Below are 49,277 nucleotides of genomic sequence, written 5' to 3' on the forward strand. Positions count from 1 at the left end.
TTCGCGCTTCAGGATCTCGGTGATCGCATCCATCACTTTCATGGTCGTCCTCCCTTGGGCGAGTGGAGCTGTTTTCGATGCGCCGGCAGCCTTATGTTCGCCTGCTTCAGCGCATCGCGCCACCCGTCATTGGGTTTCGATCCCGAGGTCCTTGACGATCTTGCCCCAGAACGCGTTCTGCTCGCGCATGAAACCCTCGAACTCCTTGGGCGAGGCGCTGGTGAGCTGGACCGCGCTCACCTTGGCGTAGCGCTCGGCGGTCCACGGGTCGTGCACGACCTTGGTGACCGTCCTGAAGAGCCTGTCGACGATCGCCTGGGGCGTGCCTTTCGGCACGTAGATCCCCTGCCAGGACCCCAGGTTGAGCTCGGGATAACCCGACTCGATCATCGTCGGCACGTCGGGCAGGGCGGCGACGCGCTGCTTCGCGACCACCGCCAGCACCTTGATCTTGCCGGTCTTGGCGTGCGGCACCAGCGACGCGGTGGTGACCATGGTCGCCGCGACCTCGCCCGACATCGTCGCGATCGTCGCGGCGCCGGCGCCGCCCTTGTACGCGACGTGGAGCATCTTGATGCCGGCCTTGCTCATGAAGAACTCCAGAGCCATGCGCTGCGCGCTGCCGAAACCCGCGGAGCCGTAGCTCAGCTTGCCCGCGTTCGCCTTGGCGTACGCGATGAACTCCTTCAGGTTGTTCGGCGGCAGGCCGCCGTGGATGCCGAGCGCGCCCGGCACGTCGACCACGAGCGTGATCGGGATGAAGTGGCTCGGCCGGATCGGGAACTTGGGGAACATGCTCGGGTTGATGCCCATGGCGCTGACGTTCCCGAGCAGGAAGGTGTAGCCGTCGGGCGTCGCGTGCGCGGCGGTCTCGACGCCGATGTTGCCGGAGGCGCCGGCGCGGTTGTCCACGACGACCTGCTGCCCGAATTCTTCCGCGAGCTTGGGCTGGAGGATGCGGCCGATGAAATCGGAGGCGCCGCCGGGCGCGAACGGCACGATCATGCGCACCGGGCGCGACGGATACTCCTGGGCGGCAGCCGTGGCGGCAACGAGAAACAGGAAGGTGAACAGAGCACGCTTGACCATGGAATCTCCTCGGAAGAACTTCCTTAGGCGGCGGCTTGTTTTAGTTTCGACTCTAATCCGTGCCACGGCCGCGGACAAGACCGCCGGGCGGGTATACGCTTTGCGGGCTGCGCGCATCGCACACCCCGTGCACTCTCACCGATGAGGCCCCCGATGAAACCGTTCAGCCGAACCCTTCCCCCGCTGCTGGTCGCGGGAGCCCTCTCCGGTGTCGCGATGGCGGCTGCCGTCGACGAGAAGACGATCAACCTCACCCCGTCCGCGTGCCGCAGCTACGCGGCGTGGTCGGGCAACCTGGTATGGGCGAGCGATCTCGGCGCCGACAAGGAAAAGGCGAGGGCCGATCTGGTCGCGCGCGACGCGAAAGCGCCGTCGAGCATCTTCGCGCTGATGCTGGTGAACCTCGACGCGCTCTGGGACACGTCGGCCGACTGGGAGCAGGTGACGATGGTCATCCTGCAGGACTGCATCAAGCGCCGCGGCATCTTCCCGAACAATCGCGAATCCGGGACGTAAGCGGCTCCGGCGCGTTACGATGGGCGCTCCTCGGAGAGGAGGCCCGTCATGCGCAAGCTGGTCACCGGTGGGGCGATTTTTTTCGGCCTGACGCTGTTCAGCGCCGGTGTGCCGGCGCAATCGAAGACCGATCCGCACGCCTATCCCGCGCGTCCCATCCGCATCATCGTCGCGAACACCGCCGGCAGCGGGATGGACAACGTGACCCGCATGCTCGGGCAGGGCATCACCGAGCAGTGGGGCCAGCAGGTCGTCGTCGACAATCGTCCCGGCGCGGGCGGCATCATCGGCCACGAGATCGCTGCCAAAGCGGCGCCCGACGGCTATACCCTGCTCTTCGGCGCGTCCGCCGGCGTCGTCATCCAGCCGCTGCTGACCAAAACGCCGTACGACTCGGCGCGCGATTTCACGTCGGTCTCGCTCGTGGTCACGAGCATCCAGTTGCTCGCCGGCCATCCCTCGCTCGCCGCTTTGAGCGTCGAGGAGCTGCTCGCGATCGCCCGCGCCAAACCCGGCCAGCTCAACTGCGGCTCGTCCGGCAGCAACAGCTCCAACCATCTCGCGTGCGAGATGCTGCGCGTGCTGGGCAAGGTCGACTTCGTCCACGTGCCGTTCAAGGGCACGGTGCCGCAGCAGATGGGGCTCGTCAGCGGGCAGGTGCAGTTCGCGTTCGCGAGCATTCCCACGACGTTCACGCAGTCGAAGGTCGGCAAGGTCCGCGTGCTCGGGCAGGGCGGCCCGACGCGCTCGCGCGTGCTGCCCGACCTTCCGACCATCGCCGAGACGCTGCCGGGATTCCAGGCGGTGACGTGGTACGCGCTGTTCGCGCCGCGGGGCACGCCGCCGGCGATCGTGAAGAAGCTCAACGGCGCGGTGGTGAAGATCCTCTCCGATGCCACGCTCGCGCAGCGGCTGGTGAGCCAGGGCCTCGATCCGGCGCCGGGGACGCCGGCGGAGCTCGACACCTACATCGCGGCGGAGCACGACCGGTTTTCCCGGATCATCAAGCTCGCCGGAATGAAAGGTGACATGAACCGGTGACGTGAAACGGTGACATGAACCGGTGACGGGCTAGGGCCGTACACACCGTTTCTTGTCACCGATTTTCGTCACCGCTTTTTGTCGCCGTTCTTCGTCACCCTCACTCGCCCTTGATCCCCGCCTTGTCGATCACCATCAGCCAGCGCGCGGCTTCGTCCTGCATGTACTTGCCGAACTCGGCGGACGTCATCTTGACCGGCGTCGCGCCCTGCTGCTCGAGCTTCTGCACGAAATCGGGCGTGTCCTGCAGCGCCTGGATCTCGTCGTGCATGCGCTTGACGATGTCGGGCGGCGTCTTCAGCGGCGCGAAGACGCCCCACCAGATGTAGGACACGTAGTCTTTCACGCCGCCTTCGATCATCGTCGGCACGTCGGGCAATTGCGGATTGCGCTTGGTCGCGGCGACGCCGAGCGCCTTCAGACGGCCTCCGCGGATATAGCCGATCAGCGTCGGTATCGAGCCGATGTTGATCTGAGTGTTGCCCGCCATGGTGTCGGCCGCGGCCGGTCCGCCGCCCTGGAAAGGCACGTGGACGATGTTGGTGCCCGTCACGAGCTTGAAGAGCTCGGTGTTCATGTGCGGAAAGCCGCCGATACCCGACGACGAATAGTTGAGCTGTCCGGGTCTCGCCTTGGCGAGCGCGACCAGCTCCTTCAGGTTCTTCACCGGCAGCGTGGGATGCACCGTGAGCACCGCGTCGCCGCGGCCGATGAGCGCCACCGGCTCGTACGACTTCGAGTACTCGATGCCTTTGGCCATTTTCTTGTCGAGGAGGTGCCCGTACGCGGTCGACGTCAGCATGAACGTGGAGCCGTCGGGCGGGGATGCGGCCGCGAGGTGCATGCCGATGATCGAGCCCGCGCCGGGACGGTTGTCGATGAAGACCGTCTGCTTCAGGCGCTTCGTAAGCTCCGGCGACATCAGCCGGCCGACGACGTCGGTGCTGCCGCCCGGCGCCCACGGGATCAGGATACGCACCGGTTTTTCGGGCCACGCGGCGGCGCTCGCGGACGTTGCAAAGCAGGCAAGGCAAAGAGCTGCTGAGATGCGCTTCATTGGACTCCCCGTTGTGATGATCGCGTTTACTGAGGCACGATGCCCGCCTCTCGGGCGGTCTTGACCCATTTCGCGGTCTCGGCGCGAAAGAACGCGCCGAACTCCGCCGAGTTCTGCGGCTCGACGTCGACGCCGAGATCGGTGAGACGCTGTTTGAGATCGCTCGTCGCGAGCAGCTTCAGGACGTCGGTCTCGATCTTGTGCTGTATCGCCCTGTCGACCGCGGCCGGCGCGCACATCCCGTACCACGAAGACACGTCGTAGCCGGGCAGGCCGCCTTCGGCGATCGTCGGCACGTCCGGCAGCTTGGCGCTGCGCTTGACGGTCGTGACGCCCAGCGCACGTACCTTGCCGTTCTTCACCGTCTCGACGTGGTTGGGCAGGTTCGTCATCTGCGCCGCGATGCGCCCGGCGAGCAGGTCCTGCTGGGCGAGCGCGGCGGTCTTGTACGGAATGAAGGTGATGTCGGTCTTGGTCATGTGCTTGAAGAGCTCGAACGAGAGCTGCGGCGAAGAGCCGACGCCGGTCGTTCCGTAGTCGAGCTTGCCGGGCTGCGCCCTGGCGAGCGCGATGAACTCCTTCAGGTTCTTCGCCGGCAGGCTCGGGTGGACGACGAGGATGTTGGGCGTGAGACCGATGCGCGCGAGCTGCGAGAAATCGCGAAGGTGGTCGAACGGGAGCTTTTTGTAGAGGGCCGGCGCGATGGCGTCGCTCACGCCGCAGCGATGCAGCGCGTAACCGTCGGGCGGCAGCTTGACGATGATCGTGGGCGCGATGGTGTTGCCCGCGCCGGGGCGGTTGTCGACGACGACCTGCTGGCCCCACAGCTCGGAGAGCCCTGCGGCGACCACGCGCGTGAGGCCGTCGGCGACGCTGCCGGGGCCGGGACCGAGGATCAATCTCACCGGCTTGGCCGGATACGGCGCGGACGTTTGCGCGTACGCGGGAATCGCGCAGCACGCCATGCACAGAAGCAGCGATCGCACGCGGATGCGCATCTCACTCCTCCCGGAAATTGGGGTCAGGTCCACATTTCACTGAAATGTGGACCTGACCCCAATTTACTCCACTGCTGGACCTCGGCGACGATCACCGGCTGCGCGAACGGCGTCTTCAGCTCGTCGGCGACCAGCCTCGCGACGATGTCGTTGGCGCTGCCGGGCGCGACGGTGACGATGCGCACCGGCTTGGCCGGATAATGCTGTGCATGCGCCACGTTCGTGGCGATCCCGAGCCCGAGCGCGCACGCGCCGACCCACACCAGCCGCATATTCTCCTCCTCAGGACAATAATGTGACTCTGACCCGGATTGCGGCGGCTAGACGCGCTTCTGCAGCTGCGCGCACTGATCCTGCGCCCGCTTCACGTCGAGGTCGAGCATCCGCGCCGCGTAGGTGAGCTCGGTCGCCGCGACGCGGTTGAGATCGTAGATCTCGCTGCATTTGTAGTCGTCGGCGAAGTCGATCATCACGAAGTTCGGCATGAACGTCTTGAGCACCGGCGCCGACGCGTACGACGTCGGATCGATGTTGTTCGCGATGCGCAGCTCGATCGACTCGGCGAGGCCGTTCTCCCACATCGTGCGCAGCTTGCCGACGCCCTTCGAGCTCCACATGCCTTCGTTGCGATCGTGGATGCTCTCCATGACGCCGGTCGTCGTCCAGTACATCATGCCCATCACGTCCGGATCGGTCGCGGCGCCGCGCGCCATGAGCTTGCTCTGCTTCTTCTCGTTCTGAGAGAGCTTGGCGAAAGGCTTCATCACCGACGTGCCGCCCTTGCCGAAGTACTGCAGGCCCCAGTAACCGTCGTCGTAAGCGCCGCCCGAGTAGAGATTGCGGATGCCGAGGATTCCGCCGCCGGTCCTGTACTTCGACGGGATCGCGGCGAGCCCGGTATCGGTGAACACGCAGACGACGCTGCCCGCGAGGCGCTTCAGCGTCGTCGTATTGAGATTGGAAGAGCCTTTGTAGATCGTGTCCCCGAGCACGCCGGCGCAGCATTCCGCGATCAGCTCCCAGTTCGTGCACTTGTCGAACTTGTAGATGAGGAACTCGGTCGGATGGTCCCGCACGAACGACCGTGCCTGGTCGAGCATGTCGGTGAGACCCGCGCCGAACGTTCCGCCGCGCAGCTTGGTGCGCGTGATCGTCTCGGTGCGGCCGAGGTCCTGCACGTACCTCGACTTGGTCTCGTTTTTCATGAGCTTCGAGTCGGCGTGGAAGGCGCGAAGCTGCGCTTCCTTCGCGCTGCCGTGCTTGCTCGACAGCCCCGCCGCCGCGATGCGCAGGTCGAAGAGGCGCACGCCGGCCGCGGCCTGACCCTTGATGTCGAGGGACTGCGTCTGGACGTTGGATCCGCCTTCGGTGATTCCCGCATCGTGACTTCCCGCCATCACGATCTCGTTGAGCTTCCTGTCCTTGCCGAGCTCGTAATACCGGATCATGCGCCGACGCTCACCGCTCGTGACACGTCGCGCTCCGCCGCGGCGTTGCGCCCCGCGATGCGGCCGAACGTGATGCCTTCGGCGAGATTGCCGCCGCCCTGGTAGACGAACTGGAACACCGAGCAGATCTCGCCCGCCGCGTACAGCCGCGGGATCGGCTGGTCGTCCCAGTCGAGCACGTGCCGCTGCGCGTCGGCGCGCAGGCCGCCCTTGGTGTTGGGGCCGCCCGGATAGAGCGGGATCGCGTAGAACGGCGGCTCGGCGACCGGGCCCATCGTCCCGACTTCGCGCTCGAAATCGGGATCGTGCTGGTCGGCGCAGTAACGGTTCCACTTCTCAACCGCTTCGATGAGCGCCGCGGTGTCCATCTTCTCCTTGTTGTCCTTGTGCTTGCGGATGTTCTCCGCGAGCTCTTCGAGCGTCCTGCCTTCGAGGATGTAGCCTTTCTCCAGCGCCTTGCGGTTGTCCTCGCCCCAGTCGACGCCGTTGTAAGCCGCGGCGGCGACGCTGACCACCGGGCCGCGCTTCATCATGACCGAGTCGAACACCATCCACGACGGGATGCGCGGATAGCTGAGCGTCCGGGTGTCGAAGAGCATCGCCTCCTTGTAGAAGATGTAGCGGCTCGGGTCCTTGGTGATGCGGCGCTCCGAGGCGTAGCGGCGGCCGTGATTGTCGACGACGATCTCGTTGGGCTTGCCCACGCCGGAGGTGTTCATGCCGATGCGCAGGCCGTGACGGCGCTCGGGCACCGCGCAGATCACGCGCCCCGCGATGCTGCCGACGCGCGACAGCGCCGCGCCGACGCGCATCGCCATGCGAATGCCGTCGCCGGTGTTGGCGGGGGAGCCGTAGAACGCCCAGCCTTCCATGCCGGGACCGTCGAGGAAGGCCTTGCGCATGCGCGCGTTGTATTCGTAGCCGCCGCTCGCGATGATGACCGCACGGCGCGCGCGATAGGTGACGGGCTGGCCGTTGCGCTCGGCGGTCACACCGACGACCGCTCCGCTCGCGTCGGTGACGAGCTCTTTCGCCGACACGCCGTAGTGGATCGGGATGCCGCGCGACTGCACGCCGGTCAGCATGCACGCGTGGAAAGCTTCGCCGGACTGCTTCTCCGATTTCGCGGTGTCCTTGGTGCGGCCTTTGAGCGCGTCCTCGTCGTACTGGCCGGTGTAGGTGCTGCGCACGCACGCATAGCCCGATTTCGCCGCACCGGGGAACTCGGGGAAAGCGGCGCTCGCGGAGATCACCGCCTTGAATCCCGGGTCGAGGCCGCGCATGAAATCGGCGTTCTGCGGCGAGTGGCGCGCCCAGATCTCGGCGAGCTCGTCGGCGAACTCGCTCTGGTCGCCTTCGAGCTTGCCCGGCAGGTTGTCCCCGCTGAACATCGCTTTGGCGTACGCCTTGAGCGAATCGAAATCGCCGGAAGGATCGGGGCTGTGAAAGCCGCCGCCGCTCATGCGCGTGTTGGAGTAGTGAGAGTCTTCGGGCTGCTTTTCCAGGATGACGACCTCGGCGCCGGCGTCCTTCGCTTCGATCGCGGCGCAGCCGCCCGCGGAGCCGAAACCGATGATGACGACATCGGCTTCGTAGACGCCGGGTTCTTTGGAGTTGAGGCTGTCCATGTGTATCGAAAGTCCTGTTGAACGGGCTGATCGTAGCATTCTGCGGGTGGCCCTGACCGTGGCGTGCGCGCGAGCGCACCGCGCCTTTAAAAGCAATCGAACCGCAGAGGACGCAGAGGAAAAGCCAACATCGTCATTCCCGACCGCGCGAGAGCGCGAAACGATCGGGAATCCATTTTGACCTGAATGGTTCGAAAATCGATTCCCGCCTGCGCGGGAATGACGAGCCCTACGTCAGCGTCTGCCCGCCGTCGACCGCGATGGTCTGGCCGGTGACCCAGCTCGCGGCGGCGCTTGCGAGGAAGAGTGCCACGTTCGCGATCTCCTGCGGCGTGCCCATGCGGCCGAAGCGGATGCGCCGCAGCGCGGACTGGTACACCTCGGGATCGCTGGTCTTTCTCTTCTCCCAGTTGCCGCCCGGAAACTCGACCGAGCCGGGCGCGATGCAGTTCACGCGGATGCGCCTGGACGCGAGCTCCGCCGCCTGTGTCCTGGTGTACTGGATGATCGCCGCCTTCACCGCACCGTAGGGCGGCGTGCGCGCGCTCTGCTTCAGCCCGGCGATCGACGAGATGTGGATGATCGTGCCCTGCGACTTCTCGAGCCACGGCAGCGCCGCGCGCGAAGCGCGCACCGGCGCGAGCAGGTCGACGGCGATGCTCGCCGCCCACCCGTCTTCGTCGTCGCTGTGGCCGAACACCGAAGCATTGTTCACCAGCACGTCGACGCCTTGAAGCGCTTCGGCCGCTGCCGTGACGTAGCGTTGCACCGCTTCGGGATTGCCGAGGTCGCACGTCATCGCGTGCGCCTCGTGCCCGAAACGCCGCAGCTCGCCTTCGGTCTCGCGCATCGCCTTTTCCCCGCGCGCGCAGATCGACACGTTCGCGCCGGCTTCGGCGAACGTCAGCGCGATCGAGCGCCCGATGCCGCGCGAGCCGCCGGCGACGATGGCGCTTTTGCCTGTGAGGTCGAGTTTCATGTGCCCTCTACTGTTATTGCGAGGAGCGATAGCGACGAAGCAATCCCGAAGCGTCCGATACGTGCGCCACGAGATCGCCACGCCGCCTGCGGCGGCTCGCGATGACGGTTACATCACCACGTCGATGAGATAAGGCCCGTGATGCGCCATCGCGTTAGCCAGCTCTTTGGTGAACCCCTCGAGATCGTGCACCTGCGCGCCGGGCACGCCGAGGCTCTTCGCCAGGCCGGGAAAGTCGAGCGTCGGGCGATCGAGCGTGAGCATGTCGATCGCGCGCGGCCCCGGGTTCGCCGCGCCGACGTCGGCGAGCTGGCTGTAGAGGATCTTGTACGACCGGTTCGAGAAGATGATCACGCACACGTCGAGGCCCTCGCGCGCCATCGTCCACAGCGACTGGAAGGTGTACATCGCGCTGCCGTCGCCGATCATCGCGATCACCTTGCGGTTGGGACACGCCACCGCCGCGCCGACTGCGACCGGCGTGCCGTAACCGATCGACCCGCCCATGTTGTTGAGCCAGTCGTGCGGCGGCGCGCCGACGGTATAGGGAAAGAACCCGCGCCCCGTCGTCACCGATTCGTCGACGACGATCGCGTTCTCGGGCAGCGTCGCGCCGAGCGCCTGCCCGAGGCCTTCGAGCGTGAACTTGCCGGTCGGTTTCTCGGGCCGCTTCGCCTGTGCCACACCCGAAGGCTTTTCGTTCAACGCGCCGAGCTCGGCGGCGAGCGCTTCGAGCGAGGCGAGGGGATCGCCTTCGACCGGACACAAGACGGTCGTATCGCAACCGGGCGGTGTGAGCACGCTCGGCTTGCCCGGATACGCGAAGAACGCGGCCGGCGCCTTGGCGCCGCAGAGCACCATCTGCGTGACACCCTTGAGCTGTTCCTGCGCGGTCTCGACGACGAAGTGCAGCCGCAGCGTCGCCACGCGGCCCGCGCCGCGCTCGATGCGCGCCGTGCCGCCGGCGGCCTGCACGCGGCAGCCGGTCTTCGCGGCGATCCGGCCCGCGAGATCGAGCCCGCGCTCGCGCAGCGCGCGCCCGCCGAGGAACAGCATCGAAGCGTTGCCCTGCGAAAGCCGCTTAGCCGCGGCGACGACGTCGTCTTTGCGCGGTCCCGGCGGCGGCGGAGTGTCGGGCGTATCCGCGACCCCGTCGGCTTCGCCCCACGCGGTATCGGCGGGCAGGATGAGCGTCGCGATCTGCCCCGGGGCGACCCGCGCCGCCTGGATCGCGAGCGCGCCGTCGCCCGCGACGGTCTTCGACGTGGGCGAGGTCTTCACCCAGTGCGAGAACGGCCGCGCGATGCCTTCGATGTCGGCGGTGAGCGGGGTGTCGTACTGGATGTGATAGAGCGCGTGCTCGCCGACGATGTTGACGATGCCCGAGCCGGCTTTCTTCGCGTTGTGCAGGTTGGCGGCCGAATTGGCGAGGCCGGGGCCGAGATGCAGCAGGGTCGACGCCGGCGTGTCGGTCATGCGGTAGTAGCCGTCGGCCGCGCCGCTGCACACGCCTTCGAAGAGACCCAGCACGCAGCGCATGCCTTCGACGCGGTCGAGCGCGCCGACGAAATGCATCTCCGAAGTGCCGGGGTTGGCGAAGCAGACGTCGACCCCGCCTTTGAGCAACGTGCGAACGAGACTTTCAGCGCCGTTCATCCGGACTCCCCCTGGGTTATTTACGCCGCGCCGTCGAGGATACCGTAGGTTAGACTGACGCACCGATCGGTGGAGACGACCGTGCGATCACTCTCGACATACGCCGTCTTTTCGTTCATCGCCTGCGCCTGCGGCGCTTCCGCTCACGCGCAGACCGAAGCGGGCTATCCGGTCCGAAGCTTGCGCCTGATCGTTCCTTTCGCTCCCGGCGGCACCACGGACACGGTCGCGCGGCTCGTCGCGCGCGAGACGACCAAATCGCTCGGCCAGTCGATCGTCGTCGAGAATCGCCCGGGTGCGGGCGGTCTCATCGGCGCGGACGCGGTGCTCAAGCTGCCGGCCGACGGTTATACGCTCGCCTTCGCGACGATCAGCACGCTCGCCGTCCAGCCGCTCCTGCAGGCGAAGCCCACCTACGACCCGCAGAAAGAGTTCGCGCTCGTCACGCAGATCGCGACGCTGCCTTACGTCGTCGCGGCGCATCCGTCGCTGCCGGCGCACAGCGTGCGAGAGCTCGTGAAGCTCGCGCGGGCGAAACCCGCGTCGATCAGCTTCGGCTCGCCGGGATACGGCACGGGGGCGCATCTGACCGCCGAGTACCTGTGCAGCGTCACCGGTATGAAGCTCGTGCACGTTCCGTACAAAGGGGATGCGCCGGGCACGATCGATCTCATCGCCGGGCAGATCGCGATCGCGGTGTTCCCTCCGATCTCGCTGGTGCCCCATATCAGAGCCGGCCGCCTGCGCGCGCTCGCGGTGACGTCGTCCGCACGATCCATCGCTTTGCCCGAAACCCCGACCGTCGCGGAATCGGGCTACCCCGGATTCGAATCGGGCTCGTGGAACGGCATCGCCGTGCGCACCGGCACGCCCGAGGCCATCGTGCGGCGGCTGCACAAGGACATCGCCGCAGTCCTCGCGGAAAGCCCGCAGGTGCGCGGCAACATCGAAGCCAGCGGAAGCAAGGTCGTGGGCAATACGCCGGAGGAATTCGGCGCGTACGTTCGAGGCGAGATCGCGAAGTGGCGTAGCGTGATCGCCAAGGCGGGAATCAGGATCGACTGAGATGAGTTACAAAGCGGTCCGCCGAAGCATCGGGCGGGCTGTCGATCAAGGGGGCACCGTTTCGGAGGAGGAACGCGATGCGCTGCACGATCGAAACACGCCGTGGAATGTCGTTCTTCATCATCGCGGTCGCCGTGTCGCTGTATCCGGCCGCGTCGCGGGCGCAGGCCCAGGCTTTCCCGACCAAACCCGTGCGCTACATCGTGCCGTTCGGCGCGGGCGGCTCTCCCGATCTCGTCGCGCGGCTCATCACCGAGCGCCTCTCCCGCCTGTGGGGACACCAGGTCGTCGTCGAGAACCGTGCGGGCGTGGCGGGTGTGCTCGGCACCGCGTTCGTCGCCAAATCGCCGCCCGACGGGCACACCCTGGTCCAGTGCAACATCGCTTCGAGCGCGATCGGCGTGACCCTGTTCGCCAAGATCCCCTACGACCAGTTGCGCGACATCGCAGCGGTCACGCGCATCGGTCTCACGCCGAACATCATCACGGTGCACCCGTCGATGCCGACGAAGTCGATGAAGGAGCTCGTCGCGTTCGCGAAGCGCCATCCGGGCAAGCTGAGCTATTCCTCGGGGCAGGTCGGCACTTCGCCGCAGCTCTCGATGGAGCTCGTCAAGCTGGTCGCGAAGATCGACATCGTGAACATCCCTTACAAGATCGGCGCGCAAGGCATCACCGACAACATCGCCGGCCAGGTCCCGGTCGGCATCTCCAACTTCCCCGCGTCGGTCGCGCCGGTTCAGTCCGGTCGGCTGCGTCCGCTCGCGGTCACCAGCGCGACGCGCACGACACAGCTTCCCGACGTCCCCACGGTGCAGGAGGCGGGAGTGCCCGGCATCGACGTCAATTCGTGGCAGGGCGTGTGTGCGCCGGCCGCCACGCCCGCGGCGCTGCTCGACAAGCTCAACACCGACATCAATTCGGTGTTGCGCATACCCGAGATCCATCAGCGGATGGAAGAGCTGGTGATGGTGGGGCCGCAGACCACGCGGGAGGAATTCGATCAGTTCATACGTTCCGAGATCGCGCGCTGGGCGAAAGTGATCAGGGACGCGCACATTCCGCTGCAATAGCGCCCCGCAGGCTCAGGACCAGTCGATTCGCTCGAAGATCGCGTGCAGCTTCGCGCCGCGCGAGGCGCTGAGCTTTTCAGCATGAGCGATGCGTCCGAGCAGGTGCGCGCGGAAATCGCGGTGTGCCCCGCGATTCTGGGACGCGACTCCCCGATGCACGCAATTGGTGAGTATCGCCTTGAGCCGGTCGAACTCGGCGCGCCGCACGTTCGGTTTGTCGTTGACGACGATGCCGGTGAGGATCTGTCGATCGCTACGGTGCATCACGCGCGTCTTGCGGTGATTCACTTCGAACCCTTCCTCGCGCGCGATCGCGGCCACCGTGTCGGCGAGGCGATCGATGCGCCGCCTCACCGGCTCGCCGCCCGAGAACGCGAGGTCGTCGGCGTAGCGCGTGTAGGTCGCGCCGACGCTTGCGGCGAGCGCGGCGAGACGCAGGTCGAGGTGCAGCGCGCACAGATTGGAGAGCGCCGGCGAAGTCGGCGCGCCCTGTGGAAGATGGGCGAGCTCGAGCGTCTTGCGGTCCAGCCACGGCAGGCGAAACGCCGGATCGGGCGCGGCCACTCCCCGCAGCATGCGCGAAGTCACGCGATTGGTGCACAGGCCGGTCAGCATGCGGGCCGTGGCGTGCGGATAACCGAGCGTCTCGAACAGCGCATGGATGCGCGGCGCGGGAATGCCCGGAAAGAAATCGCGCAGGTCCATGCGCAGCACGACGTCCGACCCGCAATGCGGCCGCGCGTAGGTGACGCACGAACGGCCCGGGCGAAAGCCGTGCGCGGCCGGATGCACCGGCACCGGCGCGAGTATCTCCGCGAGTACCTTGCGCTGGATCGCGCGCAGCCGGGACTTGGGTGCTTCCATGAGCCGGTAGCCTTCGCGCTTGGCCACCCAGCGGTAGTTGTAATGACAGAGCGCGCCGGCGTCGTCGATCATGCCGCGGATGTCGGCGAGCCAGTCGAGGACCGACGTCGAGACGCCGAGCCACGCGGCGAGGTCGCCCGGTGTGGCCAGCGACGGCACGGCGCAGGCGGCGAGCGCGCCCGGGCGCGGCGCCATGCGCGGAGGCTCGATCGGATAGTGGCGGATGCGCGGCTTGCGCGATGCGCGCCATGCGTCGAGATAACCCTCGTCCTGCTCGATGAACGTGAGAAGCCGGCTTCGCTGCGAGAAATCGAGCCGGAAGCCGAAGCGCGCGAACACGCGCTCCGCGAACGGCGCGATCCAGCGCGCCCTGCTGCCGAGCGTCCACTTTGCGCGCGCGGCGAATTCTTCGGCGGTCGCTTCGCCCGCGAGCAACGCATCGGCCAGGGCTTCGGCCACTCGACGCTGGGATTTCATCGGTGCTTCATCGCGGCATAAGACGGTTACCATCGAGACTAGCCGCAGGCGCGGCGTCGTCGCAAGAGACACGGAGGAGAATTCCCGTATGAACCCCGGATTCGAAGAGATCATGAACGTCCGCGGCCGCGGCATGCCCGAGGCCGGTGAAGTCGCCATCACCGGAAGCGATCCGGTCTACTCGGCGCGGTTCAGGATCGGCGAGACCACCGCGAACATCCTCGCGGGCATCGGTGTCGCGGTCACCGACATCCACGAGATGAAGACCGGACGGCGCCAGAAAACCGCGGTCGACGCCCGACAGGCCGCCGCGACGTGCAACAGCTCGAAGTACCTGAGCGAGCCCGCGCCCGGCGGCGGCTGGCGTCAGGTGCCGGCGACGCCTTCGATGAGCCACATGCGCTCGATCACTCAGCCGTGGCGCTGCAAGGACGGGCGCTGGTATCTGCCGCATTTCAACCTGCCGCACCTGCACGACCGCGTCATCGGCGTGCTCGGCTGCGAATCGAATGCCGACGCGGTGGCCAAAGCGATCGCACGCTGGGATTCGCACGACCTGGAAGAAGCGATCGCCGAAGCGCGTGCGTGCGGCTCCATCGTGCGCTCGAACGCCGAGTGGCTAGCGCATCCCCACGGCCGCATGCTCGCCGGCAAGCCGCTGATCGAGATCACCAGGATCGGCGACAGCGATCCCGTGCCTTTCGCCGCGGGCGGCAGGCCGCTCGCGGGCATCAAGGTGCTCGATCTCACGCGCATCCTCGCCGGCCCGATCGCCGCGCGCACGCTCGCTGAGAACGGCGCGGACGTGCTCATGGTCACCGCGAAGCACTTGCCGCAGGTGCCCGAGCACGTGAAGGACACGAGCCACGGCAAGCGAAGCTGCTTCCTCGATCTCACGAGAGCCGAAGACCTCGCGGCGCTCAGGAAGCTCGCCCGGAGCGCCGACGTTTTCAGCCAGGGGTATCGCCCCGGCATCATGGACAGGCTCGGTCTCTCGCCCGAGCAGCTCGCGCAAGAGCGTCCGGGCTTGATCTATCTCTCGATCAGCTGCTACGGCGCCGGCGGACCATTCTCGAACCGCGGCGGATGGGAGCAGATCGCGCAGTCGGCGACCGGCATCTGCCTCGACAACGGCGACGAGCGGCCCAAGCTCCTGCCGGCGTCGGCGTGCGATTACACCACCGGCTACAACGGCGCGTACGGCGTGCTGCTCGCGCTCGCGCGGCGCGCGCGGGAAGGCGGCTCGTATCACGTGCGCGTGTCGCTGTGCCGCTCGGGTATGTATATCTACAAGCAGGGACACGTCGCGTATCCACAGCCGGACATGGGGCTTGGCCAGGACGAGCTCGACTCGATCATGGTCGAGTCGAACGGCGGTCACGGCGCGCTCAGGCACCTCGGTCCGGTGCTGAGCATGTCGGAGACCAAACCTTACTGGGACAAGCCTTCGCCGGTGCTCGGCTCGAGCCGGCCGGAATGGCTGGCGTAAGGTTGCGGCGGACTGCTCCAACCCATCTGGTTGTCCGTGAGCAAGCCTGCACGGAGTGCAGCAGCGCTCATGGGTTGTGTTGCCGATCTCAAGCAAAAACCCCGGGGTAACCCCGGAGAGGCGTGCAGCGATCGTGAGGACTCGCGTCATCGCCCGCTTGGAGCAGCCGCCGCGCGTCGAGGCTAATCGAGGGCGCGCGATCCGGCAAGTGGACGACCAGGTGCAGTCGACGATGCACGTGCCGCGCTTCGGCGCGTATTGACCAGGCGGCTCTCACTGCTTCGCGAGGCCGAGATCGACCAGAACCGCCTTGTCTGCGGCGTATTCCTGCTCGAGCTCTTTCTTAAGCTGAGCGCCGGTCACGAAATGCGGGCTCCAGTAGTTCTTGTCGATGTCCGCTTTCCACTCGGGCGTCTCGGTCACCCGGCGCAGCGCGGTCTCCCAGTACGCGACCTGCGGCGCGGCGAGATTCTTCGGCGCGAACACGCCGCGCCACGAGCCCGAGACCACGTTGACGCCCTGCTCGCGCCAGGTGGGCGCTGTCGCGAGCGCGCCCGGAAGCCTCTGCGGCGCCGCCACCGCGAGCACGCGCATGCGGCCGTTCGCGACGTGGGCGATCGCGTTGCCCGCGCCGATCACGACGAGATCGATGTGGCCGCCGAGCACCGCGGGTATTGCTTCGGCCGAGCCTTTGAAGACGACGACTTTCAGATCGCGCGGATTGCCGCCGAGCGTTTTCACCAGTAGCCCCGCCGCGACGTGGCGGCTCCCGCCGAACGTGTTCGCGAAGCCGACCGACAGCGACTTCGGGTCCTTCTTCAGGCGGTCGCCGAGGTCCCTGGCATTTGCGATATTCGAGTTCGCGGCGACCCCGAAGGCGACGTAGTCCTGCAGCATGATCGCGATCGGCGTGAAGTCCGCGTACGTGAGCGTGCTCGCGCCGACGATGTGGTTGCTCGCGTTGCTGCTCGTCGCGACCATCAGGGTGTGCGGATCGCCCGCGCGCTGCGCGACGTAGGTCGCGGCGATGTTGCCGCCGCCGCCGGGCTTGTTGACGATGGTGATCGTCGTCGGCACCGCTTTCACCGCGGCGAGCCCGCGCTCGATCGTGCGCGCGGTGTTGTCGTTGCTGCCGCCGGGAACGGAAGCGGCGACGATCTCCACGTTTTTCTGCGGGACCCAGCCTTGCGCGCACGCCGCGGCGGCGGCCGCGGACAGGACGATGCCCGATAGCGTCGCAACGACAGTCTTCACGGCTCCTCCCGGACGCTTTGCGCGTCGTCGTTCTAGATCACGCGGTTCAGCCCGTTCAGCGCGGCGACGCGATACGCCTCCGCCATGGTCGGGTAATTGAAAGTCGTATTGATGAAGTAACGCAGCGTATTGGCCTCGCCGGGCTGCGTCATGACGGCCTGGCCGATGTGAATGATCTCCGAAGCCTGGCTGCCGAAGCAATGGATGCCGAGGATGCGCAGGGTCTCGCGATGGAACAGGATCTTCAGCATGCCGGTCGTGCGGCCGACGATCTGTGCCCTCGCGAGGTGGCGGAAGAATGCGTGGCCGACCTCGTAAGGCACCTTCTGCGCCGTGAGCTCGCGCTCGGTGGCGCCGAGCGAGCTGATCTCGGGGATGGTGTAGATCCCGGTGGGAATGTCTTCGACCAGGCGCTGGTCGCACGTGCCGGTGAGCGCGTGCGTGGCGGCGAACCGGCCCTGGTCGTAGGACGCGCTGGCGAGGCTGGGATAGCCGACCACGTCGCCGACCGCGTAGATGTGCGCCTGGGCGGTCTGGTACGACGCATTGACGACGATCGATCCGCGCTCGTTGATCTCGAGGCCGATCGCGTCGAGCCCCATCGCATCCGAGTTGCCGGTGCGGCCCTGCGCCCACAGCAGCACGTCGCTCTGGATGACCTTGTTGGACTTCAGGTGCACGCGCACCCCCGAGTCGTCGGCTTCGACGCGCGCGTATTCCTCGCTGTGGCGGATGAGCACGCCGCGCTCGCGCAGGTGGTAGGCGAGCGCGTCGATGATCTCGTCGTCGAGGAAGGACAACAGCTTGTCCCGGGTGTTGATGAGGTTCACCTTGATGCGCAAGCCGCGGAAGATCGAGGCGTACTCGCAGCCGATCACCCCGGCGCCGTAGATCGTGATGCTGCGCGGCGTCTCGTTCAGGCGCAGCACGGTGTCGCTGTCGACGATGCGCGGATGCGAGAAATCGACGTCCGGCGGACGGTAGGGGCGCGATCCGGTCGCGAGGACGAAGCGGTCGGCGCGCAGGCGATGCTTCGCCCCGTTCGGCGCCGCCACCTCGACCGTTTGCGCGTCGACGAACGCGGCCCGGCCGCCGATCACGTCGACGTGATTGCGCTCGTAGAAGCCGCGGCGGAGCTGAACCTGGCTGCGGATCGCCGCTTCGGCCTTGCGGATGAGGTCGAGGTAATCGGGCTCGGTCCGGGTGCCGTTGTCGGCAAGCTGCTGGATCGCATGGCGCAGCGCCTTGCTCGGTATCGTGCCCCTGTGGGTGCACGAGCCGCCGACGTCCACGTCCTGATCGATCACCGCGACGCGGCGGCCGCCCTTGGAAGCCGTCATCGCAGCGCCCTCTCCGGCGGGGCCGCTGCCGATGACGATGACGTCGTACTGTTCGCGCAAGGTCAGCTCTCGTTACGGGTAATGTTGTCCACGCGAATCGGGGAGCACATCCCGTACCGACACGAGGCGGCGTGGCCCGGCAGCGAAGCAAGGCGCAATTATGGCGTATCGCGGAACCGGTGGCGGCTCAGTCGACGACGAGGTCCGGCAACGCCGCAAGCGTGGCGATCTCGGCGTCGGGGTTCGACGGCATGCGCTCCGGCGGCTGCCTTGTCCGGTTGCACCACACGACCCTGAATCCGAATGCTTTCGCCGAGAACGCATCCCAGCCGTTCGAAGAGACGAAACAGATTTCCACCGGCGCCACGTGCAGCCGGTCGACAGCGAGCTTGTATACCGAGGGATGCGGCTTGTAGACGCCGACGTCGGCGACCGACAGCACGTCGTCGAGCAAACCCGCGATTCCGGCGTTGGCGACCGCCGCGGACAACATCGACGGCGAGCCGTTCGAAAGGATCGCGAGCTTCAGGCCGCTCGCCTTGAGGCGCGAGAGCGTCCCGGTCACGTCTGCATACGCGCCCAGACGCAGATAGAGCGCCATCAGCCGCTCGCGCAGATCGGCGTCGTTCAAGCCGTGGCTCTCCATCGCGAAGTCCAGCGCTTCGCCCGTCACCTGCCGGAAATCGACGTAACGCCCCCCGAGGCTGCGCAGCCAGGTGTACTGGAGCTGCTTCGCGCGCCATAACTCAGAGAGCGGCTGCCATTTCGCGCCGAGCGCGTTCGCCTCGCGCTCGGCCGCGCTGTTGACGTCGAAGAGCGTGCCGTAGGCGTCGAAGACGCACGCGCGAATCCCGTTCAGTGCATGGTAAGTCCGCATCATGTGACTCCGGCGCGCGTCGGGCGCTGCTTGGCTTACTCTATCGCGAAACGGACCCCGACTGGGTGTTCGGCGTGGTCAACGCGCTCAACTCACTGGTCGCCTCTCCGCTGCGCAACATGGCGCAGACCGCGCAGGCGCTCGTGCACAGCCGCGCCGATACCCGCGTGATGCTGCGTTTCGCGCACTGGGTGACGCTGGTGTACGTCGCGCTCGTCGGCATCCTCTTCTATACGCCGATGCGCGACGTGATCCTGAGCCGGGTCATGGGCCTGCCGCACGCGCTGAGCAGCTACGCGGCGCCCGGCGTGCAGATGCTGCTGGTGGTCGTCGTCGCGTGGGGTTACGCGTCGCTGTTTCGCGGCATGCTGTCGGCCATGCGCCGCACCGGTGCGATCGCCGGTAGCGCCGTGGTGCGCTTGATGGTCGTGACGGCGGTCGGCAGCGTCACGCTGATAGAGCCTGATCTGAACGCCGCGGCGGTCGGCGTCGCCGCGGTGGGCGCGGCGTTCATGACCGAGGCGTTGATCCTGGGGCTGCGACTCGTCTACTGCAGCCGCGAGCGGGGTCCGCTGTTCCCGGCCGAGCGGGCGGCCGCGCGATCGTAGCTCAGACGATCTTGCAGTCTTTGCTCCAGCCCTTGCCGTCGATCTTCACGCCTTTGCAATCGGCGTTGGCGCGCAGCTTGAACACGACGCGGCCTGCTTCCGCGCCGGATTGCTCGATGCGGTAATCGATGATGTCGCCGCCGAAATGCGACGAAGCGTGCTTGGTGCGATGAAGATAGAGAACGCCGCCCACGAACTTCTGCGCGGTTTCTTCACTCAGCTGCCAGTATCCGCTCTCCCATTCGTTGCGGGACGGGTCGATCTTGCGAACGCTGTCGGTGCGTTCGACAAAATGAATTTCAGCCACTGCTGTCTCCTATAGGTGCCGCGCCATCTCGCTTCGGCGCGCTTTCATGCGGTCGGTGACCGCCGCGAGATCGAGCCGTTCCGCCCGGCGGGCGCGGGGAAATACCCGGGTTTCTGCGAGCTCGAACTGTTGCTCGACGCGCTCGGTCAGCAGGCTGAACTGCGCGTTGCGTTTCGCGTCGTCCCGAGCCGCCTGCTCGACGCTCGAGACGAGCTTGCGTATCGCCTGATGTCCTTCCTCGATCTGCGCGAGCAGGTCTTCCATGTCCGGCTCGTCGATGGCTTCGGACACCGCCGGACAGAACAGCTCGCTCTTGACCGCATCGTGCGTGCGGATCTCGGCGCAGGCGGCTTCGACCACCTCGGCGGCGTCCTCGTCCCTGGCGTGCAGGTATTCAAAATGTCTGAACATCGATTCGAGCTCGCGATGGTCCTGCATCAGCAGATCGATGGCGTCCAGTTGCTTGCGGGGTGTTTCGGTCATGTCGGCGCGTTCTCAGAGGGGCTTCAGATTGACCGCGGAAACACGTCCGTCCTTGCCGCGCTCGGTGTCGAAGGAGATTTTCTGGTTCTCCGCAAGAGTGGCGAGGCCGGCGCTCTGAACTGCCGAGATGTGCACGAACACGTCCTTCGAGCCGTCGTCGGGCTGGACGAAACCGAAACCCTTGGTCGCATTGAAGAATTTCACGGTGCCTTGCATGGTTGAATCCTTTGAAGTGGGACACGCGCGCGAGGTCAGGTGCGCATCGACGAGCTATAAGAAGGGCGCGGAGCGCACCCGGGGGGCGGGCGCGGACGACAGGGAAGGGTGGACACCCCAAGTATGGGACACCGGGGCCGTGTTGGCAATGCCTATCGGTCAGGTCCGCATTCGTCGAATGCGGACCTGACCCTCCTGGCTACTCGTCCTTCCCGTACAGCACGCGCCGGAACGGCAGGCTGATCACCGCTTTCGAGATACGGGCGTCGATGATCATCGGCCCCGGCTCAGCCACCCATTCCGCGACGCCTTTGCGCACCTCGTCGACGCTGCGCGCCAGAGAGCCGCGTGCGCCCCACGCCCGCGCGAGGGCGCCCATGTCCGGCGAACGAATCGCGGACGTCTCCGGATCCATGTCGTGCGCGCGCAGCTTGTGGTATTCCGAGCCGAGCGCTTCGTCGTTCTGCACCACGATCAGGAGAGGCAGGTTGTAACGCACCGCCGTGTCGAAGTCCGACAGGTGCATCATCGTGCTCGCGTCGCCGTCGATGAGGACCGCCGGCTTGTTGCCCATCGCGAACATCGCGCCCATCGCGGTCGGGAACATCTGGCCGATGCAGCCGAAGAAGCCCGAGTTGTGCACGTACGGCCGCGCCTTGAAGGTGTTCATCGTCGTGAGCGCCGACTGCGCGCCGCTGCCGATGAACATGCCGACGTCGCCGGGCACGAGCTCGTCCACGGTGCGCGCGACGAGCCGCGGGTCGATGGTGCCGGGCTCGATCTCGAACTCGGTGCGGTCCTCGTACATGTTGGAGAGGCGCTCGAGCGTCTCGCCGGTGCGGTAGCCGGCCTGCTTGAAGCCGCGCTTTTCCAGCAGGGCGTCGAGCGCTTCGAGGCCTTCTTTCGCGTCGCTCTGCACGTAGATGTCCGCGCCCTTGCCGTTCCCGAGAACGACGTGCGGCTTGGGATCGAGGTGGATGAACTTCGCGTTGGGGTAGAGATAGCCGTGCTCCGTCGTGTGGCGGTTCAGGCTCGCACCCACGCCGATCACCACGTCGGCCTCGTGCAGGAGCTGCATCGAGGCTTTGGTCGCGTACAGGCCGGAGACGCCCGCGTGGTACTCGGTCTTGTCGGAGAGCCACGTCTTGGCGCGCAGGCTCGTGGCGACGAGGCCGCCGATGCGCTCGCCGAGCTTGAGCACCGCGTCGCCCGCGCCCGACCAGACCGCGCCGCGGCCGACGACGATCACCGGCTTTTTGCTCTTCGCGATGAGGTCCGCGGCTTTTTTCAGCGCGCCCTCGTCCATCACGCCGGCGCGGTTCGGCAGCAGGCTCGCCGACGGCACGTAAGGCTCGTCGTCGTCCCATTTGCCCTGCTGGACGTCCATCGGCGCGCTCAGCATGACCGGGCGCCGTTCGAGCTTCGCCTTGTAGAAGGCGCGGCGCACCGCTTCGTCCGCGAATTCGCCGGTGTCGAGGCGGATGAACGCCGTCTCGACGCCGTCGGCGAAGCGCGACTGGTTGAGGCCCTGGTGATAATCGGGATCTTTCGCCGGGCGCTCGCCGACGAACGCCACGACGGGCGACTCGGCGCGCGCTGCGACGACGCACGCCGTTGCGAGCTGCGTCACGCCCGGACCGCACGTGGCGGTCGCGACGCCGGGCGTCTGCGCGTGGCGAGCCCAGCCGTCGGCCATGCCCATGCCGACGCCTTCGTGACGCACTTCGACGCATTCCACGCCGCGATCGAGCAGCGCGTTCATCCAGTACATGTTGCCGTCGCCCATCATGCCGAAGACGTGCGAGGTGCCTTCGGCGATGAAGGCTTCGGCCATGCGTTCGTAGACTTTCATCGAACCTCCCTTCTGGTGTGGCGTTAAAAACTCAGTATGTTCGCCTTCTATGGTTTGCTCGGGATGATCCGGCCACTGAACATGATCTGCGCCATGTGCGATGTCCCGCTGGATGCAAGGGCGTCTTGCTAGGGCGTGGTCATTATCAAGGGATTAGTCGCGATGAGGCGGTTCAGGGTGCTATCCGACAAATGTCGAGCCCGCTGGGCTTGAATCCGATTCCCTTCACCAAAGGCCCGTGCCCATTGCTCCTCATGATGCTTTAATATGTTCTGAGGCTGCGCCTAAGAGATTACAAGATAGGGCGCAAGTCGGCACCTGCATGCGCTCTCTTGGACCTAACGTTGCGGGGAGGGGATTTGTCCGAAACCCAGCTCTGGTTAACTGTCTTTGAGGATAGTCGTCCCGAGTGGCCGCCGACGCTCGACAGTACCGGATGGCGTATTGCCCTAACAGCGTCAGACACGTTGCAGGGATGCGAATTTCCGGGCGCATGCCGATCTAACCCGGTATTTCCCGCGTTCTCGGACCTACCTCTACCGACCCTGGGCAACGGAGTTCATCACCTTTACTTTCTGTGCTTTCATTCGGCGTTTCGAGTTCTCGCTCGGTTGCTTGAGAATGCTCCGCCGGAGTCCCAATCGGGACTCTTCTTCACCTCGGGCATTGCATCGGTACTCTGGATCTCACCTGCCCCAGATTTGCTAGACCGCATCGAATCGCTCTGCGAAGCCCGTCCTTGGGCGAGCGAGGTGTGGCGAGTAGAAGATGCTCGCATAGTGTCGGTAAAGACGAAGGTCGGGTCACTGAGTGCTGCTGAGGTTCCCGCAGTTCGTATTGAATCGTACGGATCGCTTCCTCTGGCGCAGCGAATGACGGTAGACGAGTTCGTTTCTAGCATCGGCTTACTTTTGCCGAAGATCGCGATTCATATGCCAAGTGAGGTGAAGATATATGACCAGATCGTCTCACTTGCAAACGAACTCATTGCTGAAATGAACTACGTTTGTAACCCCGTCGGAGCGCCACCGCTGACCCTCGGCGAATACGTCCAAGCGGATTTTCGTACGGATCGCGCCTTAGTCGAAACAATCTTGCACCAGGACACCGATCGTTTAATCCAGATAAACGCGGGCCTGTCTTATTTATCAACTCAAGCGCTTTCCGGTGCAGTGCCCATACTTGAGCGTCGAAGTCTTATTCGGCGCTATTCGCTGCTCGGCGTAGGAACCGCGATCTTGGCATTGACCAGGCTTGCGCGATGTATTGAGAAGGCATTTTCTGAAGGAGCGCTTGAGACAGGGCTTGCCACTCACGCACCATTTGCCAGCCCGCTACCAGGACTCGACAAACTTCCGAACTATGATCCGCGCGGTTGGAAGGACAGTTCGGTTAATCGCTGGCACGGAACGGTTCCTGCTCGTGAACCCTATCCCAAATTGCCCTACTTCAGTGGCACGCTCGGTTTTCGTGAAAGCGAATATACGATTTCCGCAGCTATTCAAGCTCTCGCTGCCGGCGGTAGTCCCGAGTGGAGTCTTCTGACACTGACGCATGAAATGGTGCATGGCCACGTGCGGAGTCTACTTTCCATCATCTTGCAGGGCGAGCCGGACCGGCGGCCCGAAGCTACATGGCAGGAGTTCTACCAGCGGTTTTCCGATCAAGTCGAGGGGCGACCAATAAGCCAACATTCGTTTCTTGACTCGCTACGAGCAGTGATTCTGTTTTATTGCTGCATGACGATAACGCACGGTTCCTTGACCCGCCCGGTTGATAACAAAAGCACACTCACGGACGTCAGTGTTGGCTTCTACTTGCCGAATAATGCAGAGAGCCTGCGACTCGTTTTAGAAACGGAATTTCGAAATATTAACGAGGTGCTCGTACATGTCCTCGACCTGCATTATTTTTATCGAAGCAGCTTGTCGGCGTATGTGCCGCTAATTTGGCGGTCGTGGTCAATAATGCCGCAGGTTCGCGGCGACCTCAGGCAGTATTTGCTTCGGACGCTTCTCGTTGCGGCTACGAAGATATCAGGCACTCCGTTTGAGAGATTCCGTCAGTCACTTACGCGCGTCAGTGAACTACTCGCTCGAATAAAGCACGCTGGCGGTAGCGGCACGTCCACGATTGATGCCGCATTGGAATTCCTGAGTTCGAAGGAGCAGGTGGATGACCTTTTCTTCCCCTTTATGGCGAGCTTGGTATTAGTCGATCTTACGCATCACGTACTAACTTCGAATGCGATCCGGGGAAGCCTCAACGGTGCAGACCCACATCTGAAGATCGAGACAAATCATGCTTCGTTTGAAGAGTGGTTTGAGTATGCGATGCCGGATGGATTTGTGGATGACGAAGTGGCGGCGCCGGCTGCATTTATCGCGGATCGTCTATCGAAGAAACTTCTTTACGGTGACGCAGGCAAGCTTGAATTTGACACTGTTCTTATGTTCCTCGCTTGTTGCTCACAATCGACGGGGTGAGGTAACGCGATGAAAGAGAATAACCACGGCGCGAATTTCATAGCAGATCAGAGGTACTACCATTTTATTTTTGCTCGCAATAACCGCGGTACGAACTTAGCGGAGTATTGGCGGCGCTTAGGTCGCTTGGTAAACGTTCGCGCATCTCTCGATTACAAGGATAGCAAAGCGGAGATTCAACACAGGAAACTACGCTCGAGTACCGCCTTTGCGCGGGGAGCGGTCGCTGAGGCATTGTCAGAGGATGGGACCGGGCGCCCACCCTATTTATATGACGTGATTGCTGCCGCAACGACTATACGCGGTGACAGGTATTTCGCTTTTGGATTTCCGTTCGTGGGCCTAGCCGCTGAGATCATGCGCGAACTCATGGATGGGCAAGCGTTCTTTAAACGAGGCGAGGTGCTTGGTGTCGATGTATCTAAGCTTATTGCGTCCGCCGAGGAGGGCTTGAATAGATTCGATTCAATGAGCGCTCAAGTTGTTGGGGTCAAATTCATCGTCACTGACGACAAGTCGCTCACGGCAGTGCGTCTGGGGGGGGACGATCCCTTGAGCGCGGAGGTTTACGTAGAATTCTTGCGCCAAAAAGTTAAGGCTGGGTATTTCCTGCCGAATCATTGCGTGCTTGCCTGTGAACGTGAGTGGGAAAATGGAGAATCAAGCGAAGTGTCACGGGCCTTCCGTTCCCGGCTGCACGTAGCGCGCGACGGGCACTTTAAGTTCTACGCGCATGTTGGGTGCAGCAATTTGCGATTGATTCCATATGCCTTGGGCCAACTTAAATCGTTGGGCTGCTTCGAAAAGGTCTACAGCAATCCGTTTCTAAAGACCACAGAAGACGAAGACTAACCAATCCGCGCGAGTTTGCTAATGCCCTTTGACTACTTGACGACAGATACCCGAGCGCTGGAAGCGCTATCCTCGAATTTAGTAGCGGGCACGCTTGTATTGTTTTTGGGCGCAGGCACCTCGTTAGGAGCAGGCCTACCGGATTGGCCAACGCTGATCGTAAGATTGCGCACGCTCGCCAAATTGCCTATCGACAAGATTACGGCAGGGGCGTCATCCGATGAACTTCAAGCTGCTGCTGACGAGGTTCTTCGTGAGTTTTGCAAAGGCGACGACGAATTGTTCGCACGCATGGTTAAGGAAGCTCTCTATGAGGACGTGACGCTTTCCGAAACCATCCTCCATAATGACGCCTTAATTGCGCTCGGGGCGCTAATGACAGGGAGTCGCCGCGGCAAAGTCTCACGCGCCATTACTTTCAATTTCGACAGTGTTCTGGAGTGGTATCTCTCTCTGTGTGGGATTGTGCCTCGGGTAGTTCTGCAACCGCCGACCCTTGAAGGTGCTGAGGATGTTCGCGTTTATCACCCTCACGGGTTCCTCGCGCATCCAGATCTGAAGTCGCGTGATAGCCGATTTGTAATTTTAGGATTACATGCGGTGAACAAACGTCTCGGTACGATCGGTGATCCCTGGTTCGAAATGCTGCGACACCTTTTGCGATCTGGCGTTGGGTTGTTTGTGGGGGTGTCGCCAAGAACCTTCCGCGACCGGGCTCTCGCACCGTTGCTGGTTGCGGTGGGGGAAGAGTTGAAGGATGTGCGGCCGACGGCGTTCTGGATCATGCCGGAGGACACTGACAACCGCGACGAGCTGCAGCGAGAATTCTTGTCGACCAACGTCGTCCCGTTGTTTCGAAGCAAGGGCGAAATCCCCGGCTTTTTGCTCAGCATCTGTAGGCATGCTGCGCAGGGCGTTATTGTGTGATGGGCCTTGACTTTGCTACCGATCCACAGGTAATATCCCCGGTTCCCCCGGACTGTCGCAATGCCTAACCCTTACCGCGCGTTTCGCCAGCTTGAGCGGCTCATCTTTCGTGGCGTTCCAGAGCAGCCGGAGCCCCTGTGGCTTCGCGACGGCAATGCCCACGTACCCGAGCGCCTAACTGGGCGATCACAGCTGGCTGGAGGGCTTCCCGCCTCGACACTGACCGGCGCAACGCTAGTGGCGACGATCGTATATTCCCCTTCATCGGGACAAGTTCTATACGTGCGACAGCAAGCGGCGGCGCCTAGCGCGCAGCCTACCGACGCCCCTCAGCCATCTAATGGGAATTCGGCTGTCTGAAGCGTTCCGGTAACTCGATTCCCCGCACGTCACGACTGCGGCGTAGCAGTCTCATGGTTTGAAGCGCAAGGCGACTGAACACGCCGCTTGTTGGGCTACAGAGGAGTTGACGGCGACTCCTCCAGCTAGCACCCGGCCCTAACTCCATCTGTAGCGATCACACCTTCGCGGATGAGCCGTTCCAGCTCTCCGCCCATGCCGATCTCTTCGAGCACGCTCAGCGCGTCCGATCCGGGTTTGGCGGCGGGCCTTCCGATCGTCACCGGCGTTCGCGACAGCTTCACGCTCGGCGCGGTCGTGGTGATGGCGCCGAAGCCTTCGTGATCGCGCGTGACCGCGAGGCCGCGCGATTGCACCAGCGGGTCGGTCATCAGCTCTTCGAGGCTCGGAACCACGCGGTGGGCGCCAATGCCGGCGTGCGTGAGACGTTCCACCCAATCGGCGACGGTGCGCGTGCGCATGAGGTCTTCAAGGGCGCGGTGCGTTGACACGCACCCTGCGAGCTCGGGGCAGCGTGCAAGGTCTGCGTCGCGTGCGGCGAAGAACAGCCAGCCGTCGCTCGCCTCGTACAAGCGATTCAACGGCCCGGTGCCCGTCGCATCCTGACCGCGCGGCTCGTTCCATTGCTTGCCTGCGTAATCGTGCAGCAGCGCCGACTGCAGCATCGTCGCGGTGTAGGCGAGCGCGCTGTCGATGAACTGGCCTTCGCCGGTGCGCTTGCGGTGGAGGAGCGCGAGCGCCACCGCATAGCACGACATGAGGCCCGTGCCGTAATCGTTCGCGGCGAAAGGCGCGGTGGCCGGCTTGCCGTCGCCACCGAATCGCACCTGCATGCCCGACACCGCCTGGCCGATCTGCTCGTGGCCGGGGCGGCTCGCGTACGGACCGATGTGGCCGAAGGTGTTCATCGAGCCGTACACGATGTCCGGCCGGCGCGCGCGGACCTGCTCGTAGCCGATGCCGAGCCGCTCCGCGACGCCGGCGCGGAAGTTCTGCAAGACGACGTCGGCGTCTTCGATGAGCTTCCAGAAGATGTCGAGACCTTCCTGCTTCTTCAGGTCGACGAGGAGGCTGCGCTTGCCGCGATTGATGTCGTTGTGGCGCAGCACCGTCTTGGTATGCGGGCTGTCGATCTTGACGACGTCGGCGCCGAACTCGGCGAGCGTGCGGCCGCAGGTGGGACCGGCGAGGACGATGCAGAGGTCGACGACTTTGATGCCTGCTAATGCAGACCGGAGGTTGTCATTGGAGTCGACCCCCACCCCAGCCCTCCCCCTTCCAGGGGGAGGGAGTTGTTGGTGTGCCAGCTCCGCGAGGATTTCGGCGCGATGCGCGTCGGTCTTTGCGCGAGGCATGCGCACCGAGCCGGGTGTCCTGGACAGCCGTGCGTTGATGCCCGGGCCGCGGAAGGTTCCGAGCTCCGGGTCGACGTAGTCGGCGACGATCTTCGATTCGAGCGCCTGCGGGTGCCGCAGCCATTCGGCGCTGGTGTGGCAGATCACGCCTTCGGAGCCGATCTCGGCGATGGCGTCTTCCCAGTCCTTCGCGCTCTTCGTGCGCATGACTTCGTCGAACTTCTGCCCGAGCTCTTTCGGCGGCAGCTTGGCGTCGCGCCACCGGTCCATGCCGATCGAGCGGATGAACGCTTCGAACTTCTTGTTGTTCGCGACGTACATCAGCCAGCGCCCGTCGCTGCACGGCAGTTGCCGGCTCCAGTTGAACTCGGCCTCGGGAACCGGTTTGCCGTTGACCAGCAGGCCTCTCGCGCCGACGACGGTGAACGTCGCATCGAACAGCGGAATCTCCACGCGCTGCCCGAGGCCGGAGCGCTCGCGCTCGTTCAGCGCGATCGCGACCGTCACCGCGCACAGGAACGCCGCATACATCGAGCTGTAGGGAACCACCGTGTAGACCGGCCGTCCCTTCCCGGAGCGATAGGCGCCGGTCGCCGCGCCGAGCACGCCTTCCCACGCCCTGACGTCGGCGCGCGGATCGTCGGCGCCGAAGCCCGGCAGCGAGCAGTAGATCAGCCGCGGGTTTGCCTCGGTCATCGCAGCCGCACCGAGGCCCAGTCGGTCCATCACGCCGGGACGGAAGTTCTCGATCACGACGTCGGCGCTCGCGATCAGCTTGCGCGCGGTGTCGCGGTCGGCGTCGTTTTTGAGATCGAGCGCGATGCTGCGCTTGTTGCGGTTCCAGGTGGCGTTGGCCGGCGTGTTCCAGCGCGGCCCGCCCGGCGGATCGACGCGGATCACGTCCGCGCCGTGGTCGCCCAGGAGCATCGCCGCCATGGGGCCGGCGATGTACTGCCCGAAATCGACGACGCGTATACCTGAGAGCACGCCTGCCATGCCCGCCTCCCTGTCCGGCTAAGCTATCACCTGCCGCCTGCGCTACCCGATCGTCAGCGGCTCCCCCACCAGTCTCCAATAGGGTAGCGCGATCGCCAGCACGACGACGAACGCGATGATCGTCATCCAAATCCCGAAGCGGAAGATCTCCGGCGCCGAGAGATAGCCCCGCTCGTAGACCGCGAGCGACGAAGCGCTCTGCGCGGGGTAGTACAGGACCGCGTCGCCGGCGATCATCACCGCGAGCCCGCACACCAGCGGGTTCACGCCGGCGAGAGTGCCGATCGACATCGCGATCGGGATCGTGGTCGCGAGAAAACCGGTGATGTTCGGGATGAGCAGCCGCACCGGCACCGACGCGACCATCAGGATCGCGACGACCAGGAAAGGCTGGCCGCGAAACGCCGGCACCGCTTCCACGATGAGCTGCGCGACCCATGCGCTCGCGCCGCTCGCGGTCAGCGCCTTGGCGAGCGACAGCGAGGAGGCGAGCACGAAAAAGTTGGTCCAGCCGATGTCGCGCTCGAACTCGCTCCACGTGAGCACGCCGATGCGAGGCGTGAGCAGGAGTATCCACGCGAGCAGCGCCGGCACGACCGGATGGAAGTGATGGATCGAATCGGTCAGCCACAGCGCCGATGCCGCGACGGTGATCGCGACCGTGCGCAGCTCCCGCGCCGACAGCGGCGTCGCAGCGCTTTCCTCGAGCGGCGGCAGGGTCATCTCGAAGCCGCGCCGGTAGACGACGTAGATCAGGAGCGACCCGATCGCGAGCAGCGCGACGTACGGCACGCTCATCAGCAGCAGCCACTGGCTCCAGTACACGCCGCCGATGAGCGCCGCGGCCACCACCGGCGTGATCCCGCCCGTCAGCAGGATCGTGGACGCAAGCCGGTTGATCGAGTTGAGCGCCATCATGATCGCGCTCGCGAGCGCCGAGCGGCGAGGCACCTGCGCGATCTCGAGCGCGTGCTCGTATACGTGCACGAGGATGCCGGTGCGCGTCGTCGCCGAAGGCAGCACGATGGTGAGCAGCGGGAACGCGAGCAGCAGTTGCAGGTACAGCGACCGCGCGTTGCCGCGCGAGCGGCGCAGGAAGAAGCGCGCGATGCGCTCGGCGAGCCCGCCGCGCGACACCGCGAGGCCGATGGTGAGCACGCCGATCAGGAAGTAGGCGACCGGCTCGGCGAAGCCGGCGAGCGCCTGCGAAAAACCGGGCACGCCGCCGGAGAGCACCAGCGCGGCGATCAGCACGAGGCTCGTGACGCCTGCAGGCAGCAGCTCGCTGCACCACAGACCGATGACGAGCACCGCGACCGCGAGCACGCGCTTGCCGGCCTCGGGCAGTCCGGCGGGCGAAGGCGCGACGAGGACGGCCGCGAACAGTGCGATCAGCGCTGCCGCAATCCAAGCCGGACGACGGCTCGACGAAGGCGCTGCGCCCGGCGCCGCGCGTGCGACAGTTGTTTGTTCTTGTGCCATGTGACGACTCGCGACGACGATATTCGCGTACCGCAGCAGCTCGTAACCGTGGTCCACGCTCGCGGCTTGCGCGGCAATCCGCGAGCGTAGCATCAGATCGCGGCCTTCATCGCGGTTGACGCTTGTCGAAATGCGGGAACATACTGGACGCAAGCGTTCGATGCTTGCAGGTCGAACCGATAAAACCGAGGAGACCCGATCATGCGCTTTGCCGTGCTTCGTCCTCTGTGTCTCGCGGCTGCGCTCGCAGCCGCGCCTTTCACCGGCGCGTTTGCCGCACAGTCCGATCCGGCTGTCCCCAAACTGCCCCCTGCGAGCTGGAAACCCGATCGTCCGGTCGAGTTCGTCGTACAGGCCGCGGCAGGCGGCGGCAGCGACATCTTCGCGCGCACGATGGCGAAGATCCTGACCGACGAGAAGATCGTCACCGTTCCGGTGAACGTGGTGAACAAGCCCGGCGGCAGCGGCGCGGTGGCCTACAGCTACCTCCGCGGAAAGAAGGGCGACCCGCACGTCATCGCGACGGCGACCGGCTCGTACCTCACGACGCCGATCCAGGGGCACTCGCCGGTCAGCTACAAGGATTTCACCAATCTCTCGGTGCTGTGCGTCGAGGATTACATCGGCGTGGTGAAAGCGGATTCGCCTTACAAGTCGCTCAAGGATCTCGTCGAAGCCGCGCGCAAGAAGCCGAACGGCATCCGCATCGGCGGCAGCAGCGTCGGCTCCTCGGACAGCATCATCGAGAATCGCATCGAGAAAGCCGCCGGCATCCAGCTCAACTACATCACGTTCCAGAGCGGCGGCGAAGTCAACGCGGCGCTGCTCGGCGGCAGCGTCGACCTCGCGACTCCGAACCCGAGCGAGGCCGCGCAGCTCATGACCGCAGGGCGCCTGCGCGGCATCGCGATGTTCTCGCCCGAGCGCCTGGAGAAATATCCCAAAGTGCCCACGGCGCGCGAGCAGGGCGTCGACGTTACGCTGGAACAATTCCGCGGCGTCATCGCCGCGGGCGGCATCACCAAAGACCAGTCGCTCTTCTGGCAAAACGCGATGGTGAAGGTGTTCCAGTCGGCGGCGTTCAAGAAGTACATGAGCGAAAACGGCCTGCGGCCGCTGCTCAAGGTGGGCGACGACGCCGAGAAGTACGTCGCGCAGCAGAACCAGTTCTTCACGCAGGTCCTGACCGAGCTCGGCATCGCGAAGAAGCACTAGAGGCTGCCGATGAAGCGCGCGGACATCATCGCGGGCCTCGTCCTGGCGGCGGGTTTCGGCGCCTGTCTGTGGATTGCGTCTTCGTTCCAGTACGGGACGCAATTCGCGCCGGGACCGGGTTTCGCGCCGGTCTGGCTGTCGGCTCTCGGCATCGTCGTGTCGCTGGCGATCGCGATCCACGCGGTTGGCGCGGCCCGTGCCGCGTCCGCGAGGGCGCAGGCACAGCCGCTCGAGCGCCGCGGGCTGCTGCGCGTGGCCGCGGTGCTCGTCGGGCTCGTCGTCATGCTCACGCTCACCGAGTGGCTCGGCCTCGTGTCCTCGATCCTGCTGCTCCTGCTCTTCATGACGCTGTTCGTGCAGCGCTTGTCCGTCGTCGCGGCGCTCGGCGCGAGCGTCGGCACTACGCTGTTCGTCTACATCGTCTTCGTGCGCCTGCTCGACGTGCCGATCCCGAGCGGGCCTCTCGGATTCTGAGGCTGCCTTGGAGATCCACAACCTGCTGCTCGGTTTCTCGGTCGCGCTGCACCCGACCAATCTGCTGTTCGCGTTCTTCGGCGTGCTGCTCGGCACGATCATCGGCGCGCTGCCGGGTATCGGTCCGTCCGCGGGCGTCGCGGTGCTGCTGCCGGCGACCTTCGGCATGCCGCCGGTCACCGCGATCATCATGCTCGCCGGCATCTACTACGGCGCGATGTACGGCGGCACCATCACTTCGGTGCTGATCAACACGCCCGGCGAATCGGCGTCGGTCATGACGACGCTCGACGGTTTCCAGATGGCGCTGAAAGGCCGTGCGGGCGCGGCGCTGGGCATGGCCGCGATCGGCTCGTTCATCGCTGGCACGCTCTCGGTGGTGCTGCTCATGCTCGCCGCGCCGCCGCTCGCCGATCTCGCGGTGACGTTCGGCCCCCCCGAATACTTCGCGCTCATGGTGCTGGGGTTGACGACGCTCGCCAGCCTCAGCGGCGGCTCGATGCTCAAGGGCATGGCGATGGCGCTCGCCGGCCTCATGCTCGGCACGGTCGGCATCGACCTGATGATCGGCGAGCCGCGCTTCACGTTCGACAACGTGAACCTGCTCGACGGCATCGACTTCCTGCCGGTCGCCGTGGGTCTGTTCGCGATCGGCGAGCTGCTCTACAACCTGTACGAGCCGATCCGCGTCGAGCCGATCAAGGCGAAGCTGAGCGGTCTCCTGCCCACGCGCCAGGACTGGCGCGATTCCTACGGTGCGATCGGCCGCGGCACGATCATCGGCTTCTTCGTCGGCATCCTGCCCGGCGCCGGGGCGACGATCGCGTCGTTCCTCGCGTATGCGACCGAACGGCGCGTTTCCAGGCATCCCGAGAAGTTCGGAACCGGCGCGGTCGAAGGCGTCGCCGCGCCCGAGTCCGCCAACAACGCCGCGTCCACCGGCGCGCTCGTGCCGCTGATGGCGCTCGGCATTCCCGGGTCGGGCACCACCGCGGTGATGCTCGGCGCGCTGACGCTGTACGGCCTCCAGCCGGGACCGCTGATGCTGAGCACGCACCCCGAGGTCTTCTGGGGCCTGGTGGCGAGCATGTACATCGGCAACGTCATGCTGCTCATCCTGAACCTGCCGCTCGCGCCGGTGTTCGCCAGCGTGCTGCGCGTGCCGTACGCGATCCTGATCCCGATCATCATGGGCATCGCGCTCTTCGGCGTGTACAGCGTCGAGAACAGCGTGTTCAACGTGGGCGTGGCGATCGTCTTCGGCGCGCTCGGCTTCGCGATGCGCATCTACGGCTATCCGCCGGCGCCTCTGGTGCTGGCGCTCGTGCTCGGGCCGATGCTCGAGAAGGCGCTGCGCCAGTCGCTGCAGATGTCGCTCGGCAATCCGCAGATCTTCGTCACACGTCCGGTGAGCGCGGCGATCCTCGCCTTCGCGCTCATCGCGGTCGTGTATCCGCTGTTCGCCGACATGCGTGCGCGCCGCCGCCGGCGCCTCGAGCTCACGCCGACCGCGCCGCCGGCGAGCTGATCCGGCGTCTCTCAACTGGTTTATCCTTGGGCCAGCTTGAAGAGGACGCCTCATGTCTTTTGAAAACATCGCAAACGACTACGGTTTGATCGACAAGGTCGCCATCGTCTCGGGCGCAGGCGGTCCGATCGGGCAGGGACTCGACGAAGGCGTGACGAACGGCCGCGCCGCCGCGATCCTGCTCGCGCGCGCAGGCGCGAAGGTGTGCGTGGCCGGACGCACCCGGGAGCTCGCACAGCACACCGTCGACATCATCAGACAGGAGGGGGGTGAGGCCTTTGCCCATGTCGCCGACGTCACCCGGGAAGCGGAATGCCGCGGCGTCGTCGAAGCGACGATGGAGCGCTACGGCCGCCTCGACTGCCTGGACAACAACGTCGGCCGCAATGCGCCCGGTGATGTGACCGAAATCAGCGTGCAGCAGTGGCGAGACATATTCGCGCTGAACGTGGACAGTATGATGATGATGTCCAAGTACGCCATTCCCGCAATGATCTCGAGCGGCGGCGGTTCCATCGTCAACATCGGCTCCCTGCGCAGCATCCGTCCGCAGAAATCGACCGTTTACACGGTGACCAAGGGCGCCGTCATCGCGCTCACCGCGACCCTTGCCGTCGACCACGGCCCCCAGGGTATCCGCGCGAACTGCATCATTCTCGGTCCGGTGTTCACGCCGAACATCAACCGCAATCTCACGCCGGAGCGCCGCAAGGCGCGAGCCGAGGCGTCGCTCATGAAAACCGAAGGTACCGGCTGGGACACGGGTCAGCTCGTCCGCTTCCTGCTTTCCGACCAGTCGAAGTTCATGACGGGCCAGAGCATCTGCCTCGACGGCGGCGCGTCGCTCGTAGGCCCGTCGCGTTAGTCGCGAATCAACTATAACGATCCCATTTTTCGGCGCGTTGGCGCAAGGAGACGAACATGCAGCAGCATCTGAAGGGCAGATCGGCCATCGTGACCGGAGCGGGCCGCGGCATCGGCCGCGAGATCGCGCTCCTGCTGGCGAAGCAGGGCGCGAAGGTCGCGGTGTGCGACCCCGGGCTGGATCGCGGCGGCAAGGCGACCGAGGAGCGCGTGGCCGACGAGGTCGTCGGCCTCATCAGGCAGGACGGCGGCACCGCGATCGCGTTGTACGACTCGGTAGCCGACTACAAGAAGGCGGGAGAGATGGTCGCCACGACGGTGGCCGAATTCGGCGGCGTGGATCTCATGATCAACGTCGCGGGCATCCTGCGCGAGCGCATGATCTGGAACATGTCCGAGGAAGACTTCGACCAGGTCGTCGCCGTGCACCTGAAGGGCATGTGGAACATGTCCCACCATTCCATCAAGCACATGCGCGCCAGGGGCTTCGGCCGCATCGTCAATTTCTCGTCGTCCGCGTTCAAGGGTTCGGTCGGGCAATGCAACTATGCGGCGGCAAAGGCCGGCATCATCGGCCTGTCGCGCACGATCGCGCAGGAAGCGTACAAGTTCGGCATCACCTGCAATGCCGTGTGTCCGTCGGCCGATACCCGCATGACGCTCACCGAGGAAGTGAAGGCCAATCGCAAGCGCAAGTTCGAGGCGGGGATCACGTCGGCGGAAGAGTACGCCCGACAAACGCAGCCGCGCGGGCCCGAGTACATCGCGCCGTTCGTCGCCTACCTGTGCACCGACGAGGCCTATTACCTCAACGGGCAGACCTTCCACACCGAGAAGGGCGAGCTGTCCAACTACTACTTCGGCGAGACGATGAACCAGATCACGAAGGAGGAAGACGGCGGCATGTTCAGCATCGAGGAGCTGATGAAGAAGGTTCCGGAGATGATGAGGAATGCCACGGTGCTGGTGCCCGCCGTCCCGCCGGCGGAAGCGCAGAAATACGTGAAGACGCGCTGACGCTCTACCCCAGCATCTTCTGGCCGCCGTCGACGTGGATCGCCGAGCCGGTGATCGCGCCGGCGCGCTCCGAGCACAGGAACACGCAGGCCCACGCCAGCTCGTCGACGCGCGGCTGCCGCTTGATGGGGTGGGTCTGGCGTGCCTTCTCCGCGCTGAACTCGGGCGTGACGCCCGGATGGGTCTCGTAGTCGCGGACCGTGTCCATGAACCCCGGGTTGATGTCGTTGACGGTGATGCCGTATTCGCCGAGACCGGTCGCGAGCGACTTGGTGAGCGTGCGCAGCGCGCCTTTCGCCGTGGAGTGCGGGACGCGCAACCAGCCGCCGCTGTAACCGTCCGGCCCGTTGATGTGGATGATGCGTCCCCAGCCCGCCGCCATCATTCCCGGCGTGAAAGCCTTGGCGAGGTACCAGGAGGCGGTCAGCTGCTGGTTGAGAAAGAAATGCCAGTCCTCGTTGGACGTCTCGAAGAACGACTTGTGGAGCCGGCGGGCGGCATTGCTCACGTAGATGTCGACGCGCCCGAAGGTGTCCTCGGCGCGGCGCTTCATCTCTTCGACCGTCGAGAGCTCGCCGGCGACACCCATGACCACGAGCGTCCTGGCGCCGAGCGCCCGCGCCTCTTTCTCGACGGATTCGGCTTCCTCGCGGTTCGAGCGGCTGTTGATGATGACGTTCGCCCCGCGTGCGGCGAACTCGAGGACGATCGCGCGCCCGATGTTGCGGCCCGACCCCGTGACCAGGATCGTTTTGCCCGTGAAGTCCAGTTCCTTGTCCACCCGATCCTCCGTTCCGGTTAATGCCGCGGCTCCGACGCGCCTTTGCCGACAGGAGCTACCCTTGTGAGATGGTTTATTCTCGCCCCATAGAGTAACGCCTGATAAGGAGGCGCCATGCCCCTCTCGCAAACCCTCGCTCGATTCGCGAAAGACCTTCGTTACGACGACATACCGCAGCCGATCCGCGAACGGGCAAAACTGCTCATGCTCGACGCGCTCGGCATCGCGTTCGCCTCGTCGCAATACGACTTCGCGAAGAAAGCGCTCGCCGGCTTGAGCCGCTTCGGCTCCGGGGAGCACATGGTGATCAATTCCGATCGCAGGCTTGCCTTGCGCGACGCCGTCACGCTCAACGGCATCCTGGTGCACGGGCTCGATTACGACGACACCTACCTGCCGGGGTCGGTGCATCTGTCGTCGAGCAGCGTGCCGTGCCTGCTCGGCATCGGCGCGGAAGCGAAGGCGGACGGTCGCGAGCTCGTGACCGCGCTCGTACTGGGACTCGAGTCGGCCGCGCGCGTCGGCGTCGCCGGCAACGGCGGATTCCAGAAAGTCGGCTTCCATCCGACCGCGATCTGCGGCGCGATGGCGTGCTCGCTGCTCGCGGGGCGGCTGATCGGATTGGATGTGGAGAAGCTCGCGAACGCGCAGGGCATCGCGCTCTCGCTGGCGAGCGGCACGATGCAGCCGATGCAGGACGGCACGTGGACCAAGCGCCTGCATCCGGGCGCGGCGGCCGCGTCGGGCATCACCGCCGCAGGCCTTGCCGAGGGCGGTTTCCTCGGACCGTCGGAAGCGTACGAAGGGCACTTCGGCTTCTACAACATCTTCCTCGCCGAGCTGCGCACCGGCGCCGATCCCGCGCTCGCGACCGATCGGCTGGGCGAGCACTGGGAGTTCGCGCGCTCGTCGGTGAAGCTCTACCCGGCGTGCCACCAGATGCACGCGTTCATGAACGCGGCGGTCAAGATCGCGAGCGAGCACCGTTTCGCTCCGGAGGACATCGAGCGCGTCGATACGCTGGTATCCGACATGGCGCGCGAGCTCGTCTGCGAGCCGTCGGCGGCGAAGAAGCGGCCGGATTCGAGCTACGCGGCGCAATTCAGCCTGCCGTACGGCGTCGCGGCGGCGCTCACGCGCAAGCGCTTCGGCCTCGCCGAGATCGAAGAGCCCGCGTACACCGACGCGAAGTTGCTCGAGCTCACGCAGAAAGTGCGCTACGAGGTCGATCCCAACTCGGGTTTCCCCAGGAAGCGCGCGGGCGAAGTGATCGTGACGCTGAAGAACGGCACGACGCTGCGGGAGCGCAACGAGATCGTTCCCGAGGAGCCGGCGAGCGCCGAATCGATCGTGCGCAAGTTCTTCGCGAACACCGAGCTCCCGATCGGCCGCCCGCGTGCCGAGCAAATCAGGGACGCGGTGCTGGGGCTCGACGAGCAGCGCGACGTGCAGGCGCTGACGGGGTTGCTTGCGGGCTAGAAAGCACTCAACCGCAGAGGACGCAGAGGACGCAGAGGAAGGTCAAAGGCGGTTGCAGCGTCGTCATTCCCGCGAAGGCGGGAATCCATTTCGAGCCGTTGGACGTCAAAATGGATTCCCGATCCTTCCGCTACCGCGGGTCGGGAATGACGATCCTTGTCGCTTTTCCTCTGCGCGCCTCTGCGTCCTCTGCGGTTGATAACGCTTTCGACTTACTCCACCTTCGCCGCCGACGCCTTGATGATCGGCGCCCAGCGGCCGATCTCTTCCTTCACGAACGCGCGGTACTCCTCGGGCGGCTTCAGGTCGGCTTCCATCGAGAGCGTATGCAGCTTCTGCTGCATCTCGGCGCTGCGCGCGATCTTCGCGCTCTCGTCGTACAGCTTCTGCACGATCGCTTTCGGCGTCTTCGCCGGCACTTCGATGCCGTGCCAGTTGAGCGCCTCGTAGCCCGGCACGGCGCTCGCGATCGGCGGCACGTTCGGCAGCATCGCGGAAGGCTTCGCGCTCGTCACGCCGAGCACGCGGATCTTGCCGGTGTTCGCCTGCGTCAGCGCGGTCGCGACCGCCATCATTCCGTAATCGACTTCGCCCACGAGCACGCCGGTCAGCGCGGGCGCGCCGCCTTTGTAAGGCACGTGCACGACCTTGATCTTCGCCATGTGGTTCATCATCTCGGCGAAGATGTGCGCCGACGCGCCGATGCCCTGCGACGCATAGCGCAGCGTGCCGGGCTTGGCTTTCGCCTGCTCGACGAGCGCCTTGATGCTCGTCAAGGGCGACGACGCCGGCACCACCAGCGCGAGCGGAAAGGTCACCCACAGCCCGACGTGCTCGAAATCGCGCATCACGTCGTACGGCAGCTTGGGATAGAGCGCCGGCGCGAACACCATGGTGCCGACCGAGCCCAGCAGCAGGGTATGGCCGTCGGGCTGCGCCTTCGCGACGATCTCGGTGGCGACGGTGCCGCCCGCCGCGGGGCGGTTCTCGATGATCACCGGCTGGCCGAGCGCCTGCGCGAGGCGCTCGCCCATGATGCGCGAGAGCACGTCCGCCGAGCCGCCGGGGGCGAAGCCGACCACGATGCGCAGGGCGCGCGTCGGGTACGGCTGGGCGGGGGTGGGTGTAGCGAAGAATGCGGCGATCAACGCCGCGACCAACGAAATGTTACGCAATGTGGACCTCCTCTCCTCCGAACACCCCCCGGTGTGTCTAAACTACCGCATCAAGCAAAGGAGGAGCAAAGATGGGGGATTACGCCTACGCCTACCTCACGCCCGCTGAGGTCCGCTTTCTGGACGCCGCCGTCGAGCGGCTGATTCCGACCGACGAGCTCGGCCCCGGCGGCCGGGACGCAGGCTGCGCCTGTTACATCGATCGCCAGCTTTCGAGCCCGTGGGGCTCGCACGGCCGCAACTATCGCAGCGGCCCGTGGCCCGAAGGCACGCCCGAGCAGGGTTTCCAGTCGCGCTTCACGCCGGCGGAGATCTATCGCATCGCGATCCGCGAGATCACCGATCACTGCGTCGCCAGGTTCGAGAAGCCTTTCGATCAGCTCGCGGCGGCGAAGCAGGAAGAGATCCTGAAAGCGCTGGAGAAAGGCGAGATCGAGCTGCCGTCGCTGTCCTCGAAGCTCTTCTTCGACATGCTCTGGCGCAACACCGAGGAAGGCTACTTCGCCGATCCGATGTACGGCGGCAACCGCGACAAGGTGGGCTGGAAGCTGATCGGCTTCCCGGGCGTGCCTTCGGGCGCGTACAGGGAGCACCTCGGCAATCCGGCGCTCTACAACGCCGAGCCGATCAGCATACTCGACATCCAGACCCGGGCCGTCGAGCCCGACGCGAACGGTTTCGCGAAGCACGTCATGATCAAGAGGGAGAAATAAGAATGAGCGCGATCAAGATGAAACCGGTCGACGCGGTCGTCGTCGGCAGCGGCGTGGTCGGCTCGATCATGTCGATGGAGCTCGCGAACGCGGGACTGAAGGTGCTGTGCCTGGAGCGCGGCCGCATGATCGACCCCAAGAACGACTTCGTCGCGCCCCAGGTGCACGACGAGCTCAAGTTCGATCGTCACAGCGACATCTTCCAGAACCTCTCGCGCGAGACGATCACCTTCCGCAACAACTCGGGCCAGACCGCGCTGCCGATGCGCGAGATGGGCTCGTTCAAGCCGGGGGAGATGGTCGGCGGCACCGCCGCGCACTGGGGCGGCAACGCGCGGCGCTTCCTGCCGCACGACTTCGAGCTGCGCAGCAAGATCGTCGAGCGCTACGGCGCGGGCTTCCTGCCCGAGGACGCGACGATCCAGGACTGGGGCGTGACGTGGGACGAGATCGAGCCGTACTACGACATGTTCGAGCAGATCTACGGCGTCGGCGGTAAAGCGGGGAACATCGAAGGCGAGATCCAGGCCGGCGGCAATCCCCACGAAGGCCCGCGCTCGCGCGAGTTTCCGAATCCGCCGACGTGCCGCACGCCGCAGGGCGAGATCTTCGCGCAGGCCGCGAGGGAGCTCGGCTATGCGCCGTTCCAGGGACCGGCGGCGGCGATGACGCGCGACTTCCAGAACCTCTACAAGGTGATGATGCTCGAGTGCCATCGCGGCGGCTTCTGCTCGAGCCACGTGTGCTCGCAGGGCGCGAAGGCGAATCCCTTGAGCGCGGTGCTGCCGGCGCTCTACAAGCAGCCGGACTTCGAGCTGCGGCCGCTGTGCAACGTCATTCGCGTCAACACCGATTCGACCGGCAGGAAGGCGACCGGCGTCACCTACATCGACGCGCGCGGCCGCGAGGTCGAGCAGCCGGCGGACATCGTCGTGCTCGGCACGTACTGCTTCAACAACACGCGCCTGCTGCTCCTCTCGGGCATCGGCACGCCGTACGATCCGCAGAGCGGCCGCGGCGTCGTCGGGCGCAACTACTCGTACCAGACCGGCGGCCGCGTGCACGCGTTCTTCGACGACCGCGAGTTCAACCCGTTCATCGGCGGCGGGCAGGTGAACACTTCGATCGACGAGCTCAACGGCGACGTGATCGACCGCGGTCCGCTCGGCTTCGTCGGCGGCGCGTACATCAACATGCCGAACCCCGGCGCTTCGCCCATCAAGTCCAAGCAGGTGCCGCACGGCACGCCGCGCTGGGGCGGCGAGTGGAAGAAGGCGGTCGCGCAGCACTATCGCCGCAATCTGGGCGTCCACATCCACGGCTCGTGCATGAGCTACAAGCAGCACTATCTCGATCTGGACCCGACCTACAAGGACGCGTACGGGCTGCCGCTGCTGCGCATGACCTTCGACTGGCACGAGAACGAGCGCAAGATGCTCACGTGGATGAACGAGAAGTGCGTCGAGATCGCGAAGGCGATGAAGCCGTCGAAGATCGACGTGCGCCCGGTGCCGAAGAAGTACAGCATCATCCCTTACCAGAGCACGCACAACATCGGCGGTGCGGTGATGGGCGCCGACCCGTCGACGAGCGTCGTCAACAAGTATCTCCAGTCGTGGGACGTGCCGAACCTCTTCGTCGTCGGCGGCAGCTCGTTCCCGCAGAACCCGGCGCAGGGCCCGACCGCGACCATCGGCATGCTCGCGTGCTGGGCAGCCGACGGCATCAAGGAGGTTTACCTCAAGAAGCCCGGCGTATCGATGGTCTGAGAAATCGGGGTCAGGTCCACATTTTCGGAAATGTGGACCTGACCCCATTTAAAGATGTACGACATCTTTCGCATTCAGCTCGCCGTCGACATCGTTGCGAAGAGCGGGGCGCCTTCCTCTTCGCGCGATGTCGTGCCTCTGATACGGGCGATACCACACGCGACCATCGTGCCGCACGGCATGCAGGTGCAGTGGTACGTGAACCAGGAGCAGCCGCACCTTCCCTCCGTCCCGGATTTTCCGGACACCCATCTCGTCTGGGAGGTGCTGTTCAACGGCAGCTCGCCGTTTCGCGACGCGTCCTATCGCTGCGCGTTGAGAACGACAACCGACGACATGAAGACGCCACTCGTGCATTGCTCGGAAGCGCAGCCGGTCCACGTCGAGCAGCAGGGAATCTTCACGTACGACGTTCGACTGTCCGATGAGAGCGGCCGTACGATCTCGCTCGAGCACGCGGTGTTGATCGTTTCTTGAGCGCCCATGGTTGCGCGCAGCCTGCTCGTTCTGCTTGCCGCGCTCGCGCTGTCGACGGCGGTGTCGGCCGCGGAGCCGCAGGCGCCCGCGCCGCCATCCGATCAACGCCGCGCGCAGCCCGAGACCGAGCGGCTCTCGCCCAGGCCGCGCGTGGGACCCGTCATGAGCAATCGCTGCTATACCGTCGCCGCGAACTGCATCCTGAGCGACTCGCAGCCGCGCGATTCGAAGTGCTGGTGCGCGACGCCTTTCGGCCCGTCTTACGGCACCGCCAGGTAGAAATCCGAAATCCGGGTCAGAGTCATATTTCGACAGGGGGAGAAGAGCGCATGCGCATCCACAACCTGTACGCCGACGCGAACGGCGAGTCGCACTTCCGCGACATCGAGATCGAATGGGCCGAGGAGCGGCGCGGCAGCAAGCTGTCGAAACGGCTGCCCGCCAACGGCGTCATCTTTCGCGAGACGGTGGCCGAGTACGACCTCGACTGGCATCCCGCGCCGCGGCGCCAGTACATCGTCAACCTCGACGCCGGCGTGCGCATCACGGCGAGCGACGGCGAGAGCCGCGTCATCAGCGCCGGCGAGATCATCCTGGTCGAGGACACCACCGGCAAAGGCCATCTGTCGCAGGGTCTCGGGCAGATGCGCCACAGCCTCTTCATTCCGCTGGAATAAAGGTCCACACCGCTGGTCGGCGCGGCCTGAAGGCCGCACCTCCCCGCGTGAAAGCGCGCTTAGGCGCCTGGCGGCGCTACATCCAATTAAAAAGGCGGGCACTCGGGCCCGCCCTTTTGTTGCGAGGGTCCGACCCCGGCTTCTTCGGGGTCGGACCCTGGTTTTACCCGCGTTACTTCGCCGGCGGCGGCATATCGGGCTTGCTCTCGCTCACGCCGCTGGGATCGGTCGTCTTGCGGTTGTCGATGATCTCCTTGGTCTTCTTCTTGGTCTTCTTGGCCGCGCGCTTGGTCTTCTCCTTGGCGTTGTGGGCCTTCTCCTTCACGTATTCCTTCGCCTTCTCGGTCTTGGTCTCGGCTTTCGGCTGGTCGGCCGGGACGGTGGTCGTGTCGGCGGCGAGCACCGGCAGGGACGACAGGACGAGGCTGCCCGCGAACATCGCGATGACGATAGACTTCATGTGGGTTTCTCCTTTAGAACAAGTTGGAATAATTGAAGCGGCGGTGCTCCAGGCTACCCTCTGCCAGAACCGTGCCGCTCGTTTGTGGGGGATTTGTGATGAGCTATGCAGCCCGGGTATTCGTATCCGCAGTCATGGTCGGCACATTCGGGATCGCGGGCGCTCAATCGCCGCGTGAGGTGCCGGCGCGCGCGCTGCCGGTGCCCGACACCGTGAGCCCGCAGATGCAGAAGATCATCGGTGCGCCGCTCTCGGCGACGTGGAACAACTATCCGAAGACACCGGAAGCGTGGAAGGCGGAGACGAACAAGGCCGCCGCGGCCGCTGCCAAACGTCTCCCCGCCATGCGCGCTGCGCTCGGGGTGAGCATCGAGCCGGCGACGATAGCCGGCGTGAAAGCCTACCTGCTCACGCCCGCTGTCATCCCGCCGCAGAACAGGAACCGCCTTCTGGTCCACCTTCACGGCGGCTGCTATGTCAGCAATCCCGGCGAGTCGGGAACGGCGGAGGCGACGATGATGGCCGGATTCGGCGGCTTCAAGGTGCTTTCGGTCGATTACCGCATGCCGCCCGACCATCCGTTCCCGGCCGCGCTCGACGACGCGATCGCCGTGTGGAAAGCCGCGCAGAAGATGGCGCCGGCGAAGAACATGGGCGTCATCGGCTCGTCCGCGGGCGGCGGGCTCACGCTCGCGATGGTGCTCAAGGCGAAGATGGACAAACTGCCGCTGCCCGGAGCGATCGCGCCCGGCACGCCGATGTCGGACCTGAGCGGAGCCGGCGATTCGTTCCACACCAACGCGATGGTCGACAATGTGCTCGTCGCGTACGGCGCGAGCTGCGACGCGCGCGCGGCGATGTATGCTAACGGCCGCGATCTCAAGGACCCGCTGCTCTCGCCGGTCTACGGCGATCTGTCGGGCTTTCCGCCGACGATACTCAACACCGGCACGCGCGATCTCCTGTTGAGCAACACCGTGCGCGTGCATCGCAAGCTGCGCCAGGCCGGCGTCGAAGCCGCGCTCTACGTGCACGAGGGCCAGGCGCACGGCGGCTGGTATCGCGATTACACCGCGCCGGAAGCGAAGGAGACCTTCGAGGAGATCGCGCGGTTCTTCGACAAACACCTGGGGAAATGATGAGCAAAGCCAGACTGATTTACTTCGACGCTCCCGTCAGCCGCGGCGAGGAATGCCGCCTCGCGCTACACCTTGCCGGCGTCGATTTCGAGGACGTGCGTATCAAAGGAGCCGACTGGCCGGGCATGAAGGACAGCACGCCCTACGGCGCGCTGCCGGTGCTCGAGCTGCCGGGCAAGCCGCCGCTCGCGCAGTCCAACGCGATCCTGGTGATGATCGGCCGTGCGCACGGCCTGCATCCGAAGGACGACTTCGAGGCCGCTCGCCACGAAGGCATGATGCAGCACGTGGAGGACCTGCGCGGCGCGGTCGGGCCGACGATCCGCATGAGCGATGCCGAGAAGAAAGCGGCAAGGGTAGCGCTCGCGTCAGGCTATATGCCGCAGTGGGCGCAGGCGGCGGAGAAGAACCTCGGCGACGGCCCGTTCTTCGGCGGCGACAAGATCAGCGTCGTCGATCTCAAGCTGCACATGGCGGTGCGCTGGTTCATCGGCGGCAAGGTCGACCACATTCCGGCGACGATCTTCTCGGCGTACCCGAAGCTCATGCGCGTGCACGACGCGGTGCGCGATCATGCGGGCGTGAAATCCTGGTACGCGTAAGTGCAACACGGAAGAAGCAACGATGAGTGAAGACCAGAACGTCGAATACACCTGCGAAGACGGGATTGCAGTGATCGCGATCAACCGTCCGCAAAAGCTCAACGCGATCGACGATGCCATGGTGAGGTCGATCATGGCGGCGCTGCATCAGTTCGACATGGACGATGAAGCGCACACCGCGATCCTCTGCGGAAACGGCCGAGCGTTCTGCAGCGGCGCGGACGTGAGGGCGAGGCAGGCGCGCAGTGCGGAGGACCTGAAGCGGACAGGCGGTCCTTCGGCGCAGGACGCCAAAGGCACGGACATCTTCATACGCTCGGTGAACTGGAAGCCGGTGGTCGCCGCGGTTCACGGCTATGTGCTCGGGCTGGGGATCGGTCTTGCGCTGGATTGCGAGCTGGTCGTCGCCGAGGCCGGCACGAAGTTCCAGATCACCGAGACGCCCCGCGGCCTGTCGGGTTCGGGCAAGTACATGAACCTGCTCGCTTACCGCGGGCTCGGCAGCTTCGCGACCGAGGTCACGCTGACGGGGCGGTACTTCACCGCGGAGGAAGCGCTCGCCGCCGGCGTGATCGACCGGGTGGCGCCTGCCGGCAAGTATATGGAAGTGGCCCGTGAGCTCGCTGCGGCGATCAACAAGAACCCGCCGCTTGCAGTGCGCGCGAGCGTCATGCAGCGGCGCTGGCAGATCGAGGACAACCGCCGCGAAGCCATCCGCTACCAGGGTCTGAACAAGCTGTACCTGACCGAGGATTTCGCGGAAGCCACTCGCGCTTTCGTCGAAAAGCGCAAGCCCAGGGGATTCAAGGCGCGTTGAGGGAGCTCTGATTGAGCACTGATGTCATTGCGAGGAGCGGAAGCGACGAAGCAATCCCGGAGGGTCCGCTGCGTGCGCCACGAGATCGCCACGTCGCTTCGCTCCTGCGATGACTTGATCAGAGTGCCTTGACGGTCACTGAGGCTCGATGCGGGCGGCTTTGACCGCGGCGCTCCAGCGCTCGGTCTCGCGCTTGTGAAAGTCCGAGAACGATGCCGGCGTGCCGCCTCCGCCGATCATGTCGCTGCGACGCCAGTGCGCCTGCGCTTCGGGCGTCTTCATGTAGCGGTTGATGGCGTCGTTCCAGCGCTGCAACAGCCGCGCGGGCAGCGCTTTCGGACCGTAGACGCCGTACCAGACGGTCGCCTGGAACCCGGGCACGCCGGCTTCGGCCACGGTGGGCAACTCGGGCGCGAAGTCTCCGCGCTGCGCGCTCGTGACGGCGAGCGCCCGGAGGCGGCCGGCCTTCACGTGGGGCAGCAGCGTGCCCGGCGTGTTGAAGTGCATTTTCACCTGGCCGCCGGCGAGATCCGCAATGGCCGGCCCCCCGCCCTTGTAGGGCACGTGCAGGATATCGACACGCGCCATCGACTTGAACATCTCGAGCGCCAGGTGGTTCGTGGTGCCGACGCCCGATGATGCGCCCGTAATCTGTCCCGGCTGCGCGCGGGTCAGCGCGATCAGCTCCTGCACCGACTTCGCCGGCACGCTCGAATGGACGACCAGGATGAACGGGCTCGAAGCGGCGAGGGCAACCGCATTCAGATCGCGCGCGGGATCGAAGCGCATGTTCCTGTACATGCTCGACAGTATCGAGATGGTCGAGCTGGTGCAGAGCATGGTGTAGCCGTCGGGCTCCGCGCGCACGACGATCTCGGTGCCGATCTGGGTGCCGGCCCCCGGGCGATTGTCGACGATGACCTGCTGGCCCCAGATATCGGTGAGCCCGGCCGCGATCGCCCGACCGACCAGGTCGACCGATCCGCCGGGCGTGTAGGGATTGATCATGCGCACGGGGCGGGTCGGAAAATCCGACTGCGCGTGCACGCAGAACACCCAGCCGAACATCGTCGCGGCGCAGGTCGCGTACGCCGTCGCGCGCCGCGTCGGTTCATATCGTGTTTTCGTGGCGACCTCCGCAGCTTCGAGTACTCGGTTACCCTGATACAGCAGATCGGTCGAGCTCACGATAACACGAGGAGGAAGGACGATGCGCAGTTCCGGTCATCTCTGCACCATCGCGTCATGCGCAATCGCAGTCGCCTGCCTGTTCCCCGCCGCGGCGCAGGCCCAGCAATATCCGATGAGGCCGGTCCGCTTCATCGTGCCGTATCCGCCGGGCGGCTCCACCGATTACACCGCGCGCGAGATCGGACAGCGGCTGTCCGAGCTGTGGGGGCAGCAGCTCGTGATCGACAACCGCGGCGGTGCGGGCAGTCTCATTGGACACGCGATGGCCGCGGCTGCGGCGCCTGACGGCTACACGCTGCTGCTCGGGACATCCACGGGCCTGTCGATCGCGCCCGCGCTCGGAACCAGGCTTTCCTACGACCCGCAGAAAGACTTCGCGCCGATCGGGTTGGCCGTGTATGCGCCTTACATGCTGGTGGTGCCTGCGCCGATTTCGGCAACCAGCGTGAAGGAGCTCATCGCCTACGCGAAGAAACAGCCGGGCAAGCTCAACTACGGCTCGTCGGGCGTGGGCACTCCGAACCATCTGGGCGGCGAGCTGATGGATCTCCTCGCCGGGACACGCACCGTGCACGTGGCCTACAAGGGCGGCGGACCCGCGATGACCGATCTCATCAGCGGACAGCTTCAGTACATGTTCAGCGCCATCCCGCAGACGCTCCCGCACGTGAAGAGCGGACGGCTGCGAGCGCTCGCGATCGGGCATCCCACGCGCACACGCGCAGCACCCGACCTGCCGCCGGTCGCCGACACACTTCCGGGCTTCAACAACACCACGTGGTACGGCCTGCTCGCACCGGCACGTACGCCGCGCGCCACCGTTGCGAAGGTCAATGCAGACCTCGGCAAAGTGCTCGGTCAGCCCGATCTCGTACAACGCATGCTGTCCCAGGGCATCGAGGCTGCCGGCAGCACGCAGGAGGGACTCGGCGACATGATCCGCACCGAGACCGAGCGCTGGCGCAAAGTCATCAAGACCGCGGGGATCGCAGTGGAGGCGATTCGTTAAGTATGGTGTTTAAAACCCGTTCGGCCTGAACGTAGCGGCAGCCTTACCACCGTTCGGCCTGAGCGTACCGGCAGCCTTACCACCGTTCGTCCTGAGCGTAGTGGCAGCCTTATCACCGTTCGCCCTGAGCGTAGCGATAGCGAAGTCGAAGGATGAACGCTTTCTGAACGCGCCGCCTTCTTCTTTCGCTTCATCACCATACCGTGCGCCGCATCCCCCACACCCTTCCCGCCCTCCTCGCGCCGCTGCCTGCGCTGCCGCTGCGGCATCGGAACCCTGCGACGCCCGACAAGGACGGCGCTGCGAACTCGCGCACCGGCTCGACTTCGATCTACCGCCCGTCAACGCGGGAAGAGCATCGCACGTGGAGCGACCGGAGAAGCTCGACAGTCCTCGCGAAACCCCGTCCTTGCCGTGCGTCGCAGGGCGCTCGTCTTGATTGGGCGGGAAGGGTGTGGGGGATACGGCGGTGCGCGGATGGGGAGGGTCTGAAGCCGCAACGACCTGAAGCGGTCGTGCGCACTCTCGCTTGCCTGACGCGTTTGCCTTTGTTTGTCAGACCGTACGCAGCCGAGGCGCTGAACCTGTGCCACCATTTTGCCGTTGGTTACAATTTATACGGGTCAACGACGCTTTATATCGCGTCTTTTAGGCGCTCTACTTCTACTTATACGGCAATGACTGATCGCTTCGTGAGGCGCTGATGGAAAGCTTGCGAAACAGGATCCATACGATATTTGTCGAGCGTGCACCCAACTCTCTTCGGCTGGAAAATTTCATCGGATTGCTGCCGGGAGAAGACCCGCGCGCAATTCAACACGAACTCGGCAATATGGTGACCGAAGGGATGATGACCTGCCCAGGGATCTTCGGACCAATCGCTACTTTAGAACGGCGCCCTGGTTGATGAACTGGTGTTGCTGCTTGAACTCGATCGGCGTGAGGTAGTCGAGGCTCGAATGCGGCCGGACTGTATTGTAGTGCCGACGCCACGTTTCAACGATGACCTTCGCTTCGCGTCGACTGCGGAACCACTCGACACTCAGGCATTCGTCGCGGAATCGGCCATTGAAGCTCTCATCCATGCCGTTCTGCCACGGTTTGCCGGGATCGAT

48 protein-coding genes (1 of these 48 running past the window's edge) are annotated in these 49,277 nt (G+C 65.2%); 24 read left to right on the plus strand and 24 right to left on the minus strand.

Features of this window, described 5'->3' with window-relative positions; genetic code table 11:
• Both VHP37_13605 and VHP37_13610 read right to left on the minus strand, forming a co-directional pair.
• Positions 1-123, minus strand: the 5' portion of a protein-coding gene (locus VHP37_13605; GenBank protein HEX2827379.1) for a thiamine pyrophosphate-requiring protein. It extends 1,602 nt beyond the left edge of the window; the window shows 123 of its 1,725 coding nt (coding positions 1-123); the start codon lies at positions 121-123; its stop codon lies off the left edge, out of view.
• A 3-nt stretch (positions 124-126) separates the two neighbouring features.
• Entirely contained in the window at positions 127-1,089 is a 963-nt protein-coding gene (locus VHP37_13610; protein ID HEX2827380.1) for a tripartite tricarboxylate transporter substrate binding protein, read from the minus strand.
• A gap of 153 nt (positions 1,090-1,242) precedes the next feature.
• Between VHP37_13610 and VHP37_13615 the strand changes: the two genes are divergently transcribed.
• Together VHP37_13615 and VHP37_13620 are read left to right on the plus strand one after the other, a co-directional pair.
• The gene (locus VHP37_13615; protein ID HEX2827381.1) at positions 1,243-1,605 is read left to right on the plus strand and encodes a hypothetical protein; all 363 of its coding nucleotides are present in this window, start codon (positions 1,243-1,245) and stop codon (positions 1,603-1,605) included.
• Positions 1,606-1,653: 48 nt separating this feature from the next.
• A complete protein-coding gene (locus VHP37_13620; protein HEX2827382.1) occupies positions 1,654-2,646 on the plus strand; it encodes a tripartite tricarboxylate transporter substrate binding protein in 993 nt (330 codons plus the stop codon).
• Between the two features lie 100 nt (positions 2,647-2,746).
• Here the strand turns inward: VHP37_13620 and VHP37_13625 are convergent, their stop codons facing one another.
• The 7 genes from VHP37_13625 to VHP37_13655 all read right to left on the minus strand — a co-directional run bounded on the left by VHP37_13625 (position 2,747) and on the right by VHP37_13655 (position 10,412).
• A complete protein-coding gene (locus VHP37_13625; GenBank protein ID HEX2827383.1) occupies positions 2,747-3,625 on the minus strand; it encodes a tripartite tricarboxylate transporter substrate binding protein in 879 nt (292 codons plus the stop codon).
• Positions 3,626-3,729: 104 nt separating this feature from the next.
• Positions 3,730-4,701, minus strand: a complete 972-nt coding sequence (locus tag VHP37_13630; GenBank protein HEX2827384.1) for a tripartite tricarboxylate transporter substrate binding protein — start codon at positions 4,699-4,701, stop codon at positions 3,730-3,732.
• A 23-nt stretch (positions 4,702-4,724) separates the two neighbouring features.
• Positions 4,725-4,973, minus strand: a complete 249-nt coding sequence (locus VHP37_13635) for a hypothetical protein (GenBank protein HEX2827385.1) — start codon at positions 4,971-4,973, stop codon at positions 4,725-4,727.
• Between the two features lie 48 nt (positions 4,974-5,021).
• Entirely contained in the window at positions 5,022-6,149 is a 1,128-nt protein-coding gene (locus tag VHP37_13640) for a hypothetical protein (protein ID HEX2827386.1), read from the minus strand.
• Positions 6,146-7,777 (minus strand): FAD-dependent oxidoreductase, encoded by a 1,632-nt coding sequence (locus VHP37_13645; protein HEX2827387.1) that lies wholly within the window; start codon positions 7,775-7,777, stop codon positions 6,146-6,148. Before VHP37_13645 ends, VHP37_13640 begins: the two co-directional genes overlap by 4 nt.
• Positions 7,778-8,006: 229 nt before the next feature.
• On the minus strand, positions 8,007-8,756 hold the full coding sequence (locus VHP37_13650; protein ID HEX2827388.1) for an SDR family oxidoreductase: 750 nt from the start codon (positions 8,754-8,756) through the stop codon (positions 8,007-8,009).
• 108 nt (positions 8,757-8,864) lie between these two features.
• On the minus strand, positions 8,865-10,412 hold the full coding sequence (locus tag VHP37_13655; protein ID HEX2827389.1) for an acetolactate synthase large subunit: 1,548 nt from the start codon (positions 10,410-10,412) through the stop codon (positions 8,865-8,867).
• A gap of 81 nt (positions 10,413-10,493) precedes the next feature.
• On the opposite strand from VHP37_13655, the gene VHP37_13660 reads away from it, so the two are divergent.
• Positions 10,494-11,477 carry a tripartite tricarboxylate transporter substrate binding protein gene (locus VHP37_13660; protein ID HEX2827390.1) on the plus strand — a complete coding sequence of 328 codons (984 nt, stop codon included), beginning with the start codon at positions 10,494-10,496 and terminating at the stop codon, positions 11,475-11,477.
• A 77-nt stretch (positions 11,478-11,554) separates the two neighbouring features.
• Positions 11,555-12,550, plus strand: coding sequence for a tripartite tricarboxylate transporter substrate binding protein (locus tag VHP37_13665; protein ID HEX2827391.1), 996 nt, complete (start codon positions 11,555-11,557; stop codon positions 12,548-12,550).
• A gap of 12 nt (positions 12,551-12,562) precedes the next feature.
• Here the strand turns inward: VHP37_13665 and VHP37_13670 are convergent, their stop codons facing one another.
• A complete protein-coding gene (locus VHP37_13670) occupies positions 12,563-13,891 on the minus strand; it encodes a reverse transcriptase family protein (protein HEX2827392.1) in 1,329 nt (442 codons plus the stop codon).
• 88 nt (positions 13,892-13,979) lie between these two features.
• Here VHP37_13670 and VHP37_13675 point away from each other — a divergent pair, with 88 nt between their 5' ends.
• A complete protein-coding gene (locus VHP37_13675; protein HEX2827393.1) occupies positions 13,980-15,380 on the plus strand; it encodes a CoA transferase in 1,401 nt (466 codons plus the stop codon).
• A gap of 273 nt (positions 15,381-15,653) precedes the next feature.
• Here the strand turns inward: VHP37_13675 and VHP37_13680 are convergent, their stop codons facing one another.
• The 3 genes from VHP37_13680 to VHP37_13690 all read right to left on the minus strand — a co-directional run bounded on the left by VHP37_13680 (position 15,654) and on the right by VHP37_13690 (position 18,851).
• Complete coding sequence (locus VHP37_13680; protein ID HEX2827394.1) at positions 15,654-16,634, minus strand: tripartite tricarboxylate transporter substrate binding protein; 981 nt, start codon at positions 16,632-16,634, stop codon at positions 15,654-15,656.
• A 32-nt stretch (positions 16,635-16,666) separates the two neighbouring features.
• A complete protein-coding gene (gene sthA, locus VHP37_13685) occupies positions 16,667-18,034 on the minus strand; it encodes a Si-specific NAD(P)(+) transhydrogenase (GenBank protein HEX2827395.1) in 1,368 nt (455 codons plus the stop codon).
• A 127-nt stretch (positions 18,035-18,161) separates the two neighbouring features.
• Entirely contained in the window at positions 18,162-18,851 is a 690-nt protein-coding gene (locus VHP37_13690) for a haloacid dehalogenase type II (GenBank protein HEX2827396.1), read from the minus strand.
• Positions 18,852-18,925: 74 nt separating this feature from the next.
• Between VHP37_13690 and VHP37_13695 the strand changes: the two genes are divergently transcribed.
• Positions 18,926-19,459, plus strand: coding sequence for a hypothetical protein (locus VHP37_13695; GenBank protein HEX2827397.1), 534 nt, complete (start codon positions 18,926-18,928; stop codon positions 19,457-19,459).
• A gap of 1 nt (position 19,460) precedes the next feature.
• Here the strand turns inward: VHP37_13695 and VHP37_13700 are convergent, their stop codons facing one another.
• The 4 genes from VHP37_13700 to VHP37_13715 form a co-directional block, all read right to left on the minus strand.
• The gene (locus VHP37_13700; GenBank protein ID HEX2827398.1) at positions 19,461-19,766 is read right to left on the minus strand and encodes a hypothetical protein; all 306 of its coding nucleotides are present in this window, start codon (positions 19,764-19,766) and stop codon (positions 19,461-19,463) included.
• A 9-nt stretch (positions 19,767-19,775) separates the two neighbouring features.
• Positions 19,776-20,249 carry a hemerythrin domain-containing protein gene (locus VHP37_13705; protein ID HEX2827399.1) on the minus strand — a complete coding sequence of 158 codons (474 nt, stop codon included), beginning with the start codon at positions 20,247-20,249 and terminating at the stop codon, positions 19,776-19,778.
• A 12-nt stretch (positions 20,250-20,261) separates the two neighbouring features.
• Positions 20,262-20,465 carry a cold-shock protein gene (locus VHP37_13710; protein ID HEX2827400.1) on the minus strand — a complete coding sequence of 68 codons (204 nt, stop codon included), beginning with the start codon at positions 20,463-20,465 and terminating at the stop codon, positions 20,262-20,264.
• 199 nt (positions 20,466-20,664) lie between these two features.
• Entirely contained in the window at positions 20,665-22,317 is a 1,653-nt protein-coding gene (locus VHP37_13715) for a thiamine pyrophosphate-binding protein (GenBank protein ID HEX2827401.1), read from the minus strand.
• 872 nt (positions 22,318-23,189) lie between these two features.
• Here VHP37_13715 and VHP37_13720 point away from each other — a divergent pair.
• Genes VHP37_13720 through VHP37_13730 form a run of 3 tightly spaced genes read left to right on the plus strand, consistent with a single transcriptional unit; the run spans position 23,190 to position 26,582 of the window.
• Positions 23,190-24,803: a hypothetical protein gene (locus VHP37_13720; protein ID HEX2827402.1), complete on the plus strand. Its 1,614-nt coding sequence runs from the start codon at positions 23,190-23,192 to the stop codon at positions 24,801-24,803.
• A 9-nt stretch (positions 24,804-24,812) separates the two neighbouring features.
• Complete coding sequence (locus VHP37_13725; protein HEX2827403.1) at positions 24,813-25,655, plus strand: hypothetical protein; 843 nt, start codon at positions 24,813-24,815, stop codon at positions 25,653-25,655.
• 21 nt (positions 25,656-25,676) lie between these two features.
• Positions 25,677-26,582 (plus strand): SIR2 family protein, encoded by a 906-nt coding sequence (locus VHP37_13730; GenBank protein ID HEX2827404.1) that lies wholly within the window; start codon positions 25,677-25,679, stop codon positions 26,580-26,582.
• Positions 26,583-27,067: 485 nt separating this feature from the next.
• On the opposite strand, the gene VHP37_13735 is transcribed toward VHP37_13730, so the two are convergent.
• On the minus strand, positions 27,068-29,293 hold the full coding sequence (locus VHP37_13735; protein HEX2827405.1) for a CoA transferase: 2,226 nt from the start codon (positions 29,291-29,293) through the stop codon (positions 27,068-27,070).
• A 42-nt stretch (positions 29,294-29,335) separates the two neighbouring features.
• Positions 29,336-30,775 (minus strand): SLC13 family permease, encoded by a 1,440-nt coding sequence (locus VHP37_13740; protein ID HEX2827406.1) that lies wholly within the window; start codon positions 30,773-30,775, stop codon positions 29,336-29,338.
• 201 nt (positions 30,776-30,976) lie between these two features.
• Here VHP37_13740 and VHP37_13745 point away from each other — a divergent pair, with 201 nt between their 5' ends.
• Genes VHP37_13745 through VHP37_13765 form a run of 5 tightly spaced genes read left to right on the plus strand, consistent with a single transcriptional unit; the run spans position 30,977 to position 35,873 of the window.
• Entirely contained in the window at positions 30,977-31,990 is a 1,014-nt protein-coding gene (locus tag VHP37_13745) for a tripartite tricarboxylate transporter substrate binding protein (protein HEX2827407.1), read from the plus strand.
• A gap of 9 nt (positions 31,991-31,999) precedes the next feature.
• Positions 32,000-32,464, plus strand: coding sequence for a tripartite tricarboxylate transporter TctB family protein (locus VHP37_13750; protein HEX2827408.1), 465 nt, complete (start codon positions 32,000-32,002; stop codon positions 32,462-32,464).
• 7 nt (positions 32,465-32,471) lie between these two features.
• The gene (locus VHP37_13755; protein ID HEX2827409.1) at positions 32,472-33,992 is read left to right on the plus strand and encodes a tripartite tricarboxylate transporter permease; all 1,521 of its coding nucleotides are present in this window, start codon (positions 32,472-32,474) and stop codon (positions 33,990-33,992) included.
• A 52-nt stretch (positions 33,993-34,044) separates the two neighbouring features.
• On the plus strand, positions 34,045-34,857 hold the full coding sequence (locus VHP37_13760; protein HEX2827410.1) for an SDR family oxidoreductase: 813 nt from the start codon (positions 34,045-34,047) through the stop codon (positions 34,855-34,857).
• Between the two features lie 56 nt (positions 34,858-34,913).
• The gene (locus tag VHP37_13765; protein HEX2827411.1) at positions 34,914-35,873 is read left to right on the plus strand and encodes an SDR family NAD(P)-dependent oxidoreductase; all 960 of its coding nucleotides are present in this window, start codon (positions 34,914-34,916) and stop codon (positions 35,871-35,873) included.
• Positions 35,874-35,877: 4 nt separating this feature from the next.
• On the opposite strand, the gene VHP37_13770 is transcribed toward VHP37_13765, so the two are convergent.
• Entirely contained in the window at positions 35,878-36,654 is a 777-nt protein-coding gene (locus tag VHP37_13770; protein ID HEX2827412.1) for an SDR family oxidoreductase, read from the minus strand.
• 114 nt (positions 36,655-36,768) lie between these two features.
• On the opposite strand from VHP37_13770, the gene VHP37_13775 reads away from it, so the two are divergent.
• A complete protein-coding gene (locus VHP37_13775; GenBank protein ID HEX2827413.1) occupies positions 36,769-38,133 on the plus strand; it encodes an MmgE/PrpD family protein in 1,365 nt (454 codons plus the stop codon).
• Between the two features lie 212 nt (positions 38,134-38,345).
• Here the strand turns inward: VHP37_13775 and VHP37_13780 are convergent, their stop codons facing one another.
• Complete coding sequence (locus VHP37_13780) at positions 38,346-39,308, minus strand: tripartite tricarboxylate transporter substrate binding protein (protein HEX2827414.1); 963 nt, start codon at positions 39,306-39,308, stop codon at positions 38,346-38,348.
• A 71-nt stretch (positions 39,309-39,379) separates the two neighbouring features.
• Between VHP37_13780 and VHP37_13785 the strand changes: the two genes are divergently transcribed.
• From VHP37_13785 to VHP37_13805, 5 genes are read left to right on the plus strand one after another with little or no spacing between them, the layout of a single operon-like run.
• A complete protein-coding gene (locus VHP37_13785; GenBank protein ID HEX2827415.1) occupies positions 39,380-40,021 on the plus strand; it encodes a gluconate 2-dehydrogenase subunit 3 family protein in 642 nt (213 codons plus the stop codon).
• Positions 40,022-40,023: 2 nt separating this feature from the next.
• On the plus strand, positions 40,024-41,790 hold the full coding sequence (locus tag VHP37_13790; protein HEX2827416.1) for a GMC family oxidoreductase: 1,767 nt from the start codon (positions 40,024-40,026) through the stop codon (positions 41,788-41,790).
• Between the two features lie 54 nt (positions 41,791-41,844).
• On the plus strand, positions 41,845-42,267 hold the full coding sequence (locus VHP37_13795; protein ID HEX2827417.1) for a hypothetical protein: 423 nt from the start codon (positions 41,845-41,847) through the stop codon (positions 42,265-42,267).
• 6 nt (positions 42,268-42,273) lie between these two features.
• Positions 42,274-42,546 (plus strand): hypothetical protein, encoded by a 273-nt coding sequence (locus tag VHP37_13800; GenBank protein ID HEX2827418.1) that lies wholly within the window; start codon positions 42,274-42,276, stop codon positions 42,544-42,546.
• A gap of 50 nt (positions 42,547-42,596) precedes the next feature.
• Positions 42,597-42,944, plus strand: a complete 348-nt coding sequence (locus VHP37_13805) for a hypothetical protein (GenBank protein HEX2827419.1) — start codon at positions 42,597-42,599, stop codon at positions 42,942-42,944.
• Positions 42,945-43,116: 172 nt separating this feature from the next.
• On the opposite strand, the gene VHP37_13810 is transcribed toward VHP37_13805, so the two are convergent.
• Positions 43,117-43,404, minus strand: coding sequence for a hypothetical protein (locus VHP37_13810; GenBank protein HEX2827420.1), 288 nt, complete (start codon positions 43,402-43,404; stop codon positions 43,117-43,119).
• A 98-nt stretch (positions 43,405-43,502) separates the two neighbouring features.
• On the opposite strand from VHP37_13810, the gene VHP37_13815 reads away from it, so the two are divergent.
• The 3 genes from VHP37_13815 to VHP37_13825 are packed head-to-tail and all read left to right on the plus strand — an operon-like array spanning position 43,503 to position 45,962.
• Positions 43,503-44,543 (plus strand): alpha/beta hydrolase, encoded by a 1,041-nt coding sequence (locus tag VHP37_13815; GenBank protein ID HEX2827421.1) that lies wholly within the window; start codon positions 43,503-43,505, stop codon positions 44,541-44,543.
• Positions 44,543-45,145 (plus strand): glutathione S-transferase family protein, encoded by a 603-nt coding sequence (locus VHP37_13820; GenBank protein HEX2827422.1) that lies wholly within the window; start codon positions 44,543-44,545, stop codon positions 45,143-45,145. The genes VHP37_13815 and VHP37_13820 overlap by 1 nt, the downstream gene beginning before the upstream one ends.
• Positions 45,146-45,167: 22 nt before the next feature.
• A complete protein-coding gene (locus tag VHP37_13825) occupies positions 45,168-45,962 on the plus strand; it encodes an enoyl-CoA hydratase/isomerase family protein (GenBank protein ID HEX2827423.1) in 795 nt (264 codons plus the stop codon).
• A 135-nt stretch (positions 45,963-46,097) separates the two neighbouring features.
• On the opposite strand, the gene VHP37_13830 is transcribed toward VHP37_13825, so the two are convergent.
• Positions 46,098-47,150, minus strand: coding sequence for a tripartite tricarboxylate transporter substrate binding protein (locus VHP37_13830; protein ID HEX2827424.1), 1,053 nt, complete (start codon positions 47,148-47,150; stop codon positions 46,098-46,100).
• Between the two features lie 22 nt (positions 47,151-47,172).
• Between VHP37_13830 and VHP37_13835 the strand changes: the two genes are divergently transcribed.
• Entirely contained in the window at positions 47,173-48,162 is a 990-nt protein-coding gene (locus VHP37_13835; protein ID HEX2827425.1) for a tripartite tricarboxylate transporter substrate binding protein, read from the plus strand.
• Positions 48,163-49,043: 881 nt separating this feature from the next.
• Here the strand turns inward: VHP37_13835 and VHP37_13840 are convergent.
• Positions 49,044-49,277, minus strand: a 234-nt coding sequence (locus VHP37_13840) for a transposase (protein ID HEX2827426.1), incomplete at its 5' end; no start/stop codon positions are given.

Source organism: Burkholderiales bacterium, assembly GCA_036262035.1.
In the GTDB taxonomy this organism is placed as follows: Bacteria; Pseudomonadota; Gammaproteobacteria; order Burkholderiales; family SG8-41; genus JAQGMV01.

Coding starts and splice junctions, on each gene's coding strand:
- VHP37_13810 (HEX2827420.1), bottom strand. CDS start 43,404: ATGAAGTCTATCGTCATCGCGATGTTCGCGGGCAGCCTCGTCCTGTCG.
- VHP37_13735 (HEX2827405.1), bottom strand. CDS start 29,293: ATGGCAGGCGTGCTCTCAGGTATACGCGTCGTCGATTTCGGGCAGTAC.
- VHP37_13760 (HEX2827410.1), top strand. CDS start 34,045: ATGTCTTTTGAAAACATCGCAAACGACTACGGTTTGATCGACAAGGTC.
- VHP37_13730 (HEX2827404.1), top strand. CDS start 25,677: ATGCCCTTTGACTACTTGACGACAGATACCCGAGCGCTGGAAGCGCTA.
- VHP37_13640 (HEX2827386.1), bottom strand. CDS start 6,149: ATGATCCGGTATTACGAGCTCGGCAAGGACAGGAAGCTCAACGAGATC.
- VHP37_13620 (HEX2827382.1), top strand. CDS start 1,654: ATGCGCAAGCTGGTCACCGGTGGGGCGATTTTTTTCGGCCTGACGCTG.
- VHP37_13670 (HEX2827392.1), bottom strand. CDS start 13,891: ATGAAATCCCAGCGTCGAGTGGCCGAAGCCCTGGCCGATGCGTTGCTC.
- VHP37_13790 (HEX2827416.1), top strand. CDS start 40,024: ATGAGCGCGATCAAGATGAAACCGGTCGACGCGGTCGTCGTCGGCAGC.
- VHP37_13610 (HEX2827380.1), bottom strand. CDS start 1,089: ATGGTCAAGCGTGCTCTGTTCACCTTCCTGTTTCTCGTTGCCGCCACG.
- VHP37_13690 (HEX2827396.1), bottom strand. CDS start 18,851: ATGCGGACTTACCATGCACTGAACGGGATTCGCGCGTGCGTCTTCGAC.
- VHP37_13635 (HEX2827385.1), bottom strand. CDS start 4,973: ATGCGGCTGGTGTGGGTCGGCGCGTGCGCGCTCGGGCTCGGGATCGCC.
- VHP37_13820 (HEX2827422.1), top strand. CDS start 44,543: ATGAGCAAAGCCAGACTGATTTACTTCGACGCTCCCGTCAGCCGCGGC.
- VHP37_13815 (HEX2827421.1), top strand. CDS start 43,503: ATGAGCTATGCAGCCCGGGTATTCGTATCCGCAGTCATGGTCGGCACA.
- VHP37_13725 (HEX2827403.1), top strand. CDS start 24,813: ATGAAAGAGAATAACCACGGCGCGAATTTCATAGCAGATCAGAGGTAC.
- VHP37_13715 (HEX2827401.1), bottom strand. CDS start 22,317: ATGAAAGTCTACGAACGCATGGCCGAAGCCTTCATCGCCGAAGGCACC.
- VHP37_13745 (HEX2827407.1), top strand. CDS start 30,977: ATGCGCTTTGCCGTGCTTCGTCCTCTGTGTCTCGCGGCTGCGCTCGCA.
- VHP37_13630 (HEX2827384.1), bottom strand. CDS start 4,701: ATGCGCATCCGCGTGCGATCGCTGCTTCTGTGCATGGCGTGCTGCGCG.
- VHP37_13805 (HEX2827419.1), top strand. CDS start 42,597: ATGCGCATCCACAACCTGTACGCCGACGCGAACGGCGAGTCGCACTTC.
- VHP37_13785 (HEX2827415.1), top strand. CDS start 39,380: ATGGGGGATTACGCCTACGCCTACCTCACGCCCGCTGAGGTCCGCTTT.
- VHP37_13765 (HEX2827411.1), top strand. CDS start 34,914: ATGCAGCAGCATCTGAAGGGCAGATCGGCCATCGTGACCGGAGCGGGC.
- VHP37_13800 (HEX2827418.1), top strand. CDS start 42,274: ATGGTTGCGCGCAGCCTGCTCGTTCTGCTTGCCGCGCTCGCGCTGTCG.
- VHP37_13645 (HEX2827387.1), bottom strand. CDS start 7,777: ATGGACAGCCTCAACTCCAAAGAACCCGGCGTCTACGAAGCCGATGTC.
- VHP37_13720 (HEX2827402.1), top strand. CDS start 23,190: ATGACGGTAGACGAGTTCGTTTCTAGCATCGGCTTACTTTTGCCGAAG.
- VHP37_13835 (HEX2827425.1), top strand. CDS start 47,173: ATGCGCAGTTCCGGTCATCTCTGCACCATCGCGTCATGCGCAATCGCA.
- VHP37_13705 (HEX2827399.1), bottom strand. CDS start 20,249: ATGACCGAAACACCCCGCAAGCAACTGGACGCCATCGATCTGCTGATG.
- VHP37_13665 (HEX2827391.1), top strand. CDS start 11,555: ATGCGCTGCACGATCGAAACACGCCGTGGAATGTCGTTCTTCATCATC.
- VHP37_13825 (HEX2827423.1), top strand. CDS start 45,168: ATGAGTGAAGACCAGAACGTCGAATACACCTGCGAAGACGGGATTGCA.
- VHP37_13615 (HEX2827381.1), top strand. CDS start 1,243: ATGAAACCGTTCAGCCGAACCCTTCCCCCGCTGCTGGTCGCGGGAGCC.
- VHP37_13655 (HEX2827389.1), bottom strand. CDS start 10,412: ATGAACGGCGCTGAAAGTCTCGTTCGCACGTTGCTCAAAGGCGGGGTC.
- VHP37_13650 (HEX2827388.1), bottom strand. CDS start 8,756: ATGAAACTCGACCTCACAGGCAAAAGCGCCATCGTCGCCGGCGGCTCG.
- VHP37_13795 (HEX2827417.1), top strand. CDS start 41,845: ATGTACGACATCTTTCGCATTCAGCTCGCCGTCGACATCGTTGCGAAG.
- VHP37_13775 (HEX2827413.1), top strand. CDS start 36,769: ATGCCCCTCTCGCAAACCCTCGCTCGATTCGCGAAAGACCTTCGTTAC.
- VHP37_13740 (HEX2827406.1), bottom strand. CDS start 30,775: ATGGCACAAGAACAAACAACTGTCGCACGCGCGGCGCCGGGCGCAGCG.
- VHP37_13675 (HEX2827393.1), top strand. CDS start 13,980: ATGAACCCCGGATTCGAAGAGATCATGAACGTCCGCGGCCGCGGCATG.
- VHP37_13710 (HEX2827400.1), bottom strand. CDS start 20,465: ATGCAAGGCACCGTGAAATTCTTCAATGCGACCAAGGGTTTCGGTTTC.
- VHP37_13750 (HEX2827408.1), top strand. CDS start 32,000: ATGAAGCGCGCGGACATCATCGCGGGCCTCGTCCTGGCGGCGGGTTTC.